At 69.1% G+C, this 57321-nt stretch carries 53 protein-coding genes (1 of these 53 only partly in view); 1 reads left to right on the forward strand and 52 read right to left on the reverse strand.

The window, feature by feature from the left end; genetic code table 11:
- Positions 1 to 385 precede the first annotated feature (385 nt).
- Positions 386 to 892: a tetratricopeptide repeat protein gene (locus E6K79_08400; protein TMQ63999.1), complete on the forward strand. Its 507-nt coding sequence runs from the start codon at positions 386 to 388 to the stop codon at positions 890 to 892.
- Between the two features lie 23 nt (positions 893 to 915).
- On the opposite strand, the gene E6K79_08405 is transcribed toward E6K79_08400, so the two are convergent.
- The 52 genes from E6K79_08405 to E6K79_08660 all read right to left on the reverse strand — a co-directional run.
- Positions 916 to 1758: an ABC transporter permease gene (locus tag E6K79_08405; protein ID TMQ64000.1), complete on the reverse strand. Its 843-nt coding sequence runs from the start codon at positions 1756 to 1758 to the stop codon at positions 916 to 918.
- Positions 1755 to 2576 carry an ABC transporter permease gene (locus tag E6K79_08410; protein TMQ64001.1) on the reverse strand — a complete coding sequence of 274 codons (822 nt, stop codon included), beginning with the start codon at positions 2574 to 2576 and terminating at the stop codon, positions 1755 to 1757. The genes E6K79_08405 and E6K79_08410 overlap by 4 nt, the downstream gene beginning before the upstream one ends.
- A 9-nt stretch (positions 2577 to 2585) precedes the next feature.
- Complete coding sequence (locus E6K79_08415) at positions 2586 to 3605, reverse strand: ABC transporter ATP-binding protein (GenBank protein TMQ64002.1); 1020 nt, start codon at positions 3603 to 3605, stop codon at positions 2586 to 2588.
- Positions 3602 to 6061: an AsmA family protein gene (locus tag E6K79_08420; protein TMQ64003.1), complete on the reverse strand. Its 2460-nt coding sequence runs from the start codon at positions 6059 to 6061 to the stop codon at positions 3602 to 3604. Before E6K79_08420 ends, E6K79_08415 begins: the two co-directional genes overlap by 4 nt.
- On the reverse strand, positions 6062 to 7414 hold the full coding sequence (locus E6K79_08425) for a DegT/DnrJ/EryC1/StrS family aminotransferase (protein TMQ64004.1): 1353 nt from the start codon (positions 7412 to 7414) through the stop codon (positions 6062 to 6064).
- Positions 7198 to 8346: a hypothetical protein gene (locus E6K79_08430; protein TMQ64005.1), complete on the reverse strand. Its 1149-nt coding sequence runs from the start codon at positions 8344 to 8346 to the stop codon at positions 7198 to 7200. Before E6K79_08430 ends, E6K79_08425 begins: the two co-directional genes overlap by 217 nt.
- Positions 8343 to 9467: a deoxyhypusine synthase gene (locus tag E6K79_08435; GenBank protein ID TMQ64006.1), complete on the reverse strand. Its 1125-nt coding sequence runs from the start codon at positions 9465 to 9467 to the stop codon at positions 8343 to 8345. The genes E6K79_08430 and E6K79_08435 overlap by 4 nt, the downstream gene beginning before the upstream one ends.
- Positions 9467 to 10189 carry an SDR family NAD(P)-dependent oxidoreductase gene (locus tag E6K79_08440; GenBank protein TMQ64007.1) on the reverse strand — a complete coding sequence of 241 codons (723 nt, stop codon included), beginning with the start codon at positions 10187 to 10189 and terminating at the stop codon, positions 9467 to 9469. The genes E6K79_08435 and E6K79_08440 overlap by 1 nt, the downstream gene beginning before the upstream one ends.
- A 33-nt stretch (positions 10190 to 10222) precedes the next feature.
- Complete coding sequence (locus E6K79_08445) at positions 10223 to 10999, reverse strand: hypothetical protein (protein ID TMQ64008.1); 777 nt, start codon at positions 10997 to 10999, stop codon at positions 10223 to 10225.
- Positions 10996 to 12774 (reverse strand): protein BatD, encoded by a 1779-nt coding sequence (locus tag E6K79_08450; GenBank protein ID TMQ64009.1) that lies wholly within the window; start codon positions 12772 to 12774, stop codon positions 10996 to 10998. The genes E6K79_08445 and E6K79_08450 overlap by 4 nt, the downstream gene beginning before the upstream one ends.
- The gene (locus E6K79_08455) at positions 12731 to 13450 is read right to left on the reverse strand and encodes a hypothetical protein (GenBank protein TMQ64010.1); all 720 of its coding nucleotides are present in this window, start codon (positions 13448 to 13450) and stop codon (positions 12731 to 12733) included. The genes E6K79_08450 and E6K79_08455 overlap by 44 nt, the downstream gene beginning before the upstream one ends.
- A complete protein-coding gene (locus tag E6K79_08460; protein ID TMQ64011.1) occupies positions 13447 to 14448 on the reverse strand; it encodes a VWA domain-containing protein in 1002 nt (333 codons plus the stop codon). The genes E6K79_08455 and E6K79_08460 overlap by 4 nt, the downstream gene beginning before the upstream one ends.
- A gap of 24 nt (positions 14449 to 14472) precedes the next feature.
- On the reverse strand, positions 14473 to 15459 hold the full coding sequence (locus E6K79_08465; GenBank protein ID TMQ64012.1) for a VWA domain-containing protein: 987 nt from the start codon (positions 15457 to 15459) through the stop codon (positions 14473 to 14475).
- A gap of 2 nt (positions 15460 to 15461) precedes the next feature.
- Positions 15462 to 16511 (reverse strand): hypothetical protein, encoded by a 1050-nt coding sequence (locus tag E6K79_08470; protein ID TMQ64013.1) that lies wholly within the window; start codon positions 16509 to 16511, stop codon positions 15462 to 15464.
- Positions 16512 to 16519: 8 nt separating this feature from the next.
- On the reverse strand, positions 16520 to 17395 hold the full coding sequence (locus tag E6K79_08475; protein ID TMQ64014.1) for a DUF58 domain-containing protein: 876 nt from the start codon (positions 17393 to 17395) through the stop codon (positions 16520 to 16522).
- Positions 17392 to 18387, reverse strand: a complete 996-nt coding sequence (locus E6K79_08480; protein TMQ64015.1) for a MoxR family ATPase — start codon at positions 18385 to 18387, stop codon at positions 17392 to 17394. Before E6K79_08480 ends, E6K79_08475 begins: the two co-directional genes overlap by 4 nt.
- 16 nt (positions 18388 to 18403) lie before the next feature.
- Complete coding sequence (locus E6K79_08485) at positions 18404 to 19663, reverse strand: serine hydroxymethyltransferase (GenBank protein ID TMQ64016.1); 1260 nt, start codon at positions 19661 to 19663, stop codon at positions 18404 to 18406.
- Between the two features lie 50 nt (positions 19664 to 19713).
- Positions 19714 to 20676: a branched-chain amino acid transaminase gene (locus tag E6K79_08490; GenBank protein ID TMQ64048.1), complete on the reverse strand. Its 963-nt coding sequence runs from the start codon at positions 20674 to 20676 to the stop codon at positions 19714 to 19716.
- Between the two features lie 38 nt (positions 20677 to 20714).
- The gene (locus E6K79_08495; protein ID TMQ64017.1) at positions 20715 to 21155 is read right to left on the reverse strand and encodes a hypothetical protein; all 441 of its coding nucleotides are present in this window, start codon (positions 21153 to 21155) and stop codon (positions 20715 to 20717) included.
- Between the two features lie 148 nt (positions 21156 to 21303).
- Positions 21304 to 22038 (reverse strand): L-threonylcarbamoyladenylate synthase, encoded by a 735-nt coding sequence (locus E6K79_08500; GenBank protein TMQ64018.1) that lies wholly within the window; start codon positions 22036 to 22038, stop codon positions 21304 to 21306.
- Positions 21918 to 22394, reverse strand: a complete 477-nt coding sequence (gene purE, locus E6K79_08505) for a 5-(carboxyamino)imidazole ribonucleotide mutase (protein ID TMQ64019.1) — start codon at positions 22392 to 22394, stop codon at positions 21918 to 21920. The genes E6K79_08500 and purE overlap by 121 nt, the downstream gene beginning before the upstream one ends.
- Positions 22391 to 23686 (reverse strand): phosphoribosylamine--glycine ligase, encoded by a 1296-nt coding sequence (gene purD, locus E6K79_08510; protein TMQ64049.1) that lies wholly within the window; start codon positions 23684 to 23686, stop codon positions 22391 to 22393. Before purD ends, purE begins: the two co-directional genes overlap by 4 nt.
- On the reverse strand, positions 23686 to 25170 hold the full coding sequence (gene gatB / locus E6K79_08515; GenBank protein ID TMQ64020.1) for an Asp-tRNA(Asn)/Glu-tRNA(Gln) amidotransferase subunit GatB: 1485 nt from the start codon (positions 25168 to 25170) through the stop codon (positions 23686 to 23688). Before gatB ends, purD begins: the two co-directional genes overlap by 1 nt.
- Positions 25167 to 26648: an Asp-tRNA(Asn)/Glu-tRNA(Gln) amidotransferase subunit GatA gene (gatA, locus tag E6K79_08520; GenBank protein TMQ64021.1), complete on the reverse strand. Its 1482-nt coding sequence runs from the start codon at positions 26646 to 26648 to the stop codon at positions 25167 to 25169. Before gatA ends, gatB begins: the two co-directional genes overlap by 4 nt.
- On the reverse strand, positions 26645 to 26932 hold the full coding sequence (gene gatC / locus E6K79_08525) for an Asp-tRNA(Asn)/Glu-tRNA(Gln) amidotransferase subunit GatC (protein ID TMQ64022.1): 288 nt from the start codon (positions 26930 to 26932) through the stop codon (positions 26645 to 26647). The genes gatA and gatC overlap by 4 nt, the downstream gene beginning before the upstream one ends.
- Positions 26922 to 29057 (reverse strand): ATP-dependent DNA helicase PcrA, encoded by a 2136-nt coding sequence (locus tag E6K79_08530; GenBank protein TMQ64023.1) that lies wholly within the window; start codon positions 29055 to 29057, stop codon positions 26922 to 26924. The genes gatC and E6K79_08530 overlap by 11 nt, the downstream gene beginning before the upstream one ends.
- A gap of 7 nt (positions 29058 to 29064) precedes the next feature.
- Positions 29065 to 33033, reverse strand: coding sequence for a hypothetical protein (locus tag E6K79_08535; protein ID TMQ64024.1), 3969 nt, complete (start codon positions 33031 to 33033; stop codon positions 29065 to 29067).
- A 1-nt stretch (position 33034) separates the two neighbouring features.
- The gene (locus E6K79_08540) at positions 33035 to 35026 is read right to left on the reverse strand and encodes a hypothetical protein (GenBank protein TMQ64025.1); all 1992 of its coding nucleotides are present in this window, start codon (positions 35024 to 35026) and stop codon (positions 33035 to 33037) included.
- Between the two features lie 28 nt (positions 35027 to 35054).
- Positions 35055 to 36434 carry an RIP metalloprotease RseP gene (rseP, locus tag E6K79_08545; protein TMQ64026.1) on the reverse strand — a complete coding sequence of 460 codons (1380 nt, stop codon included), beginning with the start codon at positions 36432 to 36434 and terminating at the stop codon, positions 35055 to 35057.
- Between the two features lie 112 nt (positions 36435 to 36546).
- Positions 36547 to 37653 (reverse strand): glycosyltransferase family 4 protein, encoded by a 1107-nt coding sequence (locus E6K79_08550; protein ID TMQ64027.1) that lies wholly within the window; start codon positions 37651 to 37653, stop codon positions 36547 to 36549.
- On the reverse strand, positions 37650 to 38762 hold the full coding sequence (locus E6K79_08555; protein ID TMQ64028.1) for a glycosyltransferase family 4 protein: 1113 nt from the start codon (positions 38760 to 38762) through the stop codon (positions 37650 to 37652). Before E6K79_08555 ends, E6K79_08550 begins: the two co-directional genes overlap by 4 nt.
- Positions 38759 to 39706, reverse strand: a complete 948-nt coding sequence (locus E6K79_08560; protein TMQ64029.1) for a glycosyltransferase family 2 protein — start codon at positions 39704 to 39706, stop codon at positions 38759 to 38761. Before E6K79_08560 ends, E6K79_08555 begins: the two co-directional genes overlap by 4 nt.
- Positions 39508 to 40581 carry a glycosyltransferase family 9 protein gene (locus E6K79_08565; GenBank protein TMQ64030.1) on the reverse strand — a complete coding sequence of 358 codons (1074 nt, stop codon included), beginning with the start codon at positions 40579 to 40581 and terminating at the stop codon, positions 39508 to 39510. Before E6K79_08565 ends, E6K79_08560 begins: the two co-directional genes overlap by 199 nt.
- Positions 40568 to 41689, reverse strand: a complete 1122-nt coding sequence (locus E6K79_08570) for a glycosyltransferase family 9 protein (protein TMQ64031.1) — start codon at positions 41687 to 41689, stop codon at positions 40568 to 40570. The genes E6K79_08565 and E6K79_08570 overlap by 14 nt, the downstream gene beginning before the upstream one ends.
- Entirely contained in the window at positions 41670 to 42170 is a 501-nt protein-coding gene (locus E6K79_08575) for a D-glycero-beta-D-manno-heptose 1-phosphate adenylyltransferase (protein ID TMQ64050.1), read from the reverse strand. The genes E6K79_08570 and E6K79_08575 overlap by 20 nt, the downstream gene beginning before the upstream one ends.
- A gap of 14 nt (positions 42171 to 42184) precedes the next feature.
- Positions 42185 to 43216: a hypothetical protein gene (locus E6K79_08580; GenBank protein TMQ64032.1), complete on the reverse strand. Its 1032-nt coding sequence runs from the start codon at positions 43214 to 43216 to the stop codon at positions 42185 to 42187.
- Positions 43213 to 44367 (reverse strand): 1-deoxy-D-xylulose-5-phosphate reductoisomerase, encoded by a 1155-nt coding sequence (locus E6K79_08585; protein ID TMQ64033.1) that lies wholly within the window; start codon positions 44365 to 44367, stop codon positions 43213 to 43215. The genes E6K79_08580 and E6K79_08585 overlap by 4 nt, the downstream gene beginning before the upstream one ends.
- On the reverse strand, positions 44364 to 45284 hold the full coding sequence (locus tag E6K79_08590) for a phosphatidate cytidylyltransferase (GenBank protein ID TMQ64034.1): 921 nt from the start codon (positions 45282 to 45284) through the stop codon (positions 44364 to 44366). Before E6K79_08590 ends, E6K79_08585 begins: the two co-directional genes overlap by 4 nt.
- Positions 45241 to 45987, reverse strand: a complete 747-nt coding sequence (locus E6K79_08595) for an isoprenyl transferase (GenBank protein TMQ64035.1) — start codon at positions 45985 to 45987, stop codon at positions 45241 to 45243. The genes E6K79_08590 and E6K79_08595 overlap by 44 nt, the downstream gene beginning before the upstream one ends.
- Positions 45988 to 46029: 42 nt before the next feature.
- The gene (locus tag E6K79_08600; GenBank protein ID TMQ64036.1) at positions 46030 to 46587 is read right to left on the reverse strand and encodes a ribosome recycling factor; all 558 of its coding nucleotides are present in this window, start codon (positions 46585 to 46587) and stop codon (positions 46030 to 46032) included.
- Between the two features lies 1 nt (position 46588).
- Positions 46589 to 47308 carry a UMP kinase gene (locus E6K79_08605; protein TMQ64037.1) on the reverse strand — a complete coding sequence of 240 codons (720 nt, stop codon included), beginning with the start codon at positions 47306 to 47308 and terminating at the stop codon, positions 46589 to 46591.
- 5 nt (positions 47309 to 47313) lie between these two features.
- Positions 47314 to 47910: a translation elongation factor Ts gene (gene tsf / locus E6K79_08610; protein TMQ64038.1), complete on the reverse strand. Its 597-nt coding sequence runs from the start codon at positions 47908 to 47910 to the stop codon at positions 47314 to 47316.
- Positions 47911 to 47956: 46 nt separating this feature from the next.
- The gene (gene rpsB / locus E6K79_08615; protein ID TMQ64039.1) at positions 47957 to 48724 is read right to left on the reverse strand and encodes a 30S ribosomal protein S2; all 768 of its coding nucleotides are present in this window, start codon (positions 48722 to 48724) and stop codon (positions 47957 to 47959) included.
- A gap of 126 nt (positions 48725 to 48850) precedes the next feature.
- Positions 48851 to 49240, reverse strand: coding sequence for a 30S ribosomal protein S9 (rpsI, locus tag E6K79_08620; GenBank protein TMQ64051.1), 390 nt, complete (start codon positions 49238 to 49240; stop codon positions 48851 to 48853).
- A gap of 2 nt (positions 49241 to 49242) precedes the next feature.
- A complete protein-coding gene (gene rplM / locus E6K79_08625) occupies positions 49243 to 49701 on the reverse strand; it encodes a 50S ribosomal protein L13 (protein ID TMQ64040.1) in 459 nt (152 codons plus the stop codon).
- Between the two features lie 68 nt (positions 49702 to 49769).
- Positions 49770 to 50810 carry an S-methyl-5-thioribose-1-phosphate isomerase gene (gene mtnA / locus E6K79_08630; GenBank protein ID TMQ64041.1) on the reverse strand — a complete coding sequence of 347 codons (1041 nt, stop codon included), beginning with the start codon at positions 50808 to 50810 and terminating at the stop codon, positions 49770 to 49772.
- Positions 50807 to 51421: a septum formation protein Maf gene (gene maf, locus E6K79_08635; GenBank protein TMQ64052.1), complete on the reverse strand. Its 615-nt coding sequence runs from the start codon at positions 51419 to 51421 to the stop codon at positions 50807 to 50809. Before maf ends, mtnA begins: the two co-directional genes overlap by 4 nt.
- A 22-nt stretch (positions 51422 to 51443) precedes the next feature.
- The gene (locus E6K79_08640) at positions 51444 to 51890 is read right to left on the reverse strand and encodes a D-tyrosyl-tRNA(Tyr) deacylase (protein ID TMQ64042.1); all 447 of its coding nucleotides are present in this window, start codon (positions 51888 to 51890) and stop codon (positions 51444 to 51446) included.
- Positions 51887 to 54091, reverse strand: a complete 2205-nt coding sequence (locus tag E6K79_08645; GenBank protein ID TMQ64043.1) for a bifunctional (p)ppGpp synthetase/guanosine-3',5'-bis(diphosphate) 3'-pyrophosphohydrolase — start codon at positions 54089 to 54091, stop codon at positions 51887 to 51889. Before E6K79_08645 ends, E6K79_08640 begins: the two co-directional genes overlap by 4 nt.
- 2 nt (positions 54092 to 54093) lie before the next feature.
- Complete coding sequence (gene recJ, locus E6K79_08650) at positions 54094 to 56166, reverse strand: single-stranded-DNA-specific exonuclease RecJ (protein TMQ64044.1); 2073 nt, start codon at positions 56164 to 56166, stop codon at positions 54094 to 54096.
- Entirely contained in the window at positions 55911 to 56402 is a 492-nt protein-coding gene (locus tag E6K79_08655; GenBank protein TMQ64053.1) for an adenosine monophosphate-protein transferase, read from the reverse strand. The genes recJ and E6K79_08655 overlap by 256 nt, the downstream gene beginning before the upstream one ends.
- 19 nt (positions 56403 to 56421) lie before the next feature.
- On the reverse strand, positions 56422 to 57321 hold the 3' portion of the coding sequence (locus tag E6K79_08660) for an SDR family oxidoreductase (GenBank protein TMQ64054.1). The gene runs 375 nt beyond the window's last position; 900 of the gene's 1275 nt are visible here — the last part of the coding sequence; the start codon falls outside the window, past its right edge — the gene reads right to left on this strand; the stop codon is at positions 56422 to 56424.

Genomic DNA, 57321 nt, shown 5'->3' on the forward strand with positions numbered 1-57321 from the left:
CGGAGGTCTTTCGGCGAGCGCTGAGATTGGGGAGATACAGGGTGGAGCGGAGGAGCCCTTCAATCGCGGTCGCCGGTTTCAGCGCAGCGGCTGTAGCGGTGGCGGTGCTCATCGACTTACGAAACTATCACTTCGAACATTCACGGCTTCCTTGCCCCCTCAGTCACTTTACAAGATGCACTTAACCGAAGGCAAGTTTCTTGTTCCGCACGCGGTACCGGGCAGAAGACGCATTGCGACTTGATATTTGACCTCATGGGCGTAGGTCAAAATATTGCAGTAAAATTACTTATGCGCTATAAAAGCTTGCGATTAGCGACAGGCGCTCGGCACGCCCCTTGCGGCAGAATTCGCCGGTCAACCCTAGGGAGGAGGCATCCACCACATGAGCTCACTTAATGATCGTCGACAGAAGCAGCTAGCCGTCGTCGGAGCGATCGGTCGGGAGCATTTCCAGACCGGCGTCCGCATGCTCTACGCCAACCGCTTTGGCGATGCGCTACACCACTTCCAGGAGGCGGTCATCCTAGAGCCCCACGCGCTCGGCTACTTGAGCTATCTGGGGCTGGCCCTGGCCTATACCGATCGGAAGTACTCGGACGCGGCGCAGCTATGCCGTCGCGCGATCGAGTCGGAATATCACCGGCCGGAGCACTATTTCAATCTCGGTGAGGTCCACACCCTGGCTGGGCGCCGGGCCGACGCGGTAAAGAGCTACAACCAAGCGCTTTCATGGAATCCGGCGTACGAGCCTGCTCAGGACGCGCTCCGGAAGCTCGGGATCAGGAAGCCTCCGGTGGTCCCGATTCTCCCCCGCAGCCACCCGGTCAACGTGCTGCTGGGAAAGGCACTGCGCCGCGGCGCCAAGGTGAAGCGCCCGCTTCCGGCGTAGCCCGGAGTGCTGGCACCCAAGCCCTAGTAGTTCGTCTTCCAGTCGATCAGGCCTCGTGCCCGGGCTACCCGCTCGCAGTGGAGAAACCATAGAATCGCGGCTCCCGCGAGCGCGACGGTGGAGCCAAGCAGGATCAGCCATAGCCCGCCGTCGCTCACACCCCGGAGCGGACCGGCGAACGGCCTCCCCGTGAGGATGCGCCGGATCAGCTCGAGCCAATAGGTGAACGGAAGGGCGAGCGAGATCGGCTGGACCCAACGGGGCAGCACGTCGATCGAAAACACCGCGCCGCTCAGTAGATAGAAGAGCCCGCTCAAGCCCTCGTTCATGTTGATGCTGTGCCGCGCCACGATGAGCGACGCGCCCGCCAGGATGATCCCCAGCCACGCCACCGAGACCAGACCGACCAATGTCGCGCCCGCCAGCTCGATCCAATTCGTACCGGGCGTCCCGATCGGCAGCCGGAGGACCAGGCCGCCGAACGCCAGCGCGACCGCGACCCCGAGGGTGGCGGTGGCCATCTTCGTGAAACCCCGGCCCAGGAGATACGGAAGCAGGTGGAGCGGCGCGACATAGATGTACTTCAGGGTCTCGTAGTCCTCGCGGTCTCGGAACACCGCCCACGAGATCCCGATCAGCACCTCGGTGACGTAGAGGAAGAACGTGTTCCCTATGAAAAGAAAGAGGAACGCCTCGGCCGTCGCGTGCCCCTGCGAGACCACCCGAACCATGAAGAAGAGGATGAGCGTCGTCGAGAGAGGCTTGGCGATCGCGTAGACGACGAAGAGAAACGGATCCGCCCAGTTCGCCTCGACCTGCCAGCCGAGCCACGCGGCCGCCCTCATGACCTCCCAGGTCCGCCTCACCCGCCCCTCAGCGTGAGGCGTCCCTCGCGCTTACTCAGGTTCTCCATCGTCGCCAGCGCGCGCTGCGCGAGGAAGACGAAGATCCCAAGGAGCGCCACCTGGATCGGCGGGATCCAGACGAGGGGCAGGAGACCGTGCGCGGCCTCGCCGTAGAGAATCTGGCGGATTCCGTCGAGACCGAGCGTGATCGGAAGGAGCGCCGCGAAGCCGGCGGCGACCGAGCCTAAGGCGCGGACCGGAAAGTAGAATCCGGATACGAGGTGGATCGGCTCCTGGAAGAGCGTGGCGGTGTACCACGCTTCCCTACCCCAGAGCAGGAAGAGGCTGCTCAGGATCATTCCCAGGCTATAGACCGCGCCCAATGTGAGAAGAAAAAGACCGAACGCGGGAAGAGCGCGGTCGAGCGGGAGCGGGACGTGGAAGAGCAGCACCCCGCCCGCGAGGATCACTACGGCGCGGCTGGTCGTCATCGCGATGCCGCCGAGCGCCATGCCCAGGAGGATCGACATCCGCGATACGGGCGTGATGAGGTAGAGCTGGAGCTGGCCTTGCTCTTTTTCCCAGAAGAACTGGCTGGCCATGCTCCAGAGGACGTTGTTCCAGTACGCAATCATGGCGCCGCCCAACACCACGAACGCCTCGTAGATCGGCGGCGCCTTGAGCCCGCGGTAGACGAGGACGAAGGCGGACATCGCCAGGAACGGGAAGATCGTCTCGCCCACGACCCACGACTTCTCGCGCCAGGAGGCGACCACCCGCACGCGGGCGCGTGCCCAGACGGCACCGAGGTTGATCCGGATCGTCTCCCCGAGCGTCATCGCGCTTCCCTACGCGGGCTCGGAATCCGAAGCCGCCTCGTCCGTGAGCCCGCGGCCGACCATGTGGACGAACACGGTCTCGAGCGTCGGCTCGGACTTCGCGAGATGGAGCACGGGCGCGCCCATCGCCTTGAGCTTTCCCAGCACCTCGCCGATGACCTGGTCCTCCTCGACGACGATCTTGAGCTCGACGGCGCCGGTAGCGGGGTGGGCGTGGTGGGAGATCGATCTGATTCCAAGAACGTCGCGGAGGCCGTCGAGCTTCGCGCCGCCGCTTCCCACCTGAAGCTCGAAGACCGGCTCCATTGGAACGGACCGCTTCAGCGCGTGGGGCGTGTCGAGGGCCAGGATCCTTCCCTTGTCGATGATCGCGACCCGGCCGCAAAGCTCGTCCGCCTCGACCATGTAGTGCGTCGTGAGGAGGACCGAGCGCTCGGGCCGCTCCCTAACCCAGCGGGCGATGAAGGCGCGCACGTCCCGGGACGCCTCGACGTCCAGCCCCAGGGTCGGCTCATCGAGGAAGATGATCTCGGGATCGCTCATGAAGCCGCGCGCGAAATTCAGCTTCTGCTTCATCCCCGTGGAAAGGCTCGAGAGGCGCGTGTCGGCCTTCTCGGCGAGGCCGGTCATCGCGAGGAGCGCGTCGGCCCGACGCCGCGCCTCGGGCCCGGGGACGCCGTAGAGGCGCGCGAAGAGGTCGAGCGTCTCCCGCACGGTGAGGATTCCGTAGCCCGACGAATCCCCTCCGGAGACCATGTTGATCCGACGCCGAACGTTCAGGGGATCGCGGACGACGTCGAAGCCGGCGACGGTCGCCCCGCCGCTCGTGGGGAGAAGGAGCGTCGTCAGGATCTTGATGAGCGTCGTCTTCCCGGCGCCGTTCGGCCCCAGGAGCCCGAAGCACTCGCCGCGCTCGACGCGGAGGTCGATCCCTTGGAGCGCGACCACCTCCCGCTCCTTGCGGCGGGCGCGGAAGGAGCGTGTGAGCGCGCTGGTCTCGACGGCGGCGGGAGACCGGCCGCCGGTCACTTACCTAGCAGCCGCTTCAGCGCGTCGCGGCCTTTCTGGAGCGGATCCTCGACCTTGGTGGAGTCGGTTCGCGAGCTGTCCCGGCGGGTGGTGTCCCGCCGCGCGCTCTCGGCGAGGCCCCTCGCGATCTCCTGCTGAAGCCTCGACCCGGCGATCTCGATCGTCTTGGCCGGCTTGATGGAGATCTTGGGATTGACCGCGTTGCCGGTCACCTTGACGGTCAGCGGCAGCCTGCCGTCCTTGTCGCGGGCGAAGCGGGCCAGCTCCGCGAAGCCGGTCCCTCCCTTGATTCGCTCGGGCGCGAGGCGGAGCAGGAGGTCCAGATCGAGGGACTTGTCGAGGCCCATCGAGCCGGTCATCTCGAAGAGATCCTTGCCGAGATCTCCCTTTATCTTGTCGAGGAGAAGCCTCCCCCGATCGATGCGGAGCGACGACGTCAGGGTCCGGAACGCGAGCTCGGCGCCGGATTGGCCGCCTCCCGAGACGAGGCCGAGCGCCTTCCGGATCCCGGCGACGAGCGGCGTCTCGAGGATCTTTCCATCCTCGACGGTTCCCTGAAGCGCGCCGCGGAGCGAGTCGCTGATAGCCGGGCCCGGAAGCCCGCGCCCGACCAAATTGACCGTGCCGCTCGCGAGGCCGGTGAATCCGACCTTGAACGGCAGGAGCCCCGCGATGAGATCCTGCGCCGGAGCCTTTTGGACGTCGAGATTGAGCGCGTAGGCTGGGTTCGTGGCGAGCTCGGTCAGCTGGAGCGAGCCGGCGAGCGAGCCGGTCCCCATCTTGCCGCGGATCGGCGCCGCGGCCAGCTTCCCGTCCGCGAATTTCACCGGCACCGACACGTCGCGCACGGTCATCGTTCCGGACCGGACCTCGCCGATCGTGACGGTCCCGTCGAATGCCTGGAATGGAATCGGCGGCGGCGCGCTCGCCGCGGGAGCACTCTTGGCCGCGGGCGAGCCCTTGCGCGCGGGCGGCGGCGCCCACTCCTCGGCGACGAAGCGGTCCAGGTTGGCGTGGAGCGTCGCGGTGCCCAAAGGCTTCCCTTGGCGGATCGTTCCGGTGGCGGTCGCGGTCGTGGAGCCCACCGTCGCGTTGAATGCGCGGATCGTCGCTGCGCGCTCGTCCCCGTCGATATCGAATCCGAGTCGGCTCACGGGGCGGGCGAGCCCCGGTACCGTTCCGCCCAGGTTCTTCCCCTTCACGTTCCAGCGAATCTGGGGCGGCGCGGGAGGCCGAAGCGAGAACGAGGCCCGGCATTCGAGGTCACCCGAGGTCCATGTGGGCGTGTTCGGCACCAGCCCGTTGAGCCGCACCGCGGGGCCGCTCACGAAGAGGGTCCCGTTCGTCGGCCCGCCCGGCGCGGTCGAGCCAGTCGCGTCGATCTCCAGCTTGAGTCCGGCCCCGGCCGCGTTGGCGTGGGCGGCGAACGTCTTGTCGGCCTGGACACCCCACGACGCTACCGCTTGCTGGAGCGTGAACGCGTTCGGTCCCGACACGATCTTGAGAGGCTGGAGCGTCATCCGCCCGGTCTGGACCGGAGCCGACGTGGGGCCGTTCACCCGGACTTCCCACGACGCGTTCGTGCTCCACGTGGCCGGCGTGAGGGCGGCGAGCGGCCGGAACGCTTCGTCGCTCGATTGAATCCGCTGTGACTTGCCAGCCAGGACCAGCGCGAGCTCGGGCTCCTTCCCGGCTGCCGCGGGGAGACGGATCTCTCCGCTCAGGTAGCTCCGAAGCGGGCCGAGCGTCACGATGCCGCGCGTGACCTTGAGATTTGCGCCTCCGTCGCGCGCTTCGGCCGCCGCGTCGATTCCAAGCGGAGCCGGAAGAGCCACCCGTGGCTCGCGCGCGGAGGGCTTCCAGTAAAGGCTATCGCACCTGGCCGCGATCCGCACCGAGCTGGGCCGGTTGACGCTTCCGTCGAATTCGGCCCCCCCGGAGACGCGCCTGAGATCGATCCCGCCCCCGAGAGAATCGCGTGTTCGGATGTCGATGCCGTCAAAGGAGAGCTTCGGGAGGATCAACGCGATCCCTGCCGCGCCCGTGGGCGATCCCATTCCAGGTGAAGGGGGCGGCGGCTCGCCGCGGTCGGTCAGCGCGATTCCGGCGCCGCTCACGCGCGCCGCGGATACCTCCACGCGCCGCGCGAGGAGCGGGAGGAGGCGGAAGCTCACGAAGATCTCGTTGACCTCTGCCTCAAGCCGCGCGTCGCCATGTCCTTCGGCCGGCTGGCGAACGTAGAGACCCTCGACGCGGACACCGAGCGAGAGCCAGGAAAAACCGGGACTGAGGCGCGTCCAGCGGACGGTGGCGCCTTCGATTCGACCTGCCTGCCGCTTTGCCTCCTGGTCAATCCAGTCCTTCGGCATGAGGATCCACGCGGCGAGAGCCGCGACCGCGACGAGACCTAGAATGGATGCCGCGACGATGAGCCCGATCCGGAGCACGCGGGACACTTAGCGCGCCCCTCCGCCGCCGCCGTGGAACTCGCGGACGGCCCGGGCCACGCGTTCGATCTGCTCGGGGGAGATGCCGGGGAAAATCGGGAGGGAGAGGACCTCCCGCGCGAGCCGCTCTGAGACCGGAAAGTCGCCGGCCTTGTGGCCCAAGTAGTCGAATGCGGGTTGCGTATGGAGCGGGATCGGGTAATAGACCCGGGTCGCGACCCCGCGCTCGCGGAGGAACTGCTGGAGGCGGTCCCGCTCGGGCGCGCGGATCGTGAACTGGTGATACGTGTGGTGCGCGCCTTCCGGCTCCTCCGGGAGCGTGACCGGCGTGCCGGCGAGCGCGGCGCGGTAGAGATCCGCGGACGCGCGGCGCATCGCGATCCACTCGGAGAGGTGCCGCAGCTTGGTGCGTAGGAACGCCGCCTGGAGCGCATCGAGTCGGGCGTTCGTTCCGAGCACCGTATGCCGGTAGTCCCCGGCATCGCCCTGGGCACGGAGGAGGCGAATTCGTCCCGCCAGCTCCAGGTCGTCGGTCACGTAGGCGCCGCCGTCTCCCAGGGCGCCGAGGTTCTTTGTCGGGAAGAAGCTCAGCGCGGCCCCCGCGGTCGACTTCCCCACCGGCCTCCCACGATCCGAGGCGCCGATTGCCTGCGCGGCGTCCTCCACGAGCGGAATGCCGTGGCGGTCCGCGATCGCCGCGAGCGGCTTCGTGTCGCAAGCGAGGCCGTAGAGGTGGACCGGAAGGATCGCGCGCGTCTTCGTCCCCACGCGCGATTCGACGGAAGAAGGATCGAGCCCGAATCGGACCGGCTCGACGTCGGCGAAAATCGGACGGGCGCCCACCTGCGCGACAGCGCTGGCCGTCGCGAAATAGGTGAACGCGGGGACGATCACCTCATCGCCCGCTCCGATCCGGAGCGCTTGGAGCACGATCGAGATCGCCGCGGTGCCCGAGGAGAGCCCCACGGCCTGCGTCACGCCGCACGCCTGGGCAAGCTCCCGCTCGAAGGCGTCGTGCTCGGCGCCCAGGATGAACTGTCCGGAGGCAAGCACCCGCTCGAAGTCGCGCCGCAAATCGTCCGCGATCTGCCTGTGGACGAGACCAAGATCGAGCAGAGGAACCGGCGCCTCGGTCGTCGCCTGCCTCATGGGATCGCCACGCGCGCGCGCGCCATCACGACGGGATCCCGTCCCGTCAGATCCACCTTCTTTGCCACGAGCGCGGCGCGGTAGGCCGGGAGGAGGAAATGGTAGGTGAGGACCGCCTCCGCCTTCTTCGCGCCCGGCGGGATCTCGGACCACTCGACCTTTGCCTCGTCGGCGGGAATCTCGTTCGAGCGGGCGACCTTCTTCGCGAGCCATTTCGGAACGGGCGACTTCCCGTTCGCGTCGGCGAACTCGGTGTCGTAGGTCTGCACGGGAACCCGCGCCAGCTCCATCCCGGCGCCGTCCTGATATACGACTTCGAGCGTGATCGCCCGCATCGACGCGCCGCCTCCAGGAAGCGAGTGACCCCCTCGGGTATTCCGAACCGTGAGCTTGAGCTTTCCGCTCTCGACGGCGGCGGCGACCGACGCGACGGAGTCGAGAGCGCCGGCCGTATGCGCCCCGGCGAACGTGTGGGCCCAGATCTTGTCGCGCGTCTTCTTCGCGATCAGGGACGCCTTCCCCGGCGCCGGCGGCATGTGGCAATCCTGGCACTGCTTCCCCGCCGCGGCGGCCTTCGACGCCTTCCACTGCGCGTGGGTTCCCTCGAACACCAGCCCTTCGCCGTCGCCCGCGTACCAGTGGCACGAGGCGCAGAACTCGCCCTGCGCCATGATGTTGCTCTGGACCGATCCGTGCGCGGTTCCCGATTCGGCATCCTCGAACGGACCCCGCATGAGAATCGGATCGGCGGCGTCCCACGTGTAGGAGGCCGGCTTGGGCGATACCTCGACCGCGCTGACGCTGTGGCAGAAATTGCAGGTGATCCCCTCCTGGTTCACGGGATCCGTCACCTTCACGTCCCCGGTCACCGCCGCGAGCGGCGCGTGGCACGAGATGCACCCCGCCTGGGCGCCCTCGCCGAGCTCCGCCTTGGCGTCGGCGAGAAAGGCCTGGAAGACCGGGTTGGTCCAAGACCCCGCCATCGAGGACTTCTCCCACTGCTTCTTGATCTCGCCGTGGCAGGAGGAGCAGACCCTCGAGCTGCGCGGCTCGGCCGCCTGGGCGGCACCGCGCGGGAAAAGCGACGCCGCGACGGTCACCCCAAGAAGAGCCCCGGCGATCCCGCGGACGGAGCGCGGCCTCATCGGCGGGAGCCTTTCGCGGCGGCGGCGCCGCGCGCTTCCACGTAGGCCGCGCGCATGCTCTCGAGCAGTGCCTCCCGTTTGGGATAGAGCCGGCGGAGCGGACGCGCGGCCCGCTTCGCGAGCGCGTACGCGGTCAGGATCGGGAGGGCGATCGTGCTGTCGACGTAGGCGACCACGGCGTCCGGGAGCCGCTCCGGATCGATCTTCCCCCAGCTCACGGCCTCACCCGGGGTGGCGCCGGAGAGGCCGCCCGTGTCGACACGCGCGTCGGTGACTTGAAGGAAATAGTCGTGCCCCTCTTCCTCGATGCCGAGAACCTCCTGAATCTGTGGCTCCGTCTGGAGCGCGAAGTTCTTCGGCGACCCCCCGCCCAGGATGAGAATCGCGCTCTTGCCCCCACTCTTCTTCGCCCCGTAGACGATCGCGGCGGTCTCGTTCACGTCGCGGAAGATGTCCCAATGGATCGCGGTCCCGTCCAGCCACAGCTCCGCCGCGTTCATGCCGATCGAGCTGTCGCCCGGCGAGGACGTGTAGACGGGGACGTCGAGCGCGTGCGCCTGCGCCAGGAGCGACGTTCCGCTCTGGCCCAGCTTCCGCTCGCGCTCGAGGACATACCGGCCCACGCGGTGATGGAATTCCGCGGTGCTCATCGGCTGCCGGAACTCGGGCGCGCGCATCACCTCGCGGAAGAACGCGTCGGTCGAGAGGAGGACGTCGTAGTCGAAGAAGATGTCGAAGATGCGGACGATTCCCTGCTCGCGGAGCACCACGTCGTCCACGTTCGACCGGCCCTGGTGCATCGTGAGCCCGATTCCGAAGTGGGTGTCATGGTAGAGATTCGCCCCGGTCGAGATGATCCAGTCGACAAAGCCGTTCTGGAGGAGGGGGATCAGGCACGAGCGCCCCAGGCCGGCGGGCGTGAGCGCGCCGCTCAGAGTGAGACCTACCGTCACGTCGGGCTCCAGCATCTTCTCGACGAAGAGCCGGCACGCCTCCCGGAGCCGCGCCGCGTTGTAGGCCAGGAACGCGCTGTCGACCAGCCGATCGACGGTGATGCCCGCGACGATCGGATCGGGCGCGATCTTCGGACCCTTCACTACCTTGGGTTTCTCGGATGCCATCAAGCCCTCCCGTAGATGGGAATGAGGGCGCCGCTCACGGATTGCGCGCCCCGGGAAGCGAGATACGAGAGGAGCCCGGCGATCTCGGACGGCTTCACCCAGGTGCTATGGTCGGCTTTCGGCATGCTCGCGCGGTTCGCCGCGGTATCGATGACGCTCGGGAGAACCGCGTTCGCCGTGACGCCGCTCTCCTTGAGCTCCTTGGAGAGCGTGACCGCCAGGGCGAGAAGGCCAGCCTTGGCAGCGGCATAGGGGCCGGAGCCGGGGTAGCACTCGATCGCTCCGCGGGAGGAGATGAAGAGGAGCCGCCCGGCGCCCGAGCGCTTGGCGTGGGGGATCACGTGCTTCGCGGCCAGCATCGCGGTGAGGAGATTCGTGTCGATCATCTGCCGGACCGTCTTCACGTCGACCTGCTCGAGGTCCACGCCTCCCGCATATCCACCGGCGAGATGAGCCAGGACGCGCAGGCCGCCCAGCGAGTTCACCGCGGCCTCGACGGCGCCGCGCGCCGCGGCCTCGTCGGTGAGATCGGCTCTGAATCCTTGCAGCTTGCCGGAGCGCGATGCGTCCGCTTCCGCGGCGGCCAGGTCCCGCCACTCCTTCTCGGAGAAGTAGGTCACCGCTACCGCCATCCCATCCGCGAGAAATCTCGAGACGACCGCGCGCCCGAGCGCTCCGGTGCCTCCCGTGACGAGCGCGGCTTCGACGGTCGGCATCTCCATCCCTCCCTGATTGTCGTCGCGGCCGGATCAGCCTCAGCGCGGCTGGAATTTCGGAGTATACCGTGTCGCGTCGGCGACGCGCCAGAGCCCCTCCCGGGCCGCCCAGCCGATCCGATTTGCTCCAAGGCGGACCTCGACCTGGCCCCCGCGCACCTCTCCTAAGCGTACGCGCTCCCCCGCCGCGAGCAGCACCGCGGGCCGCGACGGTTCGTCGGGTCCCCGCTCCACGGAAAGCGTGGGGGCGATCACGACCGCCACGGGGTGGGCCCGCTCCTCCCACGCGGCGTATTGAAGCCAGGTGGAGAGCACGATCCCCGCGATCATGGCGCCGTCCCCGATCCAGCGCGCGGAGCGCGGCAGCACCCGAACGGCGCGGGCGATTCCAAAGCAAGCGCCCACCGCGAGGAGTCCGGCCGCGATCCACCAGCCCTCGTCCGGGGCGATCGGGAACGGCCGGTCCGTGGCGTCGTCGGGGTGCTCGTCGTCTCCCGCGGCATGCGCCGCCGCGGCGAGAGCGCCCGCTAGATTCGCCCTGACATCGGGGGCCCGTGGCTCGAGACGTGCGGCCGCGAGGAAAAACGTGATGGAAGGTCCGTACGCGCTCCGCTCCAGAGCGACGGTCCCGGCGTTGTAGAGCGTCGTCGCGTCGGCGACGTCGTGCCCATGGGCCAGCGAATCCGCCGCGACATCGACGGCCGCGACGGCGGGGGCGGTCGCGCGCGGCGCGGCCGCGACCGATGGGCCGAAACGGAGCGGGACGGCGGCCACCGCCGTGAGAAGCGCCAGCGCCACCATTTCGCGCCGCATCACGTGAGCTCCCTGAGGTAGCGCTTCAGGACGCGCTCCGCCGCTTTGCGCTCCGGAATTCCCTTGGCCGCGCGCGTGCCGGAGGGTGCGAAGGCAAGGCGATCGAGCGAATCGAGCACCTCCTCGACTTCCTTCCGGTCATCGTCGCTGGCCCCGGCGGCGCGCGCCCGATTCAGCGCTTCCCGGGCCGGGAGCCCCTCCACGTCGAGGTCGTATCGGAGGCCCACGGCGTGTCGGACCATGGCGCCCATCCGGGTCGCGGCCGCGGCGCTGTCGGCCGGCGCGGCCCCGATCGCGTGAAGCCGGGCAAGGACCGATTCGAGGGCCACGGCCCGGCGCCGGCGCGGATCGCGCTCGGCCCGCCGGCGGAGCCTCGCGCCGATGAGCGCGGCACCGTATCCGAGGAGGGACGCCATCGCGAGGGCCCGGCTGCCTGGCGGGGCTTCCAGCGTCAGGCGTCCGCGGCGGCCCGGCTTCGCGCGGAGCGCGGCGACCGGTCCGATGGGACGCAATGCCCGCCCTGAATCGGCCCCCGCTCCGGGAGGCTCCACCAGGATCCGGATCGAATCCGAGATCTGCGTTCGGTAACGGTTCGCCCCAGGATCGAACCAGGTGTAGCGGACGGGGAGAACCGCCATCCGACCCGTCGTCTCCGCGATGAAGGTCACGTCCCGACGCCTCTCCCCGCGCAAGCGCTCCCCCGCCCGGTCGATCGACGTGATCACCCCGCCGGCGTAGCTGCGCGCCGGGACCGACGTGTTGACGTCCGGATCTCCCGCGGAGGCCACGTTTCCCACCCCCCGCACGGTCGTCGTCACCGTCACGGGCTCCCCCGCGTGGAGGGAGGCGCGGTCGACATGCACGTCCATCGAGTAGTCACCCACGGCCCCCTTGAAGCTCGACGGCGCGCCCGGCGGGAGCGGCATTACCTCGACCGGAACGGCTCCCGTCTCGAGCGTGACGTCCTCGACCTGCTCCTCCGGCATGCCGAGCATCGACCATGGATCGGGCTGCGCGATTCGCCGGATCACCCTCAGATGGACGCGGCCCGGGCCGATCCTCAACCGGCCCGTTCTCGTCGGGAAATAGGTCACCCGGAGCTCGCTGGCGTCGTATGGGACTCCGTTGATCGCGACGCGCCCGGTGCGCGGCGGTCCCATCACCTCCGACCAGAACCCGATCGCGTCCGGCGGATCCCACGACTGCACCCCTTCGATCTGCACCCTGGAGTAGAGCGTGAAGTGGGCGATGATGCCCTCGTTCCAGTACGCCCGGCTCTTGTCGAGAACCACGCGCGCGAAGAGCTCGGATGTCCCGCCCCGCGCCGGCGGCAGGGTCTTCCCCACGTGGAGCGTGAGCGGCATCGATCGCGCGGCGGCATCGCCCGACTTGACCCTCACCTCGGGGATCGTCACGTCGCCGACATCGGACGGATGAAGACGAAAGGCGACCGTCAACGTCCGCGTCACGCGGCCGTTGATCCAGGAGAACCCCTGCGATTCCCCGGCCCGTTCCACCGTGACTCCTGCTATCGGGGGCAGCGTGACCGGCGGAACGTCCACTCCCTCCGCCGTCACCGTGAGCGTGAGGGTGGCCGCTTCCCCGACAGCGATCTGGCGTCGATCGAGCTCGGCCTGAATGTCGAGGCGCCCGGCCGGCTCCGCGGCGCCGGGGCCGAGAACGAGCAGGACTGCCGCCAGGAGCCAGGCGAACGCGCGCGCCCCATGTCGACGGTCACCAATCACGCTGGCCTTCGGCTTTCTCTTCTCCGCGCTCATCCCGCATCTTCGACGCGCGGCGCTCCGATTCGAGCGCGTCGAGCCAGTGCTCGGCGTCCGCGCGGCCGGGAATCGCGTTGCCGAGCTGCGGCGCGCGGCCCTGGTCGGTCCTCTGGGGCGCTCCGCCCTGCTGTTGCGGCTGGGGCGGGATGCCTTGTTGATTCGTTCCGCCTCCTGGTTCGGGGTTTCCCTTCCCCTCCGATTGCGGTCCCTTGCCACCGCCCCCGCCCTGCCGCCTCTGCTTCTCGCTCCTCGCCCGGCGGAGCGCCTCCTCTAGATTTTTCTTCGCGTCCACGCGGGTCGGGTCGAACCGAAGCGATTGGCGATACTGGCGAACCGCGCCGCCGAAATCGTCCCCGCGCATCGCCTCATTGCCCATGTTGAACGCGGCTGCCGATCGGGCGCGATCGCCCTCGAGCGAGGGAGTGCCGGCGGCGTCACGATAGGCCGCGAGTGCCGAGTCGGAGAGCCCGAGGCCCCGGTACGCGAGCCCCTCGTCGTACCGGACCGCCGCGGAGCGGGGCAGCTCCGTTTTCCCCTTCCGAAGTGCCTCGATCGCCTCGCGGTGGTTTCCCTTCTTCAGCTCGCGGACGCCGCGCGCCGCGGCGCCGCCCCATTCGTAGATGGCGCCGGTCCCCACGGCCCAGAGGACGAGAAGCGCCGCGAGCCGCCTCATGATCTTCTCCGGCGCGGCACCGCCCGCTCGGCGAGCAGCAGAAGCCCCGCCGCGGCCGCGAACCAGGGGAACCGCTCGTCGTACGCGCGGATGCTCCGTCCCCGCACCTCTTGTCCGCCGCCCGAGCGAATCGCGTCCGCGAGACGGAGCGCGGCGGCGCCGCTCCCGTCGCCGCGCTCGTACCTTCCTCCGGCGCGCTGCGCGAGGCCGCGAAGCAGCTGCTCGTTGAGGCGGGTCACCACCGGCTTGCCGTCCGGCTCGCGCCGCTGCCCCACCACGGCGCCGGTCGAATCGACGACGGGGATCAGGTCGCCCTGCGGCGTGCCGATCCCGATCGCGAACAGCCTCGCGCCCGCCTGGCGCACGGCGCCCACGCTGGCCTCCGGATTTCCGGACAGATTCTCCCCGTCGCTCACGAGCACGACCGCGCGCGGCCTTTGGCCCGGCCTTCGGAGCAGCCTCGCCGCCAGGGAGACCCCCGCTCCGATGTCGCTTCCCTGCGGGGACAGGTCCGACGGTCGCGCGGTCTCGACCATCGATACGAGTCCTTCGAGATCGGTCGAGAGCGGGCTCACGACGCGCGCCTCCCCCGCGAACGCGACGAGGCCCATCGAGGATCCTTCGAGCGACTCCAAGAGCGTCGCGATCTCGCGGGCGGCGGCGCGCAGCCGGTCCGGCCGGACGTCGCGGGCCTCCATGCTGTGCGAGAGATCGAGGGCGACCATGACGTCCGCTCCTCGAGCGGCGGTTTCGACTAGTCGAAATCCGGCGAGCGGCCGCGCGAGCCCGGCGACCGCGAACAGGAAGGCTATGAGAAGAAGTCCCATCCGCGCCGCGCGCGCGACACGGCCCGCTTCTCCCGTGAGCCGGCGGAGCGCGGCCGGATCCCCGAGGGTCGACTCGAGTCGCGCCCGTTGACGGACGGTCCAGACCGCGAGCAGGAAAAGCGCCGGCACAAGCCACAGGAGATTCAACCGCTCCGGCTCCGCCCACTTCATCGCGTCGCTCTTCTCCTCTCTTCCCTACGGATAACGGCGCACGAAGGTCGCGCCGAGCAACAGGCTCAGGGCCATGAGGATCGCCCCCGTGGCGAGGAGTCCGGGGCCCATCTCGGCCCACTGAGTGTACGAACGCATTTCCACTTGAGAGGGTTCCATCGTGTCGATGTCCCGAAAGACCTGGGACAGAAGCTCGGCGTTGGTCGCGCGGAAGTACCGCCCGTGGGTGATGTCCGCCACCGACCGAAGCGATGCCTCGTCGATCTCGGACCGGACCCAGACGTAGTGGCGTCCCAGCATCGGGTCATCGATCGGATAGGGAGCCTGCCCCAACGTCCCCGCGCCGACCGTGTAGATCCGGACCCCGACCGCGGCGGCGAGCCTGGCTGCGGTGACCGGATCCACCGCGCCCGCGTTGTTGATGCCGTCGGTGAGAAGGATCAGCACCTTGCTCTTCCCTTTCGCCTGGCGGAGCCGTTGCGCTCCCTGGGCGATCGCGGCGCCCACGGCGGTGCCGTCCGTAAGCATGCCGAAGTCGATCCCGTCGATCAGGGCAGCGAGGCCGTCGTAATCGAGCGTGAGCGGCGAGACGAGCTCGCTCCGCCCGGCGAAGGCGATCAGCCCGATCCGGTCCTGGGCCCGGCCGCGCAGGAACTCCTTCGCCACCGACTTCGCGACGAAGAGCCGGTTCTGGGGTCGGAAATCTTCGCAACGCATGCTCCCCGAGACGTCGATCGCGATCACGATGTCGATTCCCTGGCTCACGATCTCCCTGGTCTCGTGTCCCGCCTGCGGGCGCGCGGCCGCGATCAGGAAGAGAAATGTGGCGAGAGGAAGAAGCCACCCGGCCACGCGCGCCAGATGGACACGCGTCCCGCCTGGCCGGGGGAGCGCCCGGAGCGCCGGAACCGGAAGCTCGGGTGTCTTCCATCCCGGGCGCCGAACCAAGTAGAGCGCCACGAGGGCCCACGGCAGCAACATCAGTAGAGCCCAAGGCTCTCCGAATCGCATGGCTAGCCCTTCGCCCTAGGCGGCGCGGGGGCCGGGGGCGGCGTGGAGCCCGGCGCCGGCCCCTCGACCCGCGGGTGAAGCCGTCCCGAGAGCGCCGCGGCACCGTCGAGCGCCTCGCGCGCCTCGACCAGAGGGTCCTCATGCCGCGCGAATTTCGCGAGATCGCTCCGTCGGAGCATCGCCCCGATCGCGCCGACCGCGTCGGCGTCGAAGCCCCGCGTGCTGAGCTCCCGCTCGAGCTCCCCGGTGGTTCGGTCGAGCGCGGGGACGCCGGTCACCGCGGTCACGTAGACGCGAATCGCGAGAGAGAGGCCCTCGTAGAACTCATCCCGCGCGAGCGAGCCGATCTCGGCGCGGAGGCTCTCGATCGACTTCAAGAACGTCACCTCGGGCGGCTGCGGCGCATCCTCGACGCGCGCGGCGACCCGGGAGCGGCGCCGCGCCCGCCGGTATAGCCACAGCGCGACCAGGATCGCCGCGATCGCGAGCAGCGCGCCCGCGATCGCCACCGCGTAGTCGGCCGGACGAAGCTCGGTCGGGAGCGGCCCTCGATCCGGCTCGACCGACCCGGTGATCGCGGCCGTGAGCGAGTCGACGTAGAGCGTGTCGGGCGGAAAGTCCAGCGTGTCGACGGTGCCCGCGACGGTCGCCGTGATCCAAGCGATCGGAAGCGGCATTCGGCCGATGTCGTATCCGCGCACCTCGAGCGCGGTCGACCACCGCGCGCCGCTCTCCCGGCGTGACGCGGAAGGCGGCTCGAGCGGCACGATCTCGAGCGAGGAGTCGGCTGGGCCGTGGGAGAAGGCCCCGGGTTGGGCCTCCGCGCCGGAGAGCTCGGCGGTGAGCCGCCAGACCGCGCGGTCGCCGAGCGTGACCCGTGCGGGCGAGATCTGGCTCCGCAGCCGGTAGTGGAGCGAGCCCAGGGATCCCGACCGCTCCACGGCGGGGCCGCGGGTGGTCTCGGCTCGACCCGCGCAGCCGCCGACGAATACGACCGCGGCCAGGAGGGCGGCGGCCGCCAAGACCGAGAGTGAACGAGAGCCCCAACGCATGGAGAGCGTCAGTGCCGGTGAGCGCGCGCCTCGAAGTGACGGATGAGGGCGGGCGCGGCCGGCGCCTCCGTCGAGAGGGCGATCCGCCCCGCGCGTCCGCGGAGGAGCAGGTCAGTGAGGGCTCGGGCCCGGCGGGCCTGCGACGCCCGCCACTCCGAGCGCGGGCGGCGGGCTCCCAGATCGAGCCACGCGGTGCGGCCGGACTCGAGGTCGCGGGTCAGGACGAGCCCCGCGAGCGGGGGCTCTGTCTCGAACGGATCCGACACTTCCAGGCTCACGAGCTCGTGGCGGCGGGCGAGATACCGAAGCTGCCGGTCGAAGTTCTCCGCCATCCAGTCGGAGACCACGAAGAGGATCGCGCGGCGGCGCAGCACCCGCGCGAGGAAGGCGAGCGCTCCCGCCAGGTCGGTGCCCCGGCCCTCCGGCTCGAACGCGACCATTTCGCGGACCAAGCGGAGCGCCCGGGCGCGGCTCTTCGAAGGAGGCAGGTAGAGCTCCACCCGATCGGTGAACAAGAGTAGCCCCACGCGATCGCGGTTTCGCGCCGCGGCCAGCGCCACCAGCGCGCCGGCCTCCGCGGCCGCCTCCCGCTTGATCCGGGCGCGGCTTCCGAACATGAGCGACCCCGAGAGATCGATCGCGACGATCACGGTCAGCTCGCGCTCCTCGTGGAACCGCTTGATGAACGGCTTCCCGGCGCGCGCCGTCACGTTCCAATCGATGGCGCGGACATCGTCGCCGGGGACGTACTCGCGCACCTCGGCGAACTCCAGCCCGGTCCCGCGGAACGCGCTCCGGTAGGCCCCCGAGAACACCGCCTCCACGGCCCTGCGGCTTCGGATCGTGAGCCGGCGAACCTGCGCCAGGAGCTCGGGGGTGATCACGGCACTTCGACGCGCGCGAGGATGCGGCGGGACACCTCGTCGACCGGCACCGCCTCCGCCTCGGCCTCGTAGGTCAGGAGAATGCGGTGGCGAAACACGTCGGGCGCGAGCACCTTCACGTCGTCGGGCGTCACGTACGACCGGCCTTCGAGGAACGCGTGCGCGCGGCCGGCTTTCGCCAGGGCGAGCGTCGCCCGCGGGGATGCCCCATAGTGGATGAGGGGGCGGAGGTCGAGGCCGAAGCGCTCCGGCTCGCGCGTGGCGTGAACCAGATCGACGATGTATCGCCGGATCCGCTCGTCCAGATAGATCGAGTGCACGACGTGGCGCGCGGCGAGAATCCGCTCCACGCCGACGACCGGCTTGCGCGGGCCGGGCGTCTCGCCGCCCATCCGGTCAAGGATCCGCGCCTCTTCCTCCGGGGTGGGATAGCCGACGCGGATCTTCAGGAGGAAGCGGTCCATCTGCGCCTCCGGCAGCGGATACGTTCCCTCCTGCTCGATCGGATTCTGTGTCGCCAGGACCCAGAAGAGAGAGTCGAGCGGATACGTCTTGTCGCCGATCGTCACCTGGCGCTCCTGCATCGCTTCGAGGAGCGCGCTCTGCACTTTAGCGGGAGCGCGGTTGATCTCGTCCGCGAGGAGGATCTGCGTGAAGACGGGCCCCAGCTTGGGAGCGAACGACCCGGTCCTTGGGTCGAAGACCAGCGTTCCGGTCAGATCGGCCGGAAGGAGATCGGGCGTGAATTGGATCCGGTGGAAGGTCGCCTCGATCGATTCCGCGACGGTCTTGACCGCGAGCGTCTTCGCGAGCCCGGGGACGCCTTCGAGGAGGAGATGACCGTCCGCCAGGAGGCCGATCAGGATCCGCCGGATCATTTCCTGCTGGCCGACGATCGTCCCCTCGATCTCGGCCAGGAGCGGTCCCACGAACGCGCTCTCTTCCCGCACGCGCGCGGTGCGCTCTTCGAGGCTGACGTCGCTCAGGGCCATGGTTCCGTGCGGGAGACTATTCCGAGAGGTGTTGGTAGAGCGGATAGGAGGCGCAGAGGTCCGATACCTGCTTCCGGATCTTCGCGAGGGCGGCGTCGTCGCCGCGCCGCTTCACCGCGTCGTCGATCCAACCCCCGAGCACCTTGAACTCCGCTTCTCCCAGGCCGCGCGTGGTGACCGCCGCGGTCCCGATCCGGATCCCGCTCGTGACCGCGGGCGGGCGCGGGTCGTTCGGAACCGCGTTCTTGTTCACGGTGATCCCGGCCTTGTGGAGCGCGTCCTCCACCTCCGCCCCGGAGAGGCCGGCGCGCCGGAGATCCATGAGGAGCAGGTGGTTGTCCGTCCCCCCAGTGACGAGGTCGTAGCCGCGCGCCATCAGCTCGGCGGCAAGGGCCTTCGCGTTCGCGACCACCTGGCGCGCGTAGGTCTTGAATTCCGGGGCCGCGGCCTCCTTGAAGCAGACCGCCTTGGCCGCGATCACGTGCATCAGAGGGCCGCCTTGCATGCCCGGAAATACCGATTTATCAATCGCCTTCGCGTATTTGCTCTTGCAGAGGATGAGACCGCTCCGCGGGCCCCGCAGGGTCTTGTGCGTGGTCGAGGTGACCACGTCGGCGTGGGGTACCGGGCTCGGGTGAACGCCCGCGGCGACCAGGCCGGCGACGTGGGCCATGTCGAACACGAAGGCCGCGCCGACCTCGTCGGCGATGGCGCGAAATCGCGCGAAGTCGAAGAAGCGCGGATAGGCGCTCGCCCCCGCGACGATCACCTGGGGCCGGTGCTCGCGCGCCAGCTGGGCTACCTGCTCGTAATCGAGCAGACCCGTCTCCGGCGAGAGACCGTACTGCACCGGCTTGAAGATGATGCCCGAGTAGCTGACCTTGTGGCCGTGGGTGAGATGGCCCCCGTGGGCCAGGGCCATGCCGAGAAGCGTGGAGCCGGGCGGCATGATGGCGAGATAGGCCGCTAGGTTCGCCTGGGCTCCGGCGTGCGGCTGGACGTTGGCGTGGTCCGCCCCGAAGAGCGCCTTGGCGCGCTCGATCGCGAGCGTCTCCGCCCGGTCGACGAACTCGCACCCGCCGTAGTAGCGCTTGCCCGGATAGCCTTCCGCGTATTTGTTGGTGAGCGGAGAGCCCATCGCCTCGAGGACGGCGGCGCTCACGAAGTTCTCGGAGGCGATCAGCTCGAGGGTGGACTGCTGGCGCCGGATCTCATCGCGGATCGCGTCGGCGATGTCGGGATCGACGGCGCGGAGCGGCGCCTCGTGCGCGATCATGCGTGCCGTCTCCGCCGGGCGAGCCATGCGCGGTGTCGTCGCCTCCGCGCTCAGCGGGCCTTCTTGGCCGCGCGTTGGACCTTGTTCTTGGGCTCCACCGGGAAGAGCCAGCCGTGGCGGTCGGGGGCGCGGCCTTCGATGACGTCGAAGAACGCACCCTGAAGCTGCCGGGTGATCGGGCCGACGGCGCCCTTCCCTACCGGGAGCCTGTCGATCGACGTGATCGGCGTGATCTCCGCCGCGGTCCCGGTGAAGAAGACCTCTTCCGCGAGGTAGAGCGCTTCGCGGGGAATCTGCTCCTCTTTGACCTCGAGCCCAAGGTCCCGCGCCAGGGACATCACGGTCTCGCGGGTGATGCCCGGAAGGATGGCGCTCGCGAGGGAGGGCGTGTGCAGCACCCCGCGGATGACGAGGAAGATGTTCTCGCCGCTTCCCTCCGCGACGAATCCGAAGGAGTCGAGCGCGACGCCCTCCTCATAGCCGTCGGCGACCGCCTCGAGCTTGATCAGCTGGCCGTTCATGTAATTCGCGCCCGTCTTCGCCATGAAGGGGAACGTGTCCGGGGCCGCGCGGCGCCAGGAGGAAACCTTGACCGAGATCCCCCGCTCCAGCGCGTCCTTCCCGAGGTACTTCCCCCAATTCAGCGCGGCGATCGCGACGTCCACGGGAACTCCCGTCGGATTGACCCCGAGGGTCTTGAATCCGCGATAGACGACGGGCCGGATGTAGCAGGCATCTCCCCCGTTCCGGACAACGGTCTGACGCACGGCGTCCATCAGCTCTTCGTAGGAGTACGGGCAATCGATCCGGGAAATCTTGCATGAGTCGAGAAGCCGCTGGACGTGGCGGTTCAAGCGGAAGACGGCGGTGCCGCGCGGCGTCGCGTACGCGCGGATTCCCTCGAACGTGCTCGAGCCGTAGTGAACGACGTGGGAGAGCACGTGTATCTTCGCGTCCGCATGGGGGACGAACGACCCATTCATCCAGATGAACGACTTCGATTCCTGCGCCATGCGCTCCTCCTTGGCCTTCCGCTCGGGGGCGCGCCGTTTCATCGCACGCCCTCGCTCCGTTCGACCGCCGCGCGGATCCGCGGCAGCCAGCGGAGTAAGTGGCTTTGAATCCGATTGAACGCGTCTTCGTACTCGGAGGGAACGCCGCCGATCGGGTCGCTCACGCCGGCATCCGCCGAGTGCGCCGGCTCGGCGTCGGTCCGCGTGATCAGGCGGATCCGATCGACCGCGTTCGGCGCCAGCTCCTGCGCGCGCGCGACGTGGCCCGGCTCCATGCAGAGGATCAGGTCGGAGCCCCGAAGCAGCTCCGGCGTGAGCCGGGTGGCACGATGCGATTTGATGTCGATCCCCTTCGCAGCGGCCGTCCCAACGGCCAGGGTTGTGGCGGGCGACCCGTCGACGGCCCCGGTGCCGGCCGAGCTGACCCCGATCTGAGCCCCGTCGGGCGCCAGGAGCGAGCGCAAGATGCCTTCGGCCATGGGGCTACGACACGTGTTTCCTGTGCAGACGATGAGAACCTGGAACAAAGGACCTCGCCTCGTCGGGTGTGGGATTGCGGACCAGGGTAAGTTTAGGGGCCGCCTTCAAGAGCGTCAAGGCGCTTCCCCCGGCCGTCCGACCGGTATGTCAAACCTCTTCGATGCGCACCGATCCCGGGCGGATCACGCGGATGATCTCCCCATCCGTCCGCACGATCGTGGAGGGTTCGCCGGAAAGCGGACCCTGGTCGATCAGCAGATCGACGTCCGCGAGGCCCACATCCTCGGCCCGGGCGGGCGCCCGCGATCCGGGCTCGTTGGCCGAGGTGGAGAGAAGAAGCCCGCCGCACGCGCGGGCCACCTCGCGCAGCAGCTCCGAGCCCGGGCATCGGAGCGCGGCCGTGCCGTCCGATGCTCGGAGGGATTCGGGCACGAGCGGCGAAGCGGGCACGATCATCGTGAGCGCCCCCGGCCAGTGTTCCCGCGCGAGTGATTGGGCCGGGGCCGAAACGGTCGCCGCGTACCGAGCGAGCGAGCCCGGCTCCGCGATGAGGCCGATCCACCCGCGATCCATGGAGCGCGGCTTCAGCGCACGAAGCCGCTCGAGGGCGCGCGGGCGATCCGGCCGGACGTGGAACCCATAGACGCCCTCCGCGGGCAGCACCGCGATCCCGTCCTGGTCGAGCACCGCCGCGGCGCGCGCGGCCGCCTCCGCCCAGGACCCCCCGGCGGCGAGGACGATCCGCTCCACGATCGCGGCGCTCAGAGCTTCTCGCCGCGGGCGAGGCGCTGCTTCAGGTCGTCGAGCTTCTGGCGGAGCGCGGGGTCGGCGAGCGCGAGGATCTGCACCGCGAGGACGGCCGCGTTCTTCGCGCCGGCCGATCCGATCGCCACCGTCGCGACCGGGACGCCCGCCGGCATCTGGACCGTGGAGTAGAGCGCGTCGACTCCTCCGAGCGCGGAGCCGGCAAGAGGAACGCCGATCACCGGGAGCGTGGTCTGCGCGGCGACCGCCCCCGCGAGGTGGTTCGCCATGCCGGCCGCGGCGATGAAGATCTCGACGCCGCGCGCGGACGCGGTGCGCACCAGGTCGCGCACGCGATCCGGGTTTCGATGCGCGGAGGCCTGCTCCATCTCATGGGCCACGCCGAACGACTCGAGCAGCTTCGCGGACTCCTCCATCGTGGCACGGTCGGATTCGCTTCCAAACAGGATCGAGACACGGGCTTTCGGGTTCATCGGCGGGCTCCGGAGGAGAGGGGCGCGAGCGCGATATCCTTCCGATACTGCATTCCTGGGAATCGAATCCGGCCGGCCGCGTCGTAGGCGGCCGCGCGCGCGAGGTCGAGCGTCTCGGCGTGGGCAGTCACCCCGACCACGCGCCCGCCGCTCACGATCCACTGCGGGCCGCGCCGCTCGACCCCCGCGCAATAGACGCGGATCCCGTCGGGCCATGGGCCTTCGAGGCCCTCGATCGGCGCGCCCGTCTCGGGGCGTCCCGGGTAGCCGGCCGCGGCGAGCACGACGCAGACCGCCGCGCCCTTGTACGCCACGGACGATCCGTGCCGCTCGGCGGGCAGCGCGCCCCGCGCCGCGGCAAGGAAGAGCGGGTAGGCGTCCTCGCCCAGGAGCGTGAGGACCGCCTGCGCCTCGGGATCCCCGAAGCGGGCGTTGATCTCGAGCACCATTGGTCCCGAAGAGGTCAGCATGAGACCAAGGTAGAGGACCCCTTGGAACGGCGTGCCCGCCTCGCGAAGGGCGCGGAGGAGGGGATCGACGATGCGCCGGGCGATGCGCTCGGCTTCCACCGCGGAGGGAGCCCGCGCCGGAGCGCACGCGCCCATGCCGCCGGTGTTCGGACCCACGTCACCGTCCCCGATCCGCTTGTGGTCCCGCGCGGGCGGGAAGAGCAGCCAGCGCTCGCCGTCCGTCAGGACGAGCACCGACGCCTCTTCCCCTTCGAGGCACTCCTCGACGATGACGTTCTTCGCGGCGTGGCCCAGCTCGCCGCGCCTCATCCAAGCGTCGACGGTCGATCGCGCCTCGCTCGGATCGCGGGCGATCACGACCCCCTTCCCCGCCGCGAGCCCGTCCGCCTTGAGCACAAGAGGATAGGGAGCCCCCTCGATCAGGCGCTCGGCCTCTTCCGCCGACCCCGCGACGCGGAACGCCGCGGTCGGAAGATGAAGCCGAACAAGTAGTTCCTTCGCGTATCTCTTGCTCCACTCGAGACGGGCCGCTTCCCGTCCAGGGCCCAGCGTGGCAATTCCCGCCGCGCGCATGGAGTCCGCGAGGCCGGCCTCGAGGGCGGCATCGGGGCCGATGACCACCAGCTCCACCTTTCGCGCCTTGGCCCACGCGGTCAGCCCCGCGACGTCGGCGGCCGAGATCGGAACGCGCTCCGCCAACGGCTCCATGCCCGCATTGCCAGGGGCCACGTAGAGTCGCGGCCGCGCCGCCGAGCGATGAAGCGCGCCGAGGATCGCGTGCTCGCGGCCACCCTGCCCGACCACGAGGACGCCCGGCCCGATCACGGCTTCTCCGCCAGCACCGCGCGGAGCGCCTGCTGGAGCTTCTCGGGATGCGCGCGCCCGCGGGACTGCTTCATCGCCTGGCCGACCAGGAACGCGAACGTCTTTTCCTTCCCGGCGCGGAAATCGGCGACCGGGCCCGGATGGGCCGAGATGACCTCCTTCGCGAGCGCGCGAAGCGCGGCATCGTCGTCGATTGGCATGAGGCCATGCCGTTCGATCAGCTCGGCCGGTCCCGCGGGATCCTGGACCATGAGCTCGAAGAGCTGCTTCGCGATCTTCCCGGAGATCGTTCCGTCCCCAACCATGCGGACCATGTCCCCGAGCCGGTCCGCGCGGACCGGGAACTCCTCGATCGTGAGGCCGTTCTTGTTCCGGACGGCGTTGACCTCGGTCATGATCCAGTTCGAGGCGAGCTTCGGCTGCCCCGATCGCGCGACGACCTCTTCGTAGTAGCTCGCGAGCGAGCGGGTATCGGTGAGCACCTCGGCGTCGTACTCGGGAATCTTGTGCTCTCGGACCAGGCGCTCGCGGAGCTGGTGCGGGAGCTCCGGAATTCGCCCGCGGACGGCCTCGATCCACTCCCGCGACAGATCGAGGGGCAGCAGGTCGGGCTCCGGGAAGTACCGGTAGTCGTGCGCTTCCTCCTTGCTCCGCATCGCCTCGGCGACGCCGCGCTCCGAGCTCCAGAGGAGCGTCTCCTGCACGACGCGGCCGCCGGATTCCAGGAGGCCGATCTGACGGTCGATCTCGAACGCGATCGCGCGATCGACGAAGCGGAACGAGTTCAGGTTCTTGATCTCGGTCTTTGTCCCGAGCTGGGTAGAGCCCTTCTTCCGCACCGAGACGTTGGCGTCGCAGCGGAGGCTCCCCTCTTCCATGTTTCCGTCGCAGACGTCGAGGTAGACGAGGAGCTGGCGGAGCCGCGCCATGTAGTCGGTCGCCTCCGCCCCGGACCGAAGATCCGGCTCCGAGACGATCTCGATCAGCGGAACGCCGGCGCGGTTCAGATCGACGCGCGTCGTGTCGACCCCCTCCCGTCCCTCGGGATGGAGCGACTTGCCCGCATCTTCTTCCAGGTGGATCCGGACGAGCCGGATCGTTTTCCAGGAATCGCCCGAACGGATCGCGAGCGAGCCGCCGACGCAGAGCGGCCGGTCGTACTGCGAGATCTGGTACCCCTTCGGGAGATCCGGGTAGAAGTAGTTCTTCCTCGCGAAGACGCTCCGCCCGGCGATCTCGGCGCCGACCGCGAGCCCCACCATCGCCGCGAAATCGACGGCCCGGGCGTTCAGCGTCGGGAGCACGCCGGGGAGGCCGAGGCAGAGCGGGCAGACCTGCGTGTTCGGCGGCGCGCCGAAGCGGGTCGAGCACCCGCAGAAGATCTTCGTGCGGGTCTTGAGCTGCGCGTGGACCTCGAGGCCGATCACCGGCTCGTAGCCCTCGCGGGCGGTCTCCGCGGAGACGGCCGCCGTAGCGCTCACGCCGCCTTTTCCAGGGCGATCGGGGGGAGGCGCCGGGCCGCGTCGCTCTTCGACTCCCAGGCGCGGGCAATTCGAAGCAGCGTCTCCTCATCGAACGGCTTCCCGGTCAGCTGAAGCCCGATCGGAAGGCCACCCTTCGTGAACCCGGCCGGAAACGAGAGCGCGGGCACCCCGGCCAACGACGCGGGAATGGAATAGATGTCATTCAGGTACATCGCCATCGGATCTTCGGACTTCTCGCCGAGCGCGAAGGGCGGCGTCGGCGTGACCGGCATGAGGAGGGCGTCCGTCTCCCGCGACGCGTCCTCGAAGTCGCGGCGGATCAGGGTCCGGACCTTCTGGGCCCTCAGGTAGTAGGCGTCGTAATAGCCGGCCGACAGCGCGTAGGTGCCGAGGAGGATGCGCCGCTTCACTTCCCGTCCGAACCCACGGCCGCGCGTCGCCTCGTACATCTCCCGGAGATCGCCGGCCGGCACGCGGAGCCCGTAGCGGACCCCGTCGTAGCGCGCGAGGTTGCTCGAGGCCTCGGCGGGGGCGATCAGATAGTACGTTGCGATCGCGTAGCGCGCGTGCGGCAGCTTCACGTCCACGACCGAGGCGCCCTCCGCGACCAGCCACTTGGAGACCGAGTCGAAGCAGGCGTGGATCTCGGGGTCGAGCCCTTCGCCCAGAAGCTCCCGCGCGATCCCGATCTTGAGGCCGCGGACGCCGCGCTCGAGGTTCTCCATGGAGACCTGGCGGGTCTCCGGCCGGCTCGTCATGTCGCGCTCGTCCGGCCCTGAGATCGCGTTGAAGAGGAGGGCCGCGTCGCGCGCGCTCGTCGCGAGCGGACCGATCTGGTCCAGGGACGACGCGAACGCGACGAGGCCGTAGCGCGACACGGCCCCATAGGTCGGCTTCAGCCCCACCACGCCGCAGAACGCCGCCGGCTGGCGGACCGAGCCCCCGGTATCGGAGCCGAGCGCGAGCGGCGCTTCCCTCGCTGCCACCGTGGCGGCCGAGCCGCCGCTCGACCCGCCTGGCACGCGCGCGAGATCCCACGGATTTCGGGACGGCTGATACGCCGAGTTCTCGGTGGACGAGCCCATCGCGAACTCGTCGCAATTCGTCTTGCCATAAAGGAGGGCCCCTGCCGCGCGCAGACGCCCGATGACGTGGGCGTCGTACGGCGCGCGGAAGCGCTCCAAGATGCGCGAGCCGCACGTGAGCGGAACGCCGCGCACACAGATGTTGTCCTTGACCGCGACCGGCACGCCGGCCAAGGCGCCGAGGGTCTCCCCGCGCTTCCGCCGCGCGTCGATCTCGGTCGCGGCCGCGACGATCGACTCGGGCTCCAAGTGGAGGTAGGTGCCCAGGCGCGGCGCGGTCCGACTTGCCTGCGCGAGGAAGGCGCGCGCGACATCGACCGCGCTCCGCTCTCCGGCGCCGACGGAGCGCCCGAGGCTCTCCGCGGATTCCTGTACGGATGCCTTGCTCATACCACGCGGGGCACCCGGAAATAGTCGCCGTCGCGGTCGGGCGCCTGCGCCAGGACGTCGTCGCGCACATCCGACGGCTGCTCCTCGTCGGGACGAAGCGGCGGCGGCGCTCCCGCGATCACCGTGCTGGTCGGCTCGATCTTCGATACGTCGAGAGCCTGGAGCTGCTCCACGTAGGTGAGGATCGCCTGGAGCTCCCGGACGTAGCGCTCCTCCTCGGCCGGGTCGACACGAAGCCGGGCCAGAGCGGCGATCTTCTGGACGGTCCCCCTGTCAATCGGCATGGCTCAGCTCCGCGAAGGCCGCGAGGATCTTCTTCACCCCCGCGCGCCGGAATTGGACCGTCAGCTTGGCGCGCTCCCCCATCCCCTCGCACGCCACCACGACCCCCTCGCCGAATTGCGGGTGGAGGACGCGTACGCCGACCGGGCTCGGGACATTTCTGGACGGCGATGAAGCCGGGCGCCGGATCGTGCGCGGGCGCGGCGCGCCCCAAGGGTCCGCCTGGTCGATCACGACGCAGTCCGTCGGGATCTCGCTGACGAAGCGCGACATGCCGCCCCCGGAAGCGTTCCAGGCGCGACGGTAGGTCGCGTGGAGCAGCCTCACCTCCGACTGGGCTCTCGTGAGCGCGACGTAGAAGAGCCGCCGCTCCTCCTCCAGCTGCTTCGGATCCTCCAGCGAGGAGGCGTGCGGCAGGAGCCCCTCCTCCAGGCCGACCAAGAGGACGACGGGGAACTCGAGTCCCTTGGCCGCGTGGATCGTCATGATGTTCACGGTGTCGTCGGCGTCGTTCCAGAGGTCGACGTCGGTCAGGAGCGATACCTCGGCCAGGAACCCGTCCAGGGTGGGTTCCTCGGCTCGGCGGGCGTAGGCCTCGGCGCCGGCGATCAGCTCCTCGACGTTCTCGATCCGCTCCGCGGCCTCGGAGGGATTCTCCTCCAGGAGATATTCGCGGAACCGGACCTTGGCCAGGAGCTCGGCCACGCAGACCGCGGGCGGCAGCGCGGTCAGATCGCGGAGCGACTCGAGGAACGCGCCCGCCTCGCGAAGCTTCTTTGCGGAAGCCGCGCCGGTTACGGCGGCGAGCTCGGAGTGGCCGATCGCCTCCGGCACCGAGAGCCCGCGCTCCTCCATGAAATCGCGAAGCCGGTCGAGCGTCGTCTTTCCGATTCCTCGCGGGGGCACGTTCAGGATCCGGAACCATGAGATCGAGTCGCGAGGCTGGACGAGGGCACGCAGGTAGGCGAGCACGTCCTTCACCTCGCGGCGCTCGTAGAACGAGATCCCGCCGGTCAGCTGATAAGGAATCGCGGAGCGGCGAAGCGCGTTCTCCACCGCGCGCGACTGAGCGTTCGTGCGGTAGAGGACGACGAAGTCCCGATTCGATCGCCCCTGCCTCCTCCGGGCTTCCAGAAGGATCGAGACGACCTTCTCACCCTCGGCCTCCTCGTCGGGCAGCACGTGCAGGGTGAGCGGCTCCCCCACGACATTCTCGGTCCAGAGCTCCTTCTCCTTCCGCCCGGCGTTGTTCCGGACCACGCCGTTCGCCGCGCGGAGGATCGTCTGGGTCGAGCGGTAGTTCTGCGTGAGGCGAAGGACGGTCGCCTCCGGGTATCGCTTCTCGAACGAGAGGATGTTCTCGACGCTCGCCCCCCGCCAGCCGTAGATCGACTGGTCGTCGTCCCCCACGACCGTGAGATTTCGGTGCACGCGGCAGAGGCGCTCGATCAGCTCGAATTGAATCGCGTTCGTGTCCTGGTATTCGTCCACGAGCACGTGACGGAAGCGCTCCGCGTACATCCGGTGAACGCTCTCGTCCAGATCGAAGAGCCGGACCGTGTAGAGGAGCAGGTCGTCGAAGTCCATCGCGGCCCGGTCCCTTAACCCCTTCGCGTAGCGCGTGTAGATCGGGGCCAAGCGCCGGTCGATCGGTCCACGCGCCTCGGCCTCGAACGTCTCGGGCGTGATCCCTTCGTTCTTCAACCGAGAGATCCTGGATCCCGCCGCGGCGGGCGTGAGCGCGCGGTCCTCGCCGCCCGTCTCGCGGAGCAGCTCGCGGAGAAGGGAGCGCTGGTCGTCGGTGTCGTAGATGACGAACCCGCGGGGGTAGCCGAGCGCTTCGGCGTGGCGCCGAAGAATGCGGACGCAGGTCGCGTGGAAGGTGCCGAGCCAGACGCGGAGGTCTTCCCCTCCGAGCAGCGATTCGACGCGGCCGCGCATCTCGCGCGCCGCCTTGTTCGTGAACGTGAAGGCGAGGATCGCCCCCTCGGGCACGCCCCGTTCGCGGACCAGGTGCGCGATCCTCCCCGTCAGGACACGGGTTTTCCCGCTCCCGGCGCCCGCGAGGATGAGCAGGGGGCCCCCGGGATGCTCCACGGCCTGGCGTTGAACCGAGTTCAGATCCACGGGGATCTCAGTACTCCAAGCGAACCTTGAGGTCGAGGTTGTACTCCTGGGTCGGCAAATGACTTGGTGTGGTCTGCCGCCGGATCTGTTGTCCCTTCAGGAGGAGAAAGCGCGTGACGCGGTAATCGGCGTTGATCTGCTCTTCTCCGGCTCCCGAGAAGTCGCGAGAGTACTTGAGATAGAAGTCGGGGGTCACGTATTTTCCGACCCCCACCAGGCTGATCGGCGAGGCCCCCGATTGGCTCGCGCTCGGTGCGTTCGCTCCCGAGCGAAGATCGATCGTATCGATGAATCCGCTGCCGCTCAGCCAGTGCTCCACGTTCTGGAAGAGGTAATTCGAGATCGGCAGCGTGACTCCCGTGACATCCTGCGCGCCGCCTGCCCCGGTGGCCGAGACGTCGATACCGGCCGTCGGGGCGAACTGCCCGAGCGCGAGCCCCTTCCACAGAGCGTCCGGGGGCGTGCCCGCGTCGTCGTACACCCTCACCTTGAGCCGCGAGACGCGATCCGACAGGGAGAGGTAGACGGTGCGGGTTCCGGTCGCCGCGGGGAGGGTCGTTTCGGCCGTGATGCTGACCTCGGGATCGATCCGGTCCGGGCTGTTGAAATTGATCAACCCTTGGAGGTTCCGGAATTGCCGGGTCATGACGTAGTACTTCCCGCCCCGCACATTGAGGACGCCGAGCGCTAGGTCGCCGCTGCCTTCGTTCTTGAAGATGAGGTTCCCGTCGCTCTGTACCTCCACCTCGGCGTCCAGAGTCCGGTAGAAGACGTTTCCCGGGATGTCGACGCTGATGTTGTAGAGATAGGGGAGCGGCTCGCCCGGCTCTCCGGGCGGGCGCGACAGATCGAGCGTGAGCTCACCCTTCGAGATGACCGCGTGGCCGGTGATCCACGGGGTCGGCGCCCCATCGGGATTCCTCGCGTTCGCGATGTTGAACTCGCCGGTGAGACGGAACAGGTAGCTCTCCCGGTCGGTCGTCGTGAAGTCGGTCGCCTTGATCTTGAACGCGTACTCCCCGCGCGGCCCGATGGCCGGTGGCTCGAAGGGCGGGGGGGCCGCGGTCGGCCATTTCCACCATCCGGTCAGGGTCAGCTTTCCGCGCTTCCCTTGCCGCGCCGACGCCTTTGTCACGTTGAGGCGCTCCTGGTCGAACGTGCCCTCCATCGCGACGCCTTCCAAGATCTCGTCCCTTCCCGCCCAGCGGAGCTTTCCGTCCGCGATCTTCAGGCTTCCCGTCACATTCGGTTTCCGCGTCGTGCCTCCGATCTCGGCTGACGCCGCAAGACGGCCGCTGCTCGACGCGATCTCCGGGAAGATGATCGGCAAGATCGACAGATCGCCGTCCGGCACGTTGATCGATACGGCGAGCGGCGCGCTGTCCAAGAGCCGGTTCTCGGCGTAGAGCGAGAGATCCACGGGAATCTCGCCTCGAATCTGCGAGATCGACCCTCCCTGGCGAAGATCGAAACGATCGATGCGGAGCCGGCGGTCTTTGTAAGCGAGGTTGAGGCCGACGATCTCCCCCTCCACGCCGCGGAATCCGATCCTGGGTGCGCGGCCCTCGAGCTCGAATTTCGGGTCCGCCGCGGTGCCTGAAACCCGGAGGCTCGCGGACGCGCGGCCCTCGAGGGTGCGAAGCTTCGAGGCTGCCGGCGCTACGAGGCCGAGATCGAGCTCGTCCGCCGTCGCCGAGAGCGCGAGCGCGGCGCGCGATGCCCAGGTGCGGTCTCCCTTGTCGAGCGCGCGCCACCACGATTCGAGCGTCAGCTGGGGACGGATCGATCCTTCGACCCTCACGCGGCTCTCGCCGGCGCGCCATTCGGCCTTCGACACCGTGAGCACGCCGGGAACGTAATCGAGGTCCAGAAGAAGGCTGTCACCCGCGATGCCGCCCAGGACCGGGCGCTCCACCCCGACCCGCACGGAGAGGTCGGGATCCGCGATCGCTCCCGACGCGAGGAACTCCGCCCGGGCGATGCCGGCCATCGGACGGCGGCCCAGCTCCATCCCCGGGATCAGGCCCAGATCCAGACCTTGGAGCCTTCCCCGCGCGTCGAGCGTCTGCTTCGCGGGATTCCAGTCGATGTCCGCCTGGAGCGTTCCCGGATCGAGATCCAGGAGGACGTCCGCGATCCGCACGCGGTCGCCGAGCGACGATACCTGAGCCACGCCGCGGCTCTTGATCCGGTGCTCCCCGGCCTGGAGCGCGAGAGAATCGAGTCGGGCCCGAACGCCATCCGGAGCGAACGTCACGACGCCGCCGAGCGTGAGTACCGTGTCGCCGAGCGCCTGGCGCCAGCGCGAGATCGTGAGCGTTTTTCCGCCGGTCATCTTTGCTTCGAGATCGCCGAGCCTGCGTCCGCCGGCGGTCAATCCCTTCCCGCCGACCTCGGCGGTCAGATTGAGCGCGGGGAGGAGCGTCCCCTGGGCTTCGACCGTCATCGTGTCGCAGGCGAGACCGTTCTTGAGACTCGCCCGGAAGAGGCTTCCTTGGGCGGTGAACGTCGGCGCGGAGAGCGGGCCCGTGACTTGAGCGGTCATCCGCCCGGAGCCCGAGAGCGCGTCCACCGGGTGGAGGAGCGGGGACAGCTCTTTGAGGTCGGCCAGCGTGCCGGTGAGCCGCGCGGAAAGCGCGCGATCGGCCCCGAGGGTCCCGGTGACCGCGATGCGGCCGCCCGGAACGTCGACCCACCCGCTGTCGACGGCAACCGAGCCGTCTGGAGGCCTGTGAATGCGGGCGAATCCGCGCTGGATGGCGAGCCGTCCGAAGCGGCTCGGAGCGAGGGTCACTCCGAACGTCGCGTCGAGGACCGGCTTCGCGCGGTGCGCCTCGATGTGGGCCTCGCCCGTCAGGAGCCCCTGCGGCATTTCCTCCGGCGACTTCCACCACGGAATGAGCGCCGGATTCAAGTCGCGGAAGCCCATGTCGGCCACGACCACGCCGCGTGTCTGGATCGTCGCGACGCCGGTGACCTCGGCGTTTCGCACCCGGAGACGCATCGCGGAGAGATTGACCACGCCCGGGCTCGACTTCGCGTCGAGCATGAGCGTGTCGACCGCCTCCCCCGCGTAGCGGCCCGAGAGCCGGGCGCGCGCCTCGCCCGCGCTGGGCGTGCCCGAGAACGAGATGGCCCCCCGAAGCGTCCCCTCGTAGCCGCGCAGCTGGAGCGTCCGGGAAAGCTCCTCCACGTGGAGCGGATGCAGGGAGAGCAATCCTGAGCGCACGCGCCCCGCCGCCAGATCCCAGCCCACTCGCGCCGTGACCCGCGACTTTCCGAGCGCGATCTCGAGGGGTGCTGCTTGCAGCGCGTCGCCGTCGGCGAGGATCGTGCCGCTCATTTCGAGGCGGCCGGGGCGATTGGGGTTCTGGCTGGATCCATCCAAATCGCGGATCACGAGCTCGGAGCGTCCGCCTCCGACCCGGAGCGTCGCGTGGCCGTCGATCCCCCCGTACTGGATCTCCGCGCGATCGATCGAGAGACCGCCTTCCCGCACCGTGATCTCGACCCGCGTCTGGCGGTTGGATGGGGTCCCAGGCTTGCGGTGAGCGAACCGAGGCACCACGATCTCGCCGTTTCGATCGTGCACGAGGTCGATGCGCGGCGAGTCGATCACGACCTTCAAGTCGCGGGAGTGTCCGAACAGGAGGCCGACGAGGTCGTAGTCGACGCGCAGGGTCCGGGCGCCGGCCCAGGTAATCTCCCCGTTGGGCGTCCGGACGAGGAGCCTGGGATTCTCGACGACCGCTCCGCGGAGAACCGTCCCGCGCACGCGGTCCGCGGTGAACCGCGTGGAGTCGGTGCCGACCGCTCGGTTGATCTCGGCCATGATGCGCCTCGAGAGACCGGGATTTCCCGACGCGAAGAGGCCCGCCACGAGCATGTACCCGAAGCAGAGCAAGATCGCGATCGAGAGCGCGGCCACCAGGAACGCCTGCACCGATCGAGCCATTTTGTTGCGCTCTGGATTCATCTCAGTAGGGATACCCCAGGCTGAAGTGGAACTCCCCGCGCCGCGCGCTCAGGTCGGGCTCGAACGGGGTTCGCGGGCTCCGGATCTTCCAGCCGTAGTCGAAGCGGATGGGGCCCACCGGCGTCCCGATCCGGACGCCCACCCCTCCACTGTACCGCATGTCGTTATACCCCGCTCCGCCTCCGAAGCTGAGGATTCTTGTCAGTTTGATGTCCTCGGGACGCTCCCAGACGTTGCCCCCGTCGAAAAAGGCGGCCGCCGAGACGATCCAGACGAGGGGAAACCGGAATTCCACCGAGCCGAGCATCAGGACCTGCCCGCCTCGGGCCTCGACATGGGACCCTTGGGCGTCGACGACTTCCCGGCTGCCGAGCTCGTTCTCGAGGTAGCCTCGGACCGTCGAGGCACCGCCCGTGCGGTAACGATCGTCGACCGGGATCTCGTCGAGCTCGCGCGGGGTGCCGAGGGTGGTGTCCGACGTCGCTCGCGAGCTCCACGGCTCGATAAAGCCACCCCGCACCCGCATCGCCAGGACCGCGCCGGCCTGAAGCGGGATGTATCCGGTCGCCTGCAGGCCCAGGTTGGCGAATCCCCCGGCCCCCGGCTTAGCGCCCGTCACAAACTCCACCTTTCCGAGCAGATCGTTTCCGCGTTTCGGATTGAAGAGGTCGGCCCGCGTGTCGCGCTCCGACGTGAACACGATCCGGTTCGTCGTGTAGCTCCTGCCCCCCGACGCGATGCTCACGCTGTCGCTGACCACGTGCCGGAGCTCGTAGGAGGTGTACGAGCGCGTGTCCTTGAGGAACGACGTGGCGAAGACGACCGAGCCGCCGTACGCCCGGAGCGGAGCCGGATCGGTCTTCTCGATCACGGGCTGATCCTCGGTGTACGCGCCCACCGTCGTCTGCATCCGGAATCCCAGCGGCCAAGGATGGGTCAGCGCCACGTCCAAGCGGCGGTCGCCGAATTTCGCGTGCACGGGATCGTGGAACACCCGAAACGGGAGCACGCGAAGGCCGAGGCGGCCGGTCGTAACGAAGCGCATCGACGACCGGAAGATGTTCCGTTGCCCCCACTGCCCCGTGAGCCGCAGCTGATCGACGGTCCCATAGCCGACCCCGGCGTCGATCCACCCCATCTTCTGCTCCCTCACCGCGACGATGACCTCGGCCCGATGGCTCGTGCTGTCCACGGGACCCAGCTCCATCTGCACATCGGTGTAAAGTCCGGAGTCGTAGATCCGCTGCTGGCTCAGGACAAGCTTCGAGCGGCGCACGGCGTCGCCGGGGTGAAGGAGCATCTCCCGCGTGACGAACGACGGCTTGGTCTTCTGCGTTCCCTCGACCTTGAATTGATCGACGAACACCCGCGGGCCCGGCTGCACGCGGTAGGAAACCGAGACGCGCTGGTCGTGGACCTCGAGGGAATCGATGACCCGCGCGAGCACGTAGCCGCGATCGGCGTACGCGTTGACAACCGAATCGCGGCTCGCCTGGACGATCGGCGGGTCGAGCGGCGACCCCGGCCGGAATCGGAGTATTTCTCGGAATTCGGCCTCCGGGAGCGGACCGGTCCCCGCGACGCGGATGGTGTCCACCACCGCGCGGGGTCCCTCGGTCAGGTAGAAGTGGACATCCCACTTTCGCGTGGAGCTCCCCACGGGCCGGATCGGAACGCTGTCGACGAGCGCTTCGAGGTAGCCATGGCGGCGATAGAACGCGGTCAGGGCCAGACGATCGGCCCGGATGAAATCGGAGCGCAGGGGATTCTTCCGCCACGGCTTCCAGAAGGAGCTGCCGCGCGTGCGCAGGAGGTTCCGGAGCTCTTTCGTCTTGTAGGCGAGGTTGCCGTGGATTTCGACCTTGCGGACGACCCGCTCCACGTCGAGGTCCGAGCCGACCTGCGCTCGGAGGGGAGCGGGGAGGAGCGCAAGGAGGAGCGCGGCCAGAGCGCAGCGCCACGGCGCGAGACGGTGGTGGCTCCGCTCAGGCAATCCCCCGACCCGCCTCAATCGGCGAGGGTCAAGGCCCGGGAGCGGTGGCCGCCGTATCGGCCGGCGCCGTCGACCGGAGCCGCTTGTCGATGTCGGCCTCGGCGCGCTTCCGTTGAGTCACGCGGCTCACGTCGTTGTAGAACGCGAACACCACGAGGCCGATCAGCACGAAGAGCCCGATCCGTTGGAAGAAATATTGCGTCTTGAGGGAGAGTGGTCTCCGCCGCACCGCCTCGATCAGCGCGAAGAGGATGTGCCCGCCGTCCAAGATCGGGATCGGAAGGAGGTTCATCACCATGAGGGCGAGGCTGATGAAAGAGGCGAACGTAATTAGCTGCTGGATTCCCCCGCGGGCCTGCTCGCGCGCCACCTGGGCGATCGCGATCGGCCCCGCGATCGAGCCGTGCAGCCGCACGGGGTCGGAGACAAAGCTCCAGAGCCCCGCGTAGATCTGTCCCGTGACCCAGAACGTCTGTTGGATCCCGAGGACGACCGCCTTCCCCGGCGGGAACGTCTGCCGGTACGTGAGCGCCTCCGGCGGCGAGACCCCGATCGTCCCCTCGGGCGATGTCTTCAGCGTCACGGTGAAGGTCCGATCGGCGCGGCGCACGGTCAGGGTCCGTACGGCGTCCGGCTTGCTCCGCAGCGTGGACGAGAGCTCCGACCAGATGCGAATCGGCTTGCCGTCGACGCTCAGGATCTCGTCCCCTTCGCGGAGCCCGGCATCGTAGGCCGGGTACCCGATCAGCACTCTTCCGATCACGGTGCCCATGTCCCAATCGAGCCCGCTCATGATCGCCTCGACCTCGTGGCGCGGGGTCGAGAGCGTCACCTCCCGCCCTTCGCGTTCCACGACGAGCGGAACCGTTCCGGCGCCGGATTCCTTCGCGGCCGCTTCCGCGGCCACCGCGAGCGCGGAGAGTGTCCGCGCGGGGTGACCGGCCAGGTTCACGATCTGATCGTGCGGCCGGAGGCCGACGCGCCCGGCCACGGATCCGGCGTCCACTTTCGAGACGCGCGTCGCGAAATCACGCCCCTCGATCCCACCCAGGAACACGGCCACGGTGACGAGGAGCGCGAAGACGAGGTTCGCGATGGGGCCCGCGGCCGTGATGAGCGCCCGCGTCCACCAGGGCTTCGAGAGGAACTCGTCGGGTGCGCCCGACCGGTCCTCGGCCTCCGGGGTGTCGCCGGCCATGCGCACGAAGCCGCCAAGGGGGAGCAGGGAGAGCCGGTAGTCGGTGCCCCCGCGGGTGAACCCGACCACCCGGGGGCCCATTCCGATCGAGAAGGAGATCACCCGGACGCCGAGCCACTTCGCGACGAGGAAATGCCCCAGCTCATGGACCAGAACGAGGACGCCTAGGATCAACGCACCGTAAAGGGCGACGGGCAGGATTTCGGTCATTCTGGGGCTTCCCTCATGGAGTTAAGCGACGAGGCAGGGCCAGGAAACGACTCTAACAGGTTGAAATTATTGGGTCAATCGAGCCGCCGGGGCGGCAGGCTGCCGGGAGGTGCTACCCCGGAAGCGCCCTCAGGTAGGCTTCCCGCGTCCGCTCCGCCGTCGCGTCCGCCGAGAACGCGCGGGCGCGCTCGCGGCCGCTCGCTCCCATCGCGGCCCGCCGCGCGGGATCGCCGGCCAGCTCGAGGATCGCCGCCGCGAGCGCCTCCGGATCGCGCGGAGGCACGAGGATCCCGGTCCCCTGGTGCTCCACCACTTCCGGAATGCCGCCGACCCGCGTCGCCACCACCGCGAGCCCGCCCGCCATCGCGTCGAGGATCGACGTGCCGAGCCCCTCGAGGTAGGACGACATGACGAAGAGATCGGCCGCGCGGAGAAGATCCGTAGCGTCGTCTCGAAATCCCAGGAACCGGACCGAGTCGCCGAGCTTGAGGGCGCGATGCTCCGCTTCCAATTCCGCGCGCAAGGGTCCCTCCCCAGCGATCCAAAACCGGAGATCGGAGCGCCGCGCCCGCGCCGACGCCGCGGCGCGGAGGAGGTCGGTCTGGGACTTGTGCGGCGCCAGGGCGGCGACGTTCAGAATCAAGAGCTCCCCATCGGCCAGCCCCAGCCGCCGACGTACCGCCGGCCGGTCGAAGGGCGCCTGGAACGGCGCGAGATCGATCCCGCTCGGCACGACCTGGATCCGGGTGGCCGGGACGCCGCTTCCTACGAGCGCGTCCCGCACCCCTCCCGAGATCGCGAGGATCGTGTCGATCGGGAGCGCGTAGAGGAGCCGGCTTCCCGGGCTTCGACGGACCGGGAAGTCGACCCGGCGCGACAGGATGCGCGCCGGCCCTGGGGCGAAGAGCGCGGCGAGCGCGCCGAGCGCGTGCGCCCTCGCGGCGTGCCAGTGGACGACGTGAGGACGGAGCGCGCGGTGAAGCCGGGCGATCGCGAGGGCCGACCCGAGATCCCAAGTGCCACGCATCGGAACGTGGTGAACCGCGAATTGCTCTCCGGCCGCCCGCTCCGCGAGCGCGCTTCGCCTTGGAGCCGCGAGGTGGGGGTCGTCCCCCATCGCGCGCTGGCGGAGCATCAGCTCGATCACCTGGCGCTCTCCCCCGCGCCACGGAATCTCCGAGTCGACGTGCAGCACGCGGAGAGAGTCCCCCGGCTTCATCGCCCCACCTTGGGCGCGGTCGTCTCGCGAACCCGGCCAACCGCTTCCACGAGGAGCGCGCCGATCCGCTCGGGGGACGCTTGCTCCTTGACCGACGCGCGGCCCGCGCCCCCGATTCGGGCCCCGCGGGCGGGGTCGCCGGCGAGGTCTTCGACGGCCTTCGCGAGCGCGCCGGCGTCCCCCGCCGGAACGAGGACAAGGTGCTCCCCGTCGCGGAAGAACTCCGCGATCGCCCGGGAGCGCCGCGTGATCGTCGGGGCGCCGAGCGCCATCGACTGGTAGACCTTGTGCGGCACGACCCGCCCCGCCTTGGCCGTGGTGCCGAAAATGCCGAGGGCGACGTCGGCATGGAAGAGCGCCTCGAGAGCGTCCGCGTACGGCACCCGCGGGAGCCGCTTCACCGAGCGAAGCCCCCACGTCGCCATTTCGCGCTCGGCGTGCGGCGCGGTCATGCCGTCTCCGATCAGCGTGAAGCGGGCGAATCGCGGTCCGTGGCGGGCTTCGAGAATCGCCGCCGCCTCGACCGCGACCTCGACGCCGTGGAGCGGCAGGAAGCCGCCGATATAGGTGACCCGGAGCGGACCCCCGATCCGAGGCGGTCGCGTACCCCCGCCGGTTCGAAACGCGAGCCGATCGGCCCCGACCGGCACCCGGCAGAGCTTGGACCTTGGGATCCCGTATTCCGCCGAGAAGAAATCGCCGTGCTCCCACGTATCGCAGAGGACGAGATCGGCGAGCGAGAGGGCGAGGCGATCGCTCAACCGGAGCCTCAGGGCCGAGAGGCTCCGGGCGGCGACGCGGCCCAGATCCCCCACCTGCGTGTCCCAGCGGGAGACGAGCGGATCGAAGAGGACCGGCGATCCCGAAACGCGGCCCAGGGCCGCGGCGAGCGGAACGTCGCGGTGTCCGAACGCGGGGACAAGGAGCGCGTCGAGGGAGGACGCGGCGGCCGCCCAGCGGGCCATGAGCCCTGCCTCGCGGACGAACGCCGGGGTGCCCGGTGCGACGGCGACCCGCGTGACGGTCGCCCCGGCCTCCTCGAGCCCCTCTTGAAGCACCACGTTTCTCGGGTAGCTGGGATCGAAGGCGCCGAAGAACGCGACCTTCACCGGTCCTCCTGCGGCCGGACCTCGTCCTCCCAGCGCCGGGCGTACTTGGTGAACACGGAAAATGCCGCCAGCATGCAGAGGACGATTCCGTGCCGCCCCTCGCGGAACCCTCCCTCGAGCACGTACATGCGGAAGAACCGCATCCAGGGACGAACCAGGAGCCGCGCCGCGGAAGCGCGGATTCCGCGCTGCTTGAGATCCGCCGCCGACCACTTCGTGTACCGGGAGAACTTCTCGAAGTAGCGGTCGAGGTCGGCGTACGTTTCGTGCGTGAGTCTCTCCTCGAGCTTCCCGACGCGCCCTTCGATTCGGACCTCCGCATGGACGTGGAGCGGCTCGTACGCCCCCTTCGTCCGATCGAAGAGCCGCAGCACCTTGTCGCGCTGCCATCCCGCCGACCCGATCGGCCTCCCCAGGAACCGGTTCGCGCGCCGGATCCAGTAACCGTCCGCGCGGGCGGGATCGGCGAGGACCCGCTCGATCTCCTTCCGGAGCGCGGGCGTGACCCGCTCGTCGGCGTCGACAATCAGCACCCAGCGGTGCGTGAGCTGCGGGATCGCCCAGTTCTTCTGCGCGGCCGAATTCACGTACTCGTGCTCGAGCACCCGATCGGCGATCGATCGCGCGATCGGCACGGTCCGGTCGGTGCTTCCCGAATCGACGACCACGACCTCCTCGGCCCACCGCACCGATTCCAGGCAGGCGCGGACGTTCGGCTCCTCGTTCCGGGTCGGAACAAGAACGCTCAGCGGCTCGCGCACGGCGCCTCCCGCGCTGCTCCCCGCAGCAGCGTGCGCGCGGCGGAGATCACCCGCTCCGCCGGAAGATCCCGCATACACCGCATGTGGCGCTCCCCGGGCAGCGGGCAAGTATTCGCGTTGCAGTGAAGGCAATCGAGTCCGTCGACCTCGATCACGGTGTGCGGCCCGTCGGGGGGCTGCCACGTCGCCGGGTTCGTGGGGCCGAAGATCGTGACGGTGGGCACGCCCAGCGCGACCGCGACGTGCTTCGGGCCCGAATCGTTCCCGATCCAAAGGGCGCACCTCGCCAAGAGTGCTCCCAGCTCCTGCCATCCGGTTGGAGGCGCGAGCAGCGACGGCGCCCGCATTCGGGCCCGGCAGGCTTCCGCGTCCGCCCGCTCTCCCGGCCCCCACATCCAGACCACGGTTCCCTCCGGGGCCAACGCGTCCATGACCGCCGCGAATCGATCGGGGAGCCATGTCTTCGCGGGCCAGGAGCCGGCGGGAAGGCATGCGATCAGGGGCTTCTCGCGATCGACCCCGGACGCCGACATCCACCGATCGACGGCCTCCACCGCGGCGTCGCAGACGTGGAACGTGAGCCCCACGCCGCGCGGGGCGATGCCGAGCGCCCGCACGAAGTCGAGCGCGGCTTCGGAGGCGTACCGGAGAATGGGACGACCGTCCGGGCCGATCGGCTCGCGGGGGAGCGCCAAGGTATAGGCCCACCTCCGGCCGGCGAGGTCGTAGCCGAGGCGGATCCTCGCCCGGGTGAGCGCCGACATCGCGGCGCTCCAGGGGTTCGAGATGAGGTCGAGGACCGCGTCGTACCCGCCCAGGGCGAGCCGCGCGTAGAGGGCAGCCTGCGATGCAAGCGAGCGCGGGTCGAAGTCGAGCACGCGATCGACGTCCGGGTTCCCTTCCAAGATTTCGCTTAGGCCGCGCGCTGTCAGGACCTCGATCCGGGTCGCGGGAAGCGCCGACCGAAGGGCGCGCAGGGCAGGCGTCGCGAGGATAAGATCGCCGCCCGCGCGATGCCGGATCACGAGGATGCGCCGCGCCCCGTCAAGCGCTGGCAACGGCTCCCTCCGCGACGTTCAGGGCCCGGGCCGTCGCGCGGAGGGCCTCGCCGACGCCGATCCAGTCGAGGCAGTCCATCCGGTCGCATTCATGGCGATGGCAGGGGCGGCACCAGATCTCCTTGCAGAGGAGCTGGTGCCGGCCCGCGGGATCGTCGTAGGGGAACCAGATCTTCGGCACGGTCGGCCCCAGGATCCCCACGGTCGGGACCCCGAGCGCCGGCCCCGCGTGGAGCGGGCTGCCGTCGTTGGTGACGAGCGCGTCGAGGGACGCGACGACCGCGAAGTAGTCCCGGAGTGGGAGATCAGCAATCACGGGAGCATCCGCGCGCACGTGCTCTCGCCCCTCCGGGCGCGCGTCCGGGCGCGCGCCGGCGGCGACCCTGCGGGCCAAGGCCGTCTCGCCGGGACCGGCCAGCACGACCCCCCTCGCCCCGATCGTCGAAAGCGCTCGAAGCAGCGCCTGGAACCTCTCCTCGGGCCATCGCTTGGCCGGCCAGCGATTTCCGACATGCAGTCCAACCCGGGAGCCCCCACCGGGAAGCGCCGAGTCGAGAATCGCGGCGCCGCGCGCCCGCTCGTCGGCCGACAGGTGAATTCTGGGTTGCCCGCGCCTGATTGGGGACGGGACGCCCAGCGCGCGGAGCGCGAGGAGATGATGGTCCACGGCCGAGATCGCCTCGACCACGGGCGGAATCGAGTGGGTGTAGAGGCGCCGCCTCGCCCTCCGGCCCTGGCCGACGCGAACGGGCGCGCCGGTCCAGCAGGCGATGAGGGCGCTTCGTGGATTGCCGTAAAGGTCGATCACCCAGTCGTACCGCGCCCGGCGAAGGCCGAGCAGAAGGTCCGGCGGCGCGGGAAATCCCGGCCAGCTTCGGGGATCGAATCGAAAGACCCGACGGAGTGCGGGGTGCCCGATGGCCGCCTGCGCGGGCGCCTCCTCGGCCAGGTAGTCGATCTCGGCGTGCGGGTAGATCTCGTGGATCGCTTCGACGAGCGGAAGCGAGAGGATGACGTCGCCGATCTGCCGGAGCCGCGTGACCAGCACGCGCCGCGGCGGGTCCGGCGGAGCGTTCTTGGGCGCGCCGTCAGCGGGGGCGCGACCCATGCGCTTCCCGTGGTCCCTGGGGTGCCGCGGATTGGATCGCGCGGATGATCTCGCTCGAGGCGTGCCGCTTGGGGTCGCCCACGATCACGGTGCGGATCTTGAGCTCCCGGGCGACCGCGCGCTCGGGCACCGTGTCCTCGGTGTAATCGGTCCCCTTCGCGTGGACCGCGGGCCGGAGCTGTCGCAAGAGCGGCTCCACGGTGTCCTCCTCGAACCACGTCACCCAGTCGACGCATCCGAGCGCCGCGACCATCTCAAGCCGCTCCTCCAAGGGAATCACCGGCCGCCCCGGTCCTTTGAGCCGGCGCGCCGACGCGTCCGAGTTGACCGCGACCACGAGCGAGCGCCCCGCCGCGCGGGCGCCCTCCAGATAGCGGACATGCCCCACGTGGAGAACGTCGAAGAGTCCATTGGCCAGCACGAGGCCTTCCCGGAGCCCAGGATTCGCCACCAGCCGGGCTTCGAGGGTTCCCGCGTCCACGACCTTCGATTCGCTCACGACTGCTCCTTAGGAACGGGATGGCGGCGAATGGCCGACTCCAGCTCCTCCCGATCGACCGTGGCGGTGCCGCGCTTCATCACCACCACCGACGCGGCGTAGGTCGCGAGGAGCGCCGCCTCGAGATGGGTGGCACCCGCCGCGAGCGCGAGGGCTGCCGCCGCCGAGACCGCGTCGCCCGCGCCGGTCACGTCGGCGACGTCGGAAGTGCCGACGATGGGGATGCGGACGGATCTCCGCCCCCTCTCGAAGAGGAGCATGCCGTCGCTGCCGCGCGTGATCCAGACGCTCCGCGCGGAGGCCCGGCGCATCAGCTCCTCGCCGGCTCTCCTGAGCGCGGGGACCTCGAGCGACGGAAGATGGAACGCCTCCTGGATCTCGTGCTCGTTCGGCGTGAGCAAGGTCGCGCCGCGGTACGAGCGGAGCGCGTAGCGCGAGTCCACCACGACCGGGATCTTGGCCCCGCGCGCGGCGCGAAGCGCCTTGTCGCGGGTCGCCGCGCCAAGAACACCGTAGCCGTAGTCGGAGAAGAGCGCGGCGCGCGCGCCCCGGATCGCCCGCGTCGCCGCGCGCGCGAGCGCGCGCTCCCCGGCCTCGGGGAGCGTGTCGCGGTGCCCGCGGTCGAGGCGCACGATCTGCTGCCGCGAGGTGTGGCTCGAGCCGGCGAGCACCCGGGTCTTCACGACCGTGCCGGCGCCACCGTCCCGGAGCAGCCAGCGGCGATCGAGCCCGCGCGTCCGAAGGGCGCGCGCCAGCGCGACGCCGGCCGGGTCCCTCCCCACGCGTCCCACCAGCCGCGGGCGGCCGCCCAGCGATCTCACGTTCATGGCGGCGTTCGCCGCGCCGCCAGGCACCGCGCGCTCCTCCTCGAATTCTAGAATCAGGACCGGCGCTTCACGCGAGATCCGCGAGGATCGGCCCACCCAGTAGCGGTCGAGGACCACGTCCCCCACCACCGCGACCGTCTGCCCTTCCATCAATCTCGCGAGCGCGAGAAGCCGGTCGCGGTCCACGGCCGCAGGCTTCATCGACGGCTCCGCGACGCCGCGAGGTCGGTGAGGCGCGACCGGGCCATGCGATCGGCGGACCGGACCGCTTCGAGGTCGGTCACCGCCGCGGGCCGATGCTCGTCCAAGACCTCGTCGACGAGGCGGGTCAGATCCTCGAACCCGATCGCGCCCGCGAGGAAGAGGCGCACCGCTTCCTCGTCGGCGGCGTTGAGCGCGGCGGGCGCCGTCCCGCCGAGGGCGAGCGCCTTTCGCGCGAGGCCGAGGCCAGGCGAGCGGGCCGGATCGGGAGCCTCGAACTCGAGGCCCTGGAGCGCCGTGACGTCGAGGCGCGGAAGCGAGGAGCTCCAGCGCTCCGGATAGCTCATCGCGTAGAGGAGCGGCAAACGCATGTCGGGACGCGAGAGCTGGGCGACCATGGAGCCGTCGACGAACTCGACCATGGCGTGGACGATCGATTGGGGATGGACGAGGACCTCGATCCGCTCCGGCGGAATCCCGAAGAGCCAGCGCGCCTCCACGATCTCGAATCCCTTGTTCATGAGCGTCGCGCAGTCGACCGTGATCCGCTCGCCCATCGACCAGGTCGGGTGGCGCAGCACTTCCTGGGGAGTCGCCCCTCGAAGCGTGGTCACGTCGCGCCTCAAGAAGGGCCCTCCCGACGCGGTCAGGATCAGCCGGCGCACGTCGTCGGCCGCGGCCCCACCCAGACATTGATGGAGCCCGCCGTGCTCGGAGTCGACGGGGAGGATCGTGCCACCGTGCTCCTTCGCGATCGCGACGAGAAGCTCGCCTGCGAGCACCACCGATTCCTTGTTCGCGAGCGCGACGCGCTTACCGGCCTGAAGCGCCGCCACGGTCGGCCCGAGCCCCGCGCTCCCGACGAGCGCGTTCACGATCACGTCCGCATCCGCATCCGACGCGAGGCGCGCGAGGCCCTCTTCCCCCTCGAGCACCTCGCCCCGGAAGCTGCGTCGCGCGCGCGCGGCCGCCTCGGGATCGGCCAGCGCGATCCGCGTCACGCCGAATTCCTCCGCGGCCGGAACCAATGCCGCGTCGTTCGAGCGGGCGGCCATCGAGACGAACCGAATACGGCCGCGGAACTCCCGCGCCAGCTCCAGAGCCGAAGCGCCGATCGAGCCGGTCGCGCCGAGAAGCGCCGCGCGGATCATCCGCCGAGCACCCGGAAGATCAGGTAGTAGTAGACGATCGGGGCCGTGAAGAGAACGCTGTCGAAGCGGTCGAGGACGCCGCCATGGCCGGGGATCAGCCGCGAGGAGTCCTTCGTCTCCACGTCGCGCTTCAGAAGCGACTCCACCAGATCGCCGAGCTGGCCGAACACGCCCACCAGGACCCCGAGCGCCACCGCGTCGAGCGGAGTGAGATAGCGCGCGAACCACGCGCGCGCCGCGAATCCCGCACCGATCGCGACGAGGAGGCCGGCTGCCGCGCCCTCTACCGATTTCGCGGGGCTGATCGAGGGCATCAGCTTGATCCGGCCGAACGCCCGGCCGAACGCGTACGCCGCGGCGTCGCAGATCCAGGTGAGAAAGAACGGAAGCAGCGCGAACGACATCCCCTCGATATAGGGCCGCCCGAACGCCGCAGGCAGCTCGCGAAGGGCGACCAGATGCGTGCCGAGCCATCCGATGTAGAGGACCCCGAGGAACGTGGCCGCGCTGTTCGCGATGGCTTCCTTCCCCGCGCCCCGCCGAAGCTCCGCCAGCAGGACCGCGCCGATCAGCACCGTGAGGAACGCGTCCCCGTGCCACTCCTCGAACCGGTGCGTCCGCGCGCGGAAGTAGGCCGCCACGGGCAGGAGGAGCCCGGCGAACATCCCCGATTTCCAGTGGGGGGAGAGCCCCTTTGCATCGAGGAGGAGGTAGAACTCCCGAAGCCCGAGGCCCACCACGAAGAGGGTGAAGACGAGATAGACGATCCCGCCCACGCGCGCCATGAGGACAAGGAGCGGGAGGAAGATCACCGCGGTCAGGATGCGCGCCGGGAGCGACGCGTCGCGTGCGTCGCTCACAGCGATGTTGCCCTCAATCGGCGCGACCGAAACGCCGGCTCCGGTGCTGGAAGTCATGGACCGCCTGGTAGAGGTGCTTCCGGCGAAAGTCGGGCCACAGGGTGTCGGTGACCCAGAACTCCGAGTACGCGGCCTGCCAGAGGAGAAAATTCGAGATGCGGAGCTCCCCGCTGGTGCGGATCAGGAGGTCCGGGTCGGGCAGTCCGTTCGTGTCGAGGCGGTGCCGGAAGAACTCCTCGTCGATCTTGCCGAGCGGGATTCGGCGCTCCCGGTCCGCCGTCACGATCCGGCGCGCCGCGTCCACGATCTCGGCCCGCCCACCGTACGAGAGGGCCAGCACGAGGGTCAGCCCGGTCGATTCCGAGAGGAAGCGCTGGGTGTCGCAGAGGATGTCGCGGCTGTGCTTCGGAAGGAGGTCGACGCGGCCGATGGTCCGGAGCTGGACGTCGTTCTTCTTCAGCTCCTCGCGCTCCTGGAGCAGCACCTGCTCGAGAATCCGCATGAGCCCGCTCACCTCGCGCGGCGTGCGCTCCCAGTTCTCGAGCGAGAAGGTGTAGAGCGTGAGGACCTTGACCTTGAGCTCGACGCACCCCTCGACCACCTCCCGGACCGAGCGGCGGCCCGCCTGATGTCCCATGAGGCGCGGGAGGCCGCGCCGCTTCGCCCATCGACCATTCCCATCCATGATGATCGCGATGTGCGCGGGAACTTCACGCCGGAGGATCTGCTCGAGCGTCGGCGTCTTGGCGGAAAGGCTCATCGAAGGGCCGGGCGAATCGCGGTGCGCCGCGATTCCAGGGTCTCAGACCTCCATGACTTCGGCCTGCTTCTTGTGAAACAGATCGTCCAGCAGGGCAATGTAGCGGTCGGTCAGCTTCTGGATCTCAGCGAGCGTCTTCTTGCTGTCATCTTCGGAGATCTTGTGCTCCCGTTCCAGCTTTTTCAACTCGTCGTTCGACTCGCGGCGGATCGTCCGGACGCGCACGCGGCCGTCCTCCACGATCTTCCCGAGCACCTTGACGAGGTCCTTCCGCCGCTCTTCGGTCAGGGGCGGCAGGGACAAGCGCACAACGGTGCCGTCATCCACCGGGTTCAGACCAAGGTCGGACTTCTGGATCGACTTGACGATCTCCGGCAGGACCGTCCGCTCCCACGGCTGGATTACGAGGAGCCGGGCTTCCGGCGCGCTCACGCTCGCGACCTGCTGGAGCGGGACGGGGTTCCCGTAGTACTCCACCTTGATCCCGTCGAGGAGGGACGTCGTCGCCTTGCTCGTGCGAATGGTGGCGACCTCATGGCGGATCGTATCGACCGCCTTCTTCATCCGCTCTTCGGCTTCCTTGACGCGCTTCGGGTCCATCCTAGACCTCCACGGCCACCCTCGTGCCCACCGTCTCCCCTCGGAGGACGCGGGCCAGGTTTCCGGGCACCGTTACGTTGAAGACGATGATGGGCAGCCGGTTTTCCATTCCCATCGTGAACGCCGTCTGATCCATGACGTTGAGCCGCCGCTCGATCGCTTCCCGGTAGCGCAGAACCTCGAAGCGGGTCGCGGCCGGATTCCGCCTGGGGTCGTCGGTGAAGACCCCATCCACCTTCGTCGCCTTCAAGAGCACGCTGGCCCCGATCTCCACCGCTCGCAGCACCGCCGCGGTGTCGGTCGTGAAGTAGGGGTGGCCCGTCCCCGCGGCCAGGATGACGACCCGGCCCTTCTCCAGATGCCGCACCGCGCGCCGGCGGATGTAGGGCTCGGCCAGCGAGCGCATCTCGATCGCGCTCAGCACGCGCGTGGTCAGACCGCGGTGCTCCAAAGCATCCTGGAGCGCGAGCGCGTTGATGACCGTGCCGAGCATCCCCATGCTGTCGGCGGTCGTGCGATCGAGCTCGTCCCCGGCCGCGGCGGTTCCGCGGATGATGTTTCCGCCGCCGATGACGACCCCGATCTCAACGCCCCCGACGCTGCCTTCGCGAAATTCGTCGGAGATCCGGCCCAACGCGACGGCATCGATCCCGTTGCCCGCGGTCCCTGCCAATACCTCGCCGCTCAGTTTGACGAGTACGCGCCGGCGCCCCGAGACCACGGCGGTCAGGCGTCCCCGATCCGGAATTTCGCGAAGCGGCGCAGGACGATGTTCTCGCCCAGCTTCGCGATCGCCTCGTCGATCAGGTCCTTCACCTTCCGGTCGGGGTCACGGATGTACGGCTGCTCGAGGAGGCAGATCTCCTCCAGAAACTTCTCGATCTTCCCGTCCACGATCTTCTGCAAGATGGCGTCGGGCTTGCCGGACGACCGCGCCTGCTCCATCAGAATCGCGCGCTCCCGCTCGAGCAGCGCCGGATCCACGCCCGAGCGATCCACCGCCTGGGCGTTTGTCGCGGCGACCTGCATGGCCAGATGGCGCACGAGAGTCCGGAAATCGTCGGTCCGCGCCACGAAGTCGGTCTCGCAGTCGACCTCGATCAGAACCCCGACCTGATCCCCGGGGTGGATGTAGGCGTGGACGATTCCCTCGCGGGCCGCGCGTCCCGATTTCGACGAAGCTCGCGCCATCCCGCTCTTTCGAAGAACGTCGATCGCGGACTCGATGTCGCCCTTGGCCTCCGCCAGGGCCTTCTTGCACTCCATCATCCCCGCGCCGGTCCGGTCGCGCAGCTCCTTGACGAGCGAGGCGGTGATCGTCATTCGTTACTCCTTCCTTCTGTTTTGATTCTTTTTCGGGTGGGTTCGGTCAGGCGCTCGCGACCGCGTTCGCTTCCGGCGGCGCGGCGGCTCCCGCCGCGGCCGCTTCGGCCGCCAGGTCCGCACCCTCCTGTGCTTCCTGCCGCGAGGTGAGGAGCGTATCGCTGACGAAACGAGCGAAAACGCGGATCGCGCGAATGGCGTCGTCGTTCCCCGGCAGCGGGAAGTCGATGACGTCGGGATCGCAGTTCGTATCGACGACCCCGATGACCGGAATCGCGAGGCGGTTCGCCTCGGCCACGGCGATTCGCTCCTTCTTGGTGTCGATCACGAAGACGGCGGCCGGGAGCGCCGCCATCTCCTTGATGCCCGTGAAGATCTTCTCGAGACGCGTCCGCTCCTTGCCGATCTGGGCCTGCTCCTTCTTCGAGAGCTTCTCCAGCGTCCCGTCGGCGTCCATCTTCTCGATTTCCTTGAAGCGGCGGATGTTCGACTTGATGGTCTTGAAGTTGGTGAGCATCCCGCCGAGCCACCGCTCGTTCACGTACGGCATGCCGCAGCGAGTCGATTCCTCCATGATGGAATCCTTCGCCTGCCTCTTCGTTCCAACGAAGAGGACGGTGCCGTTCCGCTTCGCGATGCCCTCGAGGAGAATGCGCGCGTCGTGGAGCGCTTTGAGCGTCTTCTGCAGATCGATGATGTAGATCCCGTTCCGCTCGATGAAGATGAACTTCTTCATCTTGGGGTTCCAGCGGCGGGTCTGGTGCCCGAAGTGGACTCCCGCTTCGAGCAGCTCCTTCATGCCGATGTCAGCCAATCGTAGATCCTCCGGTCTTGTGCCTCCGCCCCATCGTTCCGCGCGGCCCCCTCTCGGGAGACCTGCCGCGCCGGCCCGGGGCGTGTGAAGTAGCGGCCCCGGCTTTCGGGACCGCCTGACGACCTGTTACCGCTTCGAGAACTGGAAGCGCTTGCGGGCTCCCGCCTGTCCGTACTTCTTCCGCTCCTTCATCCGAGCGTCGCGGGTCAGGAAGCCCTCCTTGCCGAGGAGGCCGCGCAGGGTGGGATCCATGATCTGGAGCGCGCGCGCCACGCCGAGCGAGATCGCGCCGGCTTGGCCGGCGTGACCGCCGCCGTGGACCTTCGCGTGTAGATCGAATTTCTCGATCGTGTTGGTCACGGCGAGTGGGCCGATGGCATGCCGGCTCAGCGTGATCCGCGAAAAGTACCGGTCCAGGTCGACCCCGTTGACCGTTCGCTTGCCGGAGCCCGGCTCGAGGCGCACCCGCGCCACCGATGTCTTTCTCCGTCCGGTGCCAAGAAACAGTGTGGCCAGTGTCACTCACCTCCCGTCATGAGCTTGCCGTTCGACCACGGAAACGGGCGCGGCGTCTGCGCCACGTGCGGGTGGTCGGTTCCGGCGTAGATCTTGAGTTTCTTCATCATCGCCCTGCCGAGCCGGTTTCGAGGGAGCATCCCCTTCACCGCGAGGCGGACGATCTCCTCCGGCTGATCCGCCTGCAGATCGCGGAACCGGGTGAGCGAATGCCCGCCCGGATAGAGCGAGTGACGGAAGTAGATCTTGTTGTCGCGCTTCCGTCCGGTCACACGCACCTTCTGCGCGTTGATCACGATGACGTGATCCCCGACATCCAGGTGCGGTGAGTAGGTCGGCTTGCGCTTCCCTTTCAGGACGCTCGCGATCTCGCTCGCCAACCGTCCCAAAATTTGCCCCTCGGCATCCGCGACGAACCAATCTTGGCGGATCTCCGAGGCGCGCACCGAATACGTGCCCATCCGACGACCTCCGTTAGCTGGGTTAGAAGGACCAAACGCAAGAGGTTACCAAGCCCGCGCCGGGCGTGTCAATCGGCTCCGAGCGCATAGGGCGGGCCCCGGAAGAGGCCCCGGTCCGTGACGATGGCGCTGATATGCCGTGCAGGCGTCACGTCGAACGCGGGATTTCGGGCCTGAACCCCCTCCGGCGCGGCGGGAACTCCCCGGATCCGAACGACTTCGGACGGATCGCGCTCCTCGATCACGATCCCCGACCCGTCCGCCGTCCCGGGATCGATCGTGGACGAAGGCGCGACCACCACGAAGGGAACGCCGGCCTCCCGGGCCGCGAGCGCCAGCCCGAGGGTCCCGATCTTGTTCGCCGTATCGCCGTTTCGGGCGATGCGGTCGGCCCCGACCAGGACACCCTGGATCCCCTCCCGGAGGATCGTATGCGCGGCGGCGGAATCGACGATCAGCCGCACCCGAACCTCCGCGCGCTGAAGCTCGAACGTCGTGAGGCGCGCGCCTTGGAGGAGCGGCCGCGTCTCCGTCGCCCACACTTCGATGCCGCCGGGGCGACGTCGATTTAGCTCGAGCAGAACCGCGAGGGCGGTGCCCCCGCCTCCGGTCGCGAGGCCGCCGGTATTGCAGTGCGTCAGGAACCGGGTCTCCGATGGGAAGAGCGTGGCCCCGTGCGTCGCCATGGCGCGCGACGCCGCCCGGTCCTCTTCCCAGATCGCGAGCGCCTCCGCGCGGACCGCTTCGGTCCAGCGGTTGGGATCGCCCTTCTCACCGCCGCTCTGGAGCACCTTCCGCGCGACTCCCAGGACTCGATCGACCGCCCAGGCGAGGTTGACCGCGGTCGGGCGCGACGCGACGAGAACGCCGCCGGCCTTCGCGAGTCGCGCCATCCGCTCCGCCACGGAACCGCCGCGGGATCCCTCGACCGCCAGCGCGAGCGCGGCTGCGATTCCGATCGCCGGCGCGCCGCGCACCTGGAGCCGCGCGATCGCGGCCGCCATCGCGTCGGCGTCGCGCACGTCGATCCACTTCTCCTCCCCGGGCAAGAGCGTCTGATCGAGGACGAGAACGCGGTCGGGCTCGAAGCGGAGAGGATCCAGCGTCACGCTCCCGGGATCGGGGCCGCCCGAAGGAGGCCGAGGAGGTGTTTCAGGTAGCTCAAGGGGAGCCCGACGACGTTGGAATAGGAGCCCTCGATCGCCTCGACGTAGAGGGCGCCGAAGCCCTGCACCGCGTACCCTCCAGCCTTGTCCAGCGGCTCCCCCGTCGCGACGTAACGCCGGATGTCCTCCGGCTCGAGCTGCGCGAACTTGACGATGCTTCGTTGGGCTCCGCCGACCGAGCGCCCTTCGGCGGGGTCGAGCACGAAGATCCCGGTCCACACTTCGTGGATCCGTCCCGAGAGGAGCGTGAGCATCCGCACGGCGTCCTCCGACCCTCCCGGTTTCCCCAGAATCACGCGGTCGATCGTCACGATCGTGTCCGCGCCGACATAGACCGAGCCGGCTGCCGTGCCGGCGCGCTCTTCCTCGGTCCACGCCGCGCGCGCCTTTGCCTCCGAGAGCCGGAGCACGTGCGCCTCCGCGCGCTCGTCCGGCTCCGCGCGCTCGTCCACGTCGACCGGGTGGGCCGCGAAGTGGGCGCCCACGAGGGTGAGCAGCTCCGTCCGCCGCGGCGAGCGGGACGCGAGCACGATCCTCGGTCCGAGCGGATTGATCAAGTTCGCGCGCACGAGCCGCTCACCCTCCCGGGCTCTCGAGGAGGAATGTCGCTGGGCCCCGGTTCACGAGATCCACCTCCATCGACGCGCCGAACTTCCCGCGCTGGGTCGGGACGCCGTGCGAGGCGAGCGCCTCGCAGAAGCGCTCGAAGGCAGGTTCCGCCTCCTCCGGCCGGGCCGCGGGCTCGAACCCGGGCCTCCGCCCGCGCGACGCGTCGGCGTAGAGGGTGAACTGCGGCACCACCAGCGCTTCTCCCGCGATTTCCCGAACCGACCGATTCATCTTCCCCTCGGCGTCTTCGAAAATTCTGAGCTCGGCGCACCGCTCCGCCAGCCGCTCGGAGGCGCCCGCGACCTCTCCCGCCTTCACGCCGAGAAGGATCAGGAGCCCCGCTCCGATGCGCGCCACCTCCGCGCCGTCGACCCGGACCGAGGCCTTGGTCACTCGCTGAAGGAGCGCCCTCACGAGGCGAGGCCGGCCGCCCCGCCGCGCGGCTTCCCGAATACCTGCTCCCGCTCCACCCCCTCCACTCCGTCCACCTGCTCCACCGCCTTCATGACCAGTCGAAGGTGCGCCAGGTCACGGACCTCGACGACGAACGCCCCGCGGGCGTTCCGGTCGCTCGCCTTGATCCCCGCGGTGCGGATGTTGGTGTTCGTGGTCGCGATCGCCTTCGCGATGTCGGCGAGGAGACTCTTCCGGTCGACACCGTAGATCGAGAGCTTGACCGAGAACGATCCGTCCGCGGCCTCGCCCCAATCGACCATCACCCTCCGCTCCGGCGCCACGCGCCCGTCGAAGGTGTTCGGGCAGTCGGTGCGGTGCACGGTGACGCCCCGCCCCCGGGTCACGATGCCGACAACCGGATCGCCGGGGACCGGCTGGCAGCACTTGGCGTAGCTGACCATCAGGTTGTCGACGCCCTGAATCCGGACGCCGCGTCCCGGGCGCCCCGTGATCGCGCGGAACGTCTCGAGGGAAGCCTCCTTGATCCGCTGCACGGGTCCGATTCCGCCGGGGAACCAGCGCGTGAGGACATGCGCCACCGAGACGGTGCCCGATCCGACCGCCGCGTGGAGCCCGGGGAGGTCTTCGTAGCCCATCGCCCGCGCGAGATCCTCGATGGAGACCGAGGGAGGCGGAGCCAGGCGGCGGCGGCGTAGCTCCCGCTCGATCATCTCCCGACCCAGGGCGACGCTGTCCGCCTGCTCCGAGATCTTGAGCCAATGGCGGATCTTGGTCCGCGCGGCCGTGCTCCGGACCACCTTGAGCCAGTCGCGGTTCGGTTTCCCCGCCGGCGAGGTGATGATCTGCACCGAGTCGCCGCTCCGAAGCTCGTAGCGAAGCGGAACGATCCGGCCGTTCACCTTGGCGCCGACGCAGTGGTGGCCGACCTCGGTGTGGATCTGGAACGCGAAGTCGATCGGCGTCGACCCTCGCGGCAGCCGTCTCAGATCGCCCCGCGGCGTGAAGACGAAGACCTCGTCCTGATAGAGCGAGGTCTTGAGGAACTCCATGAACTCGTCGGGGTCGCCCGCGTTCGACTGCCAATCGAGGTTGCGCAGCATCGGCGCGAGCTTCCCGAGCACCTCGGAGTCGCTCCGATGGCCGCCTTCCTTGTACCTGTAGTGCGCCGCGACGCCCAGCTCGGCGACCAGATGCATCTCCTGCGTGCGAATCTGGAACTCGACCATCAAGCCGCCCGGCGCGACGACGGTCGTGTGGAGCGATTGGTACATGTTGGTCTTGGGCGTCGCGATGTAGTCCTTGAACCGCCCGTGCACCGGGGTGAAGAGGTCGTGGACCACGCCGAGGACCCGGTAGCAGTCGGCGTTGTCCTGCGTCAGAACCCGCACGCCGAGAAGATCGAAGATCTCCTCGAAGAGGCGGCCCTGCGCCTTCATCTTCCGGTATATGGAATCGAGGTGCTTGGGCCGGCCGACCACGTCGGCCTTGATCCCGAGTGAGAGGAGCCTCTCCCGGACCGGCTGCATGACCGCGGCGACCAGGCCCTCCCGCTCCTCCCGCTTCAGGGCCACCTTCTGGCGGATCTCCTGGTATGCCTGGGGATCCAGGTACTTGAGCGAGAGGTCCTCCAGCTCCCACTTGATGCGCGCGATCCCGAGCCGGTGCGCGAGCGGCGCGTAGATCTCGCGGGTCTCCCTCGCGATCCGGTCCGCGCGCGGAGCTTCGAGCGCCTGGAGCGTGCGCATGTTGTGGAGGCGATCCGCGAGCTTGATCAGGATGACGCGCAGGTCCCGCGCCATCGAGAAGAGCATCTTGCGGAAGTTCTCGGCCTGCTCCCTCTCGGGGCGGTCGAAGTGGAGGCCGCTGATCTTGGAGACGCCGTCCACGAGAGCCGCGACCTCCCGACCGAACGCGCGCTCGACGTCTTTGAGGCTGACCTCCGTGTCCTCGACCACGTCGTGGAGCATCGCCGCCTGAACGAGCGTCTCGTCTGCGCCGGGCCCGAGGAGATCGGCCAGGATCGTGGCGACGGCCAGGCAATGGGTCACATACGGCTCGCCCGAGAGGCGGACCTGGGTCCCGTGGGCTTTGACGGCGAAGTCGTACGCCGCGCGGACCGTGTCCGAGTTGATGGCGCGGCCGGTCCGCTTGAGCGCGTCGAGGAGCGGTCCCAGGGGATCAGCGGGGACCGAAGTCATGGCTACCGGATCTGAATGTCGCGCAGCTTCAGCTGGAGCCGCGCCCGGTTTTGCCAGACGTTGATCGTCGGGACGAACGCGATCGACACCCGGCCCATGTCCGACTGGATCGGACCGGCGAAGTGCCCCATCCCGAACCCGATGCAGTCGATCTCGCGGCCGTTCTGCCTGAGGCTCAGCTTCAGGTGGTTCCGGCTCACCACCATGGGCGGCGACGCGAGGCGGACGTTGTCGGCCACGAAGAGCGGCTCGGCATTCCCGATTCCGAACGGGGAGAGACGGTCGAGGAACTCGACGAGCTCCTCGTTGCAGTCGTCGAGCGAGAGCGGGCCGTCGATCGAGAGCTTCGGGATGAAGTCATCCGCCTGAAGCCGGGCCGCCACCACGCCGCAGAGCTTCTCCCGAAGCTTCTCCATGTGCTCCGCCCGGACCGTGAGACCGGCCGCGTAGCTGTGGCCGCCGAATCCGATCAGGTACTCCCGGCACTCTTGGAGCGCCTGGCAGACATCGAACCCGGGGATGCTTCGGGCCGAGCCCTTCCCCTCGTCCTCGTCCGCGGCGACGAGAATGGTCGGACGGTGGAATCGCTCCACGAGCCGCGACGCGACGATCCCCAGCACGCCGGGGTGCCAGCGATCGGACCAGAGGACGATCGCCGGCGGGAGATTCGGCCCCAGCCGTCGGAGCTGCTCCAGCGCGTCCTCGAGCGTCTGCTCGTCGATCTTTTTCCGGTTCGTGTTGTCCTCTTCCAGACTCTCCGCGATGATCGTGGCCTCCTGCGGCTCGGTCGAGAGGAGGAGCCGCACGCCGCTCTCCGCGTTCCCAAGCCGGCCGGCCGCGTTGATGCGCGGCGCGAGGATATAGGCGACGTGACCGCTCTCGACCCGACGCGCCTTGAGCCCCGCCACTTCCTTGAGCGCCACGATGCCCGGCTTTGTCGAGGTGCAGATCTGGTCCAATCCGATCTTCGCGAAGATCCGGTTCTCTCCCCGAAGCGGAACGACGTCCGCGATCGTGCCGAGCGCGACCAGGTCCAGGTGCTCCTTGACGAACGACTCGGGCAAAGCGCCGGGCCTCGACGCGACCAGGCCCTGGACCAGCTTGAGCACGACGCCGACGCCCGAGAGCTCCTTGAACGCGTACGGGCAATCCTTCCGCTTCGGGTTCAGGACCGCCGCGGCCGCGGGGATCTCGCCGAGCGGCTCGTGGTGATCGGTGACGATGACCTCGATGCCGTGCTGGCGGGCCAGCTCCACCTCCGCGGTCGCGGTGATGCCGCAGTCGGCGGTGATCACGAGCTTTGTTCGCCGCTTCCGCGCCACGTCGACCCCGCGCACCGAGAAGCCGTAGCCGTCCCGGATCCGGTCGGGAATGAAGTAGGTGACCTTGGCCCCGAGGCGTGTCAAAGCGGACGTTAGGAGCGAGGTCGCGGTGATCCCATCGACGTCGTAGTCGCCGTAGACGAGCATCGCCTCCCGCTCATCCACCGCCTTCCAGATCCGATTCACGGCCAAGTCCATATCTCGCATCGTAAATGAATCCAATAACTTGCCTAGAGATGGTTGAAGAAACTCTTGAACCTCGAGCGTGGTGCCGAATCCTCGGTTCGCGAGGAGGGAAGCAAAGGTGTGGGAGAAGCCAAGCTCCGCGGCGAGCTTTACGGCGAGCTCAGGCGCAGCAGGGCTACGGAGCACCCACGTCTTGGGCGTGGAGGCAGGCACGGACAATCCCTTCGTTGGAGGCGCGTGGAACGGCGGAATTCCCTTGAGGCTAACACCTTGAAAAATCAGGGTCAAGGCGTGGTGCAGGGACCGGATTGTTACGAGAGCTTGTAGCCGATCTTCCGGACGAAATCGCGGCGCGCCCTCGCCTGAGCGTCGTCCTCCACGCCGAGGGGCCGCGATCCGTCCATCACTCCCAGGACGGCTCCCTGGTCCCCGTCGCGCGCGACCACGGCCTGCACCGGATTCGCGGTGGCGCAGTGGATCGACACGACCTCGACACAGGCGCGAACGTCGCGGAGGAGATTGATCGGGAACGCCGCCTTGAGAAAGATCAGGAAGGTGTGCCCACACGCGATCTTCCCAAGCTCGTTCTCCGCCGCGACCGTAAGCTCGTCGTCGTTCCCCTCGCTCCGGATCAGCCTCGGGCCCGACGCTTCCGAAAAGGCGACGCCGAAGCGCGCGCCCGGGACCGAGTTGATCACCGTCTCGTAGAGATCCTCGGCGGTCTTGATGAAGTGCGCGTGGCCCAGGATCAGGTTCGCGTCCGCGGGGGTCTCGATCCGCACGAGCTCGAGGGAGGGTGTCACGATCGTCGAAGCCTCCACGTCAGATCAGATATCCGCCCGAAACCGCCAGCGCGGCTCCGGTTATGTAGCTCGACTCCTCCGCCAGAAGAAAGAGCGCGGCGCGCGCGATCTCGTTCGGAGTTCCAAGTCGTCGGGCCGGAATCTTCCGCGCGAGCGCGGCCGCCCGCTTCACCGCGATCCCTGTGCGGATGATTCCCGGCAGGATCACGTTCACCGTGATGCCGTGCGGCGCCTCCTCGTGAGCCACGCTCCTCGCGAGGGAGAGGAGCGCCGTCTTGGCGGCGCGATAGGCGTGGGCGCGCGGGGCCGAGCGGATCGCGTCGGCCCCCGCCACGCCGAAGAGCAGAATCCGGCCGTACCGCCTGCGCCGCATTCCCGGGAGCGCCTCCTGCATCGCGATCAGCGGAACGGTCACGTTCGACTGGATCAGCGCCTCCCACCGCTCCGCGGTGAGCCGGGCCATCGGCCCTTCCCAGTAATCCCCCGCCGCGACGACGAGGAGATCCGGCGCGGCCGCGCCGCGCCCCGCCGCCTGTCGGAGGAGGGCCCGCATCCGGGGCGGGCGCCCTGCGTCCGCGCGTACCGTGCGGAGCGGAAGTCCCCGGGCGCGGGCGATCGCTCCGACCTCTGCGAGGGCGGTCTTGCTCCGCCCGACGGCGAGGACGGAGGCCCCCGCGCGAGAGAGCGCCAGCGCCACCGCGCGGCCGAGGCCGCGTGACCCGCCGATGACCAGGGCGGATCGGCCCGCCACTCCCCCGGCGTCCGGGCCGAAGCTTGAGCGATCGTCCAAGTGTGCTACTATAGGACGCTTCGACGCCAAGTCAATCGGACCCCCCAAGGAATCGCGATGAACGACCAGCGCTGGGAAGAGGTGCTCCGCCGCCTCGACAAGCTTTTCGGCGACCTCGAGTTCGACGAA

Source organism: Candidatus Eisenbacteria bacterium, from assembly GCA_005893305.1.
Taxonomy (GTDB): Bacteria; Eisenbacteria; RBG-16-71-46; order SZUA-252; family SZUA-252; genus WS-9.

What these genes read in the sequence shown, in the direction of transcription:
- E6K79_08400 (TMQ63999.1), top strand. Translation starts at nt 386, where the DNA reads ATGAGCTCACTTAATGATCGTCGACAGAAGCAGCTAGCCGTCGTCGGA.
- E6K79_08410 (TMQ64001.1), bottom strand. Translation starts at nt 2,576, where the DNA reads ATGACGCTCGGGGAGACGATCCGGATCAACCTCGGTGCCGTCTGGGCA.
- E6K79_08425 (TMQ64004.1), bottom strand. Translation starts at nt 7,414, where the DNA reads ATGGCTCGCGAAGAAGGTCGCCCGCTCGAACGAGATTCCCGCCGACGA.
- E6K79_08430 (TMQ64005.1), bottom strand. Translation starts at nt 8,346, where the DNA reads ATGAGGCCGCGCTCCGTCCGCGGGATCGCCGGGGCTCTTCTTGGGGTG.
- E6K79_08435 (TMQ64006.1), bottom strand. Translation starts at nt 9,467, where the DNA reads ATGGCATCCGAGAAACCCAAGGTAGTGAAGGGTCCGAAGATCGCGCCC.
- E6K79_08440 (TMQ64007.1), bottom strand. Translation starts at nt 10,189, where the DNA reads ATGGAGATGCCGACCGTCGAAGCCGCGCTCGTCACGGGAGGCACCGGA.
- E6K79_08450 (TMQ64009.1), bottom strand. Translation starts at nt 12,774, where the DNA reads ATGAGCGCGGAGAAGAGAAAGCCGAAGGCCAGCGTGATTGGTGACCGT.
- E6K79_08455 (TMQ64010.1), bottom strand. Translation starts at nt 13,450, where the DNA reads ATGAGGCGGCTCGCGGCGCTTCTCGTCCTCTGGGCCGTGGGGACCGGC.
- E6K79_08460 (TMQ64011.1), bottom strand. Translation starts at nt 14,448, where the DNA reads ATGAAGTGGGCGGAGCCGGAGCGGTTGAATCTCCTGTGGCTTGTGCCG.
- E6K79_08465 (TMQ64012.1), bottom strand. Translation starts at nt 15,459, where the DNA reads ATGCGATTCGGAGAGCCTTGGGCTCTACTGATGTTGCTGCCGTGGGCC.
- E6K79_08470 (TMQ64013.1), bottom strand. Translation starts at nt 16,511, where the DNA reads ATGCGTTGGGGCTCTCGTTCACTCTCGGTCTTGGCGGCCGCCGCCCTC.
- E6K79_08480 (TMQ64015.1), bottom strand. Translation starts at nt 18,387, where the DNA reads ATGGCCCTGAGCGACGTCAGCCTCGAAGAGCGCACCGCGCGCGTGCGG.
- E6K79_08485 (TMQ64016.1), bottom strand. Translation starts at nt 19,663, where the DNA reads ATGATCGCGCACGAGGCGCCGCTCCGCGCCGTCGATCCCGACATCGCC.
- E6K79_08490 (TMQ64048.1), bottom strand. Translation starts at nt 20,676, where the DNA reads ATGGCGCAGGAATCGAAGTCGTTCATCTGGATGAATGGGTCGTTCGTC.
- E6K79_08495 (TMQ64017.1), bottom strand. Translation starts at nt 21,155, where the DNA reads ATGGCCGAAGGCATCTTGCGCTCGCTCCTGGCGCCCGACGGGGCTCAG.
- purE (TMQ64019.1), bottom strand. Translation starts at nt 22,394, where the DNA reads ATGAACCCGAAAGCCCGTGTCTCGATCCTGTTTGGAAGCGAATCCGAC.
- gatA (TMQ64021.1), bottom strand. Translation starts at nt 26,648, where the DNA reads ATGAGCAAGGCATCCGTACAGGAATCCGCGGAGAGCCTCGGGCGCTCC.
- gatC (TMQ64022.1), bottom strand. Translation starts at nt 26,932, where the DNA reads ATGCCGATTGACAGGGGGACCGTCCAGAAGATCGCCGCTCTGGCCCGG.
- E6K79_08535 (TMQ64024.1), bottom strand. Translation starts at nt 33,033, where the DNA reads ATGAATCCAGAGCGCAACAAAATGGCTCGATCGGTGCAGGCGTTCCTG.
- rseP (TMQ64026.1), bottom strand. Translation starts at nt 36,434, where the DNA reads ATGACCGAAATCCTGCCCGTCGCCCTTTACGGTGCGTTGATCCTAGGC.
- E6K79_08550 (TMQ64027.1), bottom strand. Translation starts at nt 37,653, where the DNA reads ATGAAGCCGGGGGACTCTCTCCGCGTGCTGCACGTCGACTCGGAGATT.
- E6K79_08570 (TMQ64031.1), bottom strand. Translation starts at nt 41,689, where the DNA reads ATGGGTCGCGCCCCCGCTGACGGCGCGCCCAAGAACGCTCCGCCGGAC.
- E6K79_08580 (TMQ64032.1), bottom strand. Translation starts at nt 43,216, where the DNA reads ATGAAGCCTGCGGCCGTGGACCGCGACCGGCTTCTCGCGCTCGCGAGA.
- E6K79_08585 (TMQ64033.1), bottom strand. Translation starts at nt 44,367, where the DNA reads ATGATCCGCGCGGCGCTTCTCGGCGCGACCGGCTCGATCGGCGCTTCG.
- E6K79_08590 (TMQ64034.1), bottom strand. Translation starts at nt 45,284, where the DNA reads ATGACTTCCAGCACCGGAGCCGGCGTTTCGGTCGCGCCGATTGAGGGC.
- E6K79_08595 (TMQ64035.1), bottom strand. Translation starts at nt 45,987, where the DNA reads ATGAGCCTTTCCGCCAAGACGCCGACGCTCGAGCAGATCCTCCGGCGT.
- E6K79_08600 (TMQ64036.1), bottom strand. Translation starts at nt 46,587, where the DNA reads ATGGACCCGAAGCGCGTCAAGGAAGCCGAAGAGCGGATGAAGAAGGCG.
- tsf (TMQ64038.1), bottom strand. Translation starts at nt 47,910, where the DNA reads ATGACGATCACCGCCTCGCTCGTCAAGGAGCTGCGCGACCGGACCGGC.
- rplM (TMQ64040.1), bottom strand. Translation starts at nt 49,701, where the DNA reads ATGGGCACGTATTCGGTGCGCGCCTCGGAGATCCGCCAAGATTGGTTC.
- E6K79_08645 (TMQ64043.1), bottom strand. Translation starts at nt 54,091, where the DNA reads ATGACTTCGGTCCCCGCTGATCCCCTGGGACCGCTCCTCGACGCGCTC.